Source organism: Marinobacterium stanieri (assembly GCF_900155945.1).
Classification (GTDB): domain Bacteria; phylum Pseudomonadota; class Gammaproteobacteria; order Pseudomonadales; family Balneatricaceae; genus Marinobacterium; species Marinobacterium stanieri.
The window spans coordinates 1-57,671 of sequence record NZ_FTMN01000007.1 but is presented as its reverse complement, the minus strand read 5'-3'; the positions used below and the strand labels follow the sequence as shown (position 1 = coordinate 57,671).

47 protein-coding genes (1 of these 47 running past the window's edge) are annotated in these 57,671 nt (G+C 55.4%); 28 read left to right on the top strand and 19 right to left on the bottom strand.

Features of this window, described 5'->3' with window-relative positions:
• The 4 genes from BW956_RS15105 to BW956_RS15090 form a co-directional block, all read right to left on the bottom strand.
• Positions 1 to 1,080: the 5' portion of an OFA family MFS transporter gene (locus tag BW956_RS15105; RefSeq protein WP_010322824.1), read on the bottom strand. Its footprint begins 654 nt before the window's first position; only the first 1,080 of its 1,734 coding nucleotides appear in the window; its start codon is at positions 1,078 to 1,080; its stop codon lies beyond the left edge, outside the window.
• Positions 1,081 to 1,303: 223 nt separating this feature from the next.
• The gene (locus BW956_RS15100) at positions 1,304 to 3,334 is read right to left on the bottom strand and encodes a sensor histidine kinase (RefSeq protein ID WP_175612026.1); all 2,031 of its coding nucleotides are present in this window, start codon (positions 3,332 to 3,334) and stop codon (positions 1,304 to 1,306) included.
• Positions 3,327 to 4,709, bottom strand: coding sequence for a sigma-54-dependent transcriptional regulator (locus BW956_RS15095; RefSeq protein WP_076463774.1), 1,383 nt, complete (start codon positions 4,707 to 4,709; stop codon positions 3,327 to 3,329). The genes BW956_RS15100 and BW956_RS15095 overlap by 8 nt, the downstream gene beginning before the upstream one ends.
• A 125-nt stretch (positions 4,710 to 4,834) precedes the next feature.
• Positions 4,835 to 5,296, bottom strand: a complete 462-nt coding sequence (locus tag BW956_RS15090) for a GNAT family N-acetyltransferase (protein WP_244894377.1) — start codon at positions 5,294 to 5,296, stop codon at positions 4,835 to 4,837.
• 100 nt (positions 5,297 to 5,396) lie between these two features.
• On the opposite strand from BW956_RS15090, the gene BW956_RS15085 reads away from it, so the two are divergent.
• On the top strand, positions 5,397 to 6,023 hold the full coding sequence (locus BW956_RS15085) for a trimeric intracellular cation channel family protein (RefSeq protein ID WP_076463768.1): 627 nt from the start codon (positions 5,397 to 5,399) through the stop codon (positions 6,021 to 6,023).
• 133 nt (positions 6,024 to 6,156) lie between these two features.
• Here the strand turns inward: BW956_RS15085 and BW956_RS15080 are convergent, their stop codons facing one another.
• Entirely contained in the window at positions 6,157 to 7,191 is a 1,035-nt protein-coding gene (locus BW956_RS15080; protein WP_076463765.1) for a carbon-nitrogen hydrolase family protein, read from the bottom strand.
• Between the two features lie 334 nt (positions 7,192 to 7,525).
• Here BW956_RS15080 and BW956_RS15075 point away from each other — a divergent pair, with 334 nt between their 5' ends.
• Entirely contained in the window at positions 7,526 to 8,521 is a 996-nt protein-coding gene (locus tag BW956_RS15075; RefSeq protein ID WP_076463762.1) for an AraC-like ligand-binding domain-containing protein, read from the top strand.
• A gap of 200 nt (positions 8,522 to 8,721) precedes the next feature.
• On the opposite strand, the gene BW956_RS15070 is transcribed toward BW956_RS15075, so the two are convergent.
• Positions 8,722 to 9,153 (bottom strand): MaoC family dehydratase, encoded by a 432-nt coding sequence (locus BW956_RS15070; RefSeq protein WP_076463759.1) that lies wholly within the window; start codon positions 9,151 to 9,153, stop codon positions 8,722 to 8,724.
• Between the two features lie 196 nt (positions 9,154 to 9,349).
• Here BW956_RS15070 and BW956_RS15065 point away from each other — a divergent pair, with 196 nt between their 5' ends.
• The 4 genes from BW956_RS15065 to pbpC all read left to right on the top strand — a co-directional run bounded on the left by BW956_RS15065 (position 9,350) and on the right by pbpC (position 19,793).
• A complete protein-coding gene (locus BW956_RS15065) occupies positions 9,350 to 11,128 on the top strand; it encodes an acyl-CoA dehydrogenase C-terminal domain-containing protein (protein WP_076463757.1) in 1,779 nt (592 codons plus the stop codon).
• A gap of 134 nt (positions 11,129 to 11,262) precedes the next feature.
• Positions 11,263 to 12,477: a YbfB/YjiJ family MFS transporter gene (locus BW956_RS15060; RefSeq protein WP_076463754.1), complete on the top strand. Its 1,215-nt coding sequence runs from the start codon at positions 11,263 to 11,265 to the stop codon at positions 12,475 to 12,477.
• Between the two features lie 82 nt (positions 12,478 to 12,559).
• Positions 12,560 to 17,455, top strand: a complete 4,896-nt coding sequence (locus BW956_RS15055) for an alpha-2-macroglobulin family protein (protein WP_076463751.1) — start codon at positions 12,560 to 12,562, stop codon at positions 17,453 to 17,455.
• Position 17,456: 1 nt separating this feature from the next.
• Positions 17,457 to 19,793, top strand: coding sequence for a penicillin-binding protein 1C (gene pbpC / locus BW956_RS15050; RefSeq protein WP_076463749.1), 2,337 nt, complete (start codon positions 17,457 to 17,459; stop codon positions 19,791 to 19,793).
• Here pbpC and BW956_RS15045 read toward each other — a convergent pair.
• Complete coding sequence (locus tag BW956_RS15045) at positions 19,762 to 20,979, bottom strand: multidrug effflux MFS transporter (RefSeq protein WP_010322000.1); 1,218 nt, start codon at positions 20,977 to 20,979, stop codon at positions 19,762 to 19,764. The genes pbpC and BW956_RS15045 overlap by 32 nt on opposite strands.
• 186 nt (positions 20,980 to 21,165) lie before the next feature.
• Here BW956_RS15045 and BW956_RS15040 point away from each other — a divergent pair, with 186 nt between their 5' ends.
• From BW956_RS15040 to BW956_RS15030, 3 genes are all read left to right on the top strand, one after another.
• A complete protein-coding gene (locus BW956_RS15040) occupies positions 21,166 to 21,819 on the top strand; it encodes a TetR/AcrR family transcriptional regulator (RefSeq protein WP_010322001.1) in 654 nt (217 codons plus the stop codon).
• A gap of 111 nt (positions 21,820 to 21,930) precedes the next feature.
• A complete protein-coding gene (gene fabV, locus BW956_RS15035) occupies positions 21,931 to 23,127 on the top strand; it encodes an enoyl-ACP reductase FabV (RefSeq protein ID WP_010322002.1) in 1,197 nt (398 codons plus the stop codon).
• Between the two features lie 131 nt (positions 23,128 to 23,258).
• A complete protein-coding gene (locus tag BW956_RS15030; protein WP_076463746.1) occupies positions 23,259 to 24,239 on the top strand; it encodes an OmpA family protein in 981 nt (326 codons plus the stop codon).
• Positions 24,240 to 24,321: 82 nt separating this feature from the next.
• Here the strand turns inward: BW956_RS15030 and BW956_RS15025 are convergent, their stop codons facing one another.
• A complete protein-coding gene (locus BW956_RS15025; RefSeq protein ID WP_076463743.1) occupies positions 24,322 to 24,876 on the bottom strand; it encodes a BON domain-containing protein in 555 nt (184 codons plus the stop codon).
• A gap of 111 nt (positions 24,877 to 24,987) precedes the next feature.
• Here BW956_RS15025 and BW956_RS22485 point away from each other — a divergent pair, with 111 nt between their 5' ends.
• Together BW956_RS22485 and BW956_RS15020 are read left to right on the top strand one after the other, a co-directional pair.
• Positions 24,988 to 25,212 carry a hypothetical protein gene (locus tag BW956_RS22485; protein WP_175612025.1) on the top strand — a complete coding sequence of 75 codons (225 nt, stop codon included), beginning with the start codon at positions 24,988 to 24,990 and terminating at the stop codon, positions 25,210 to 25,212.
• Between the two features lie 435 nt (positions 25,213 to 25,647).
• Complete coding sequence (locus tag BW956_RS15020) at positions 25,648 to 26,985, top strand: sigma-54 interaction domain-containing protein (RefSeq protein ID WP_076463740.1); 1,338 nt, start codon at positions 25,648 to 25,650, stop codon at positions 26,983 to 26,985.
• Between the two features lie 13 nt (positions 26,986 to 26,998).
• Here the strand turns inward: BW956_RS15020 and BW956_RS15015 are convergent, their stop codons facing one another.
• From BW956_RS15015 to BW956_RS14975, 9 genes are read right to left on the bottom strand one after another with little or no spacing between them, the layout of a single operon-like run.
• Complete coding sequence (locus BW956_RS15015; RefSeq protein ID WP_076463737.1) at positions 26,999 to 27,817, bottom strand: class I SAM-dependent methyltransferase; 819 nt, start codon at positions 27,815 to 27,817, stop codon at positions 26,999 to 27,001.
• Between the two features lie 57 nt (positions 27,818 to 27,874).
• On the bottom strand, positions 27,875 to 29,563 hold the full coding sequence (locus tag BW956_RS15010) for an AMP-binding protein (protein ID WP_010322007.1): 1,689 nt from the start codon (positions 29,561 to 29,563) through the stop codon (positions 27,875 to 27,877).
• Between the two features lie 53 nt (positions 29,564 to 29,616).
• On the bottom strand, positions 29,617 to 30,195 hold the full coding sequence (locus BW956_RS15005; RefSeq protein ID WP_076463734.1) for a peroxidase-related enzyme: 579 nt from the start codon (positions 30,193 to 30,195) through the stop codon (positions 29,617 to 29,619).
• Between the two features lie 47 nt (positions 30,196 to 30,242).
• A complete protein-coding gene (locus BW956_RS15000; RefSeq protein ID WP_076463731.1) occupies positions 30,243 to 31,151 on the bottom strand; it encodes a hydroxymethylglutaryl-CoA lyase in 909 nt (302 codons plus the stop codon).
• Positions 31,151 to 33,145: an acetyl/propionyl/methylcrotonyl-CoA carboxylase subunit alpha gene (locus BW956_RS14995; RefSeq protein ID WP_076463728.1), complete on the bottom strand. Its 1,995-nt coding sequence runs from the start codon at positions 33,143 to 33,145 to the stop codon at positions 31,151 to 31,153. The genes BW956_RS15000 and BW956_RS14995 overlap by 1 nt, the downstream gene beginning before the upstream one ends.
• A gap of 3 nt (positions 33,146 to 33,148) precedes the next feature.
• Positions 33,149 to 33,949, bottom strand: a complete 801-nt coding sequence (locus BW956_RS14990) for an enoyl-CoA hydratase/isomerase family protein (RefSeq protein ID WP_076463725.1) — start codon at positions 33,947 to 33,949, stop codon at positions 33,149 to 33,151.
• A 25-nt stretch (positions 33,950 to 33,974) separates the two neighbouring features.
• Positions 33,975 to 35,585 (bottom strand): carboxyl transferase domain-containing protein, encoded by a 1,611-nt coding sequence (locus BW956_RS14985; protein WP_076463722.1) that lies wholly within the window; start codon positions 35,583 to 35,585, stop codon positions 33,975 to 33,977.
• 56 nt (positions 35,586 to 35,641) lie between these two features.
• A complete protein-coding gene (locus BW956_RS14980; protein ID WP_010322013.1) occupies positions 35,642 to 36,808 on the bottom strand; it encodes an isovaleryl-CoA dehydrogenase in 1,167 nt (388 codons plus the stop codon).
• Positions 36,809 to 36,847: 39 nt separating this feature from the next.
• Positions 36,848 to 37,252 carry a MerR family transcriptional regulator gene (locus tag BW956_RS14975; RefSeq protein WP_029510959.1) on the bottom strand — a complete coding sequence of 135 codons (405 nt, stop codon included), beginning with the start codon at positions 37,250 to 37,252 and terminating at the stop codon, positions 36,848 to 36,850.
• A gap of 298 nt (positions 37,253 to 37,550) precedes the next feature.
• Here BW956_RS14975 and BW956_RS14970 point away from each other — a divergent pair, with 298 nt between their 5' ends.
• The 6 genes from BW956_RS14970 to hemH all read left to right on the top strand — a co-directional run bounded on the left by BW956_RS14970 (position 37,551) and on the right by hemH (position 43,490).
• The gene (locus tag BW956_RS14970; protein WP_076463720.1) at positions 37,551 to 38,372 is read left to right on the top strand and encodes an ABC transporter ATP-binding protein; all 822 of its coding nucleotides are present in this window, start codon (positions 37,551 to 37,553) and stop codon (positions 38,370 to 38,372) included.
• Positions 38,369 to 39,079: an ABC transporter ATP-binding protein gene (locus BW956_RS14965; RefSeq protein ID WP_076463718.1), complete on the top strand. Its 711-nt coding sequence runs from the start codon at positions 38,369 to 38,371 to the stop codon at positions 39,077 to 39,079. The genes BW956_RS14970 and BW956_RS14965 overlap by 4 nt, the downstream gene beginning before the upstream one ends.
• Positions 39,080 to 39,128: 49 nt before the next feature.
• On the top strand, positions 39,129 to 40,328 hold the full coding sequence (locus BW956_RS14960; protein WP_010322017.1) for an ABC transporter substrate-binding protein: 1,200 nt from the start codon (positions 39,129 to 39,131) through the stop codon (positions 40,326 to 40,328).
• 108 nt (positions 40,329 to 40,436) lie between these two features.
• On the top strand, positions 40,437 to 41,324 hold the full coding sequence (locus tag BW956_RS14955) for a branched-chain amino acid ABC transporter permease (RefSeq protein WP_010322018.1): 888 nt from the start codon (positions 40,437 to 40,439) through the stop codon (positions 41,322 to 41,324).
• A gap of 13 nt (positions 41,325 to 41,337) precedes the next feature.
• Positions 41,338 to 42,264, top strand: a complete 927-nt coding sequence (locus BW956_RS14950; RefSeq protein WP_076463715.1) for a branched-chain amino acid ABC transporter permease — start codon at positions 41,338 to 41,340, stop codon at positions 42,262 to 42,264.
• Positions 42,265 to 42,404: 140 nt separating this feature from the next.
• Positions 42,405 to 43,490 carry a ferrochelatase gene (hemH, locus tag BW956_RS14945; protein ID WP_076463712.1) on the top strand — a complete coding sequence of 362 codons (1,086 nt, stop codon included), beginning with the start codon at positions 42,405 to 42,407 and terminating at the stop codon, positions 43,488 to 43,490.
• A gap of 40 nt (positions 43,491 to 43,530) precedes the next feature.
• Here hemH and BW956_RS14940 read toward each other — a convergent pair whose 3' ends face one another.
• Positions 43,531 to 44,439: an AraC family transcriptional regulator gene (locus BW956_RS14940; protein ID WP_076463710.1), complete on the bottom strand. Its 909-nt coding sequence runs from the start codon at positions 44,437 to 44,439 to the stop codon at positions 43,531 to 43,533.
• 205 nt (positions 44,440 to 44,644) lie between these two features.
• On the opposite strand from BW956_RS14940, the gene BW956_RS14935 reads away from it, so the two are divergent.
• The 6 genes from BW956_RS14935 (at position 44,645) to BW956_RS14910 (ending at position 52,261) form a co-directional block, all read left to right on the top strand.
• Positions 44,645 to 46,138, top strand: coding sequence for a CoA-acylating methylmalonate-semialdehyde dehydrogenase (locus BW956_RS14935; protein WP_076463707.1), 1,494 nt, complete (start codon positions 44,645 to 44,647; stop codon positions 46,136 to 46,138).
• 88 nt (positions 46,139 to 46,226) lie between these two features.
• Positions 46,227 to 47,381 (top strand): acyl-CoA dehydrogenase family protein, encoded by a 1,155-nt coding sequence (locus BW956_RS14930; protein ID WP_010322023.1) that lies wholly within the window; start codon positions 46,227 to 46,229, stop codon positions 47,379 to 47,381.
• A 26-nt stretch (positions 47,382 to 47,407) separates the two neighbouring features.
• Entirely contained in the window at positions 47,408 to 48,184 is a 777-nt protein-coding gene (locus BW956_RS14925) for an enoyl-CoA hydratase (protein WP_010322024.1), read from the top strand.
• A 13-nt stretch (positions 48,185 to 48,197) separates the two neighbouring features.
• Positions 48,198 to 49,295, top strand: coding sequence for an enoyl-CoA hydratase/isomerase family protein (locus BW956_RS14920; RefSeq protein WP_076463704.1), 1,098 nt, complete (start codon positions 48,198 to 48,200; stop codon positions 49,293 to 49,295).
• A 90-nt stretch (positions 49,296 to 49,385) separates the two neighbouring features.
• The gene (gene mmsB, locus BW956_RS14915) at positions 49,386 to 50,279 is read left to right on the top strand and encodes a 3-hydroxyisobutyrate dehydrogenase (RefSeq protein WP_076463702.1); all 894 of its coding nucleotides are present in this window, start codon (positions 49,386 to 49,388) and stop codon (positions 50,277 to 50,279) included.
• A 92-nt stretch (positions 50,280 to 50,371) separates the two neighbouring features.
• Positions 50,372 to 52,261 carry an AMP-binding protein gene (locus BW956_RS14910; protein ID WP_076463699.1) on the top strand — a complete coding sequence of 630 codons (1,890 nt, stop codon included), beginning with the start codon at positions 50,372 to 50,374 and terminating at the stop codon, positions 52,259 to 52,261.
• A gap of 107 nt (positions 52,262 to 52,368) precedes the next feature.
• Here BW956_RS14910 and BW956_RS14905 read toward each other — a convergent pair whose 3' ends face one another.
• Positions 52,369 to 52,809, bottom strand: a complete 441-nt coding sequence (locus BW956_RS14905; protein ID WP_076463696.1) for a hypothetical protein — start codon at positions 52,807 to 52,809, stop codon at positions 52,369 to 52,371.
• A gap of 231 nt (positions 52,810 to 53,040) precedes the next feature.
• On the opposite strand from BW956_RS14905, the gene BW956_RS14900 reads away from it, so the two are divergent.
• From BW956_RS14900 to BW956_RS14880, 5 genes are all read left to right on the top strand, one after another.
• On the top strand, positions 53,041 to 53,229 hold the full coding sequence (locus tag BW956_RS14900; protein WP_076463693.1) for a hypothetical protein: 189 nt from the start codon (positions 53,041 to 53,043) through the stop codon (positions 53,227 to 53,229).
• A gap of 46 nt (positions 53,230 to 53,275) precedes the next feature.
• Complete coding sequence (locus BW956_RS14895; RefSeq protein WP_076463690.1) at positions 53,276 to 55,210, top strand: alkaline phosphatase D family protein; 1,935 nt, start codon at positions 53,276 to 53,278, stop codon at positions 55,208 to 55,210.
• A gap of 66 nt (positions 55,211 to 55,276) precedes the next feature.
• Complete coding sequence (locus BW956_RS14890) at positions 55,277 to 56,113, top strand: ion transporter (RefSeq protein ID WP_076463687.1); 837 nt, start codon at positions 55,277 to 55,279, stop codon at positions 56,111 to 56,113.
• Positions 56,110 to 57,219 (top strand): cell division protein ZapE, encoded by a 1,110-nt coding sequence (zapE, locus tag BW956_RS14885; protein WP_076463685.1) that lies wholly within the window; start codon positions 56,110 to 56,112, stop codon positions 57,217 to 57,219. Before BW956_RS14890 ends, zapE begins: the two co-directional genes overlap by 4 nt.
• An 87-nt stretch (positions 57,220 to 57,306) precedes the next feature.
• Positions 57,307 to 57,671 (top strand): deoxyribodipyrimidine photo-lyase (locus tag BW956_RS14880; protein ID WP_244894376.1); only part of this gene is annotated, 365 nt, incomplete at its 3' end.

Here is a 57,671-nt window from a genome sequence, read left to right as displayed (position 1 = left end):
CATCAATACGTAGGTTGCCGCAAAACTGGTATCGACAATGTTCGGCAGGGTGGTACCGAAAATCTCCGTCATCATCGTCTTGGCGACACCGATTACACCGATACCGGCGGTCACGTTGAGGCACAGAACGACCCAAAGCAGATAGAACTGCGGGGTTTTGATAGCCTGGTCGATATGCACATGGTTGTTGCTGATCAGGCGGTTTTTGCTGGTGCTTTCCTTGGGCGGCTCCCAGCCTTCCGGAGCCCAGCCCGCAGGCGGAACACGGTAGGAGAAGGCGGCGATGGTCATGATCACGAAGTAGACAATACCCAGCGTAATAAATACGCCGGCGACACCGGTGTTACCGGTATTGACCACGTACACGCCTTCAGGCCCCGGAATAGGCATATTGGCCATATCGGCTGCGCTGGCGACGACAACTTCCAGTTTCTGGCCAGCCACTTCAGCAAAGCGACGGCCGGATTCGGTGATCAGGCTGACATCTGCAACCTTGCCCAAATACTGAGGGGCTTCATAAAACACTGACAGCAGCCAGGTTTTCAGCGGAGCGCCGATCATGGCGCCGCCACCAAAGCCCATGATCGCCATGCCGGTGGCCATGCCGCGGCGGTCGGGGAACCAGCGTATCAGGGTACTGACCGGCGACACATAGCCAAGACCCAGGCCACACCCCCCTAAGGCACCGTACCCTAAATAGAGTAGCCATAGCTGGTCGAACATAATACCGAGGCTGCCGATAAGAAAGCCACCACCCCAGAGGATTGCGGCCAGAAAGCCTACGGCACGGGGACCGACTTTTTCCAGCCACTTGCCGCCAAAGGCAGCGGCCAGGCCGAGAAATACAATTGCGGTAGAGAAGATCCAGACCACTGAGCTCAATGACCAGTCATCTGCCGCACTGGTGACAACACCATGCTGCCTTACCAGTGGGGCGTTGAATATGCTCCAGGCATAAACCGAACCGATACACAGGTGAATGGCAATTGAGGCAGGTGGCACCAGCCAGCGATTGAAGCCGGGCTTGGCGACAATCCTCTCCTTGAGTAGAAATGACAGGGGACCAGAGTTATTCGACATAGGGTATAGCTCCGTTTTTATCGTTATTTTTTGTACCCGAGGTACGTCGGCGGACCGGGACCGCCGGTGCTGTGACAGCACATCTATAAAGGCAAATACCGGGCCAGTTGCCTAAAAGGCCGTACTGATGGGATGGATAAGCGGCGAAGCGGTTTGGTGTCGCTGTCTGGTCGGGTCGTTACGACCCGCTTTTCAACTTGGCCGGGTCATAATGACTCGGTTGCTAGGCTGCTTCAGGGGCGAACGCTTTCAGTTTAATAACAAAAACGGTTCCCACACCTTCGCGCGAACGAACCTGGATGCTGGCCTTTGATTGGGTAAGTAGTCGGTGACTAATGGCAAGCCCCAGGCCTGTGCCTGTCTGGCCTTTGGAAAAGAAAGGATCAAAAATGCGGGAGATTTCATCGGCTGGAATGCCGCAGCCGTTATCTCGAATGCTGAGCCGGATGTTTCCATTGGCACAGCTATGGCTGCGAATCCTGATTTCACCCTGATCACCGATCGCGTTGGCACTGTTCATAATCAGGTTGATGAGCACCTGTTGCAGCTGTGACGCATCGGCCAGTGCTGGTGCAGATGCATGGAGGTCGAGTTTGAGGCCGATATTGCGCCGCTTCAATTCGTGCTGCACCAGGGTTTGGGTATTGTGCACGAGATCATCGATATCAACTGGTTGCAGATGCGGTTCTGGCGAATCTGATTGGGCCAGCTTGAGCAGATCATCAATGATTTTGCGGATACGACCGACCTGCGCAATGATCAGTTCCGCGTCACGTTGAATGTCCGGGGTTGCCTCGTCGCCCAACTCTTCGAGCAGCAGGTCCATATGGCCCAGAATAACGGCGGTGGGGTTGTTAACCTCGTGGGCAATACTGGCCGTGAGTTCACCCAGAGCAGCAAGTTTACCGGCCTCCAGCAGTTGTTGCCGTGTGTGATTGAGCAACCTGATGTGCTGCTTCAGTTCGCGGGTGCGTTCCTGCACCTTCTCCTCCAGTTGATCGGCAGCGTGCTGAATGGCGTCGTGCTGCTGGTCCAGCTGGGTCAGCATGAGGTTAAAGTGCTCTGCCAATACCCGAATTTCATCGGCAGTATGCAGCGGAGGGATGTGTTGTCGCTCCCCATCTCTGATCCGGTCGATCACGTCTGTGATGATTTCAAACGGCCTGGATATGGCGCGTGCGCCGGCGAACGCAATGAAAATGCATAACAACAAAACAAGTGCGAACAACCATAAAAGGCGTTCCAGCCATTGGTAAAAACTGTCCAGAAACGGAGCTTCCAGAAAGCCCGCGTACAGCATGCCAACGCGTTCACTATGCACATCAAGGACAGGTTCGTACGCGGAGATGTACCAGTCGCTGACTACAAAAGCGCGATCCAGCCAGCGCTCGCCCTCATCCAGCACACGCTGGCGAACCTGGGCCGATACACGGGTACCCAGTGCCCTTTGTAACGGAGTGTCCGGGTGTTCTACGTTAGTGCTGATACGCACATCATCCAGAAACAATGTGACTGTTCCTATGCCATTCTCCGGCAGGCTGCCGGGGCCATAAACGGTATTACTGATATGGTCGACAAACTCGAGGTTGCCATTCATCAGAAGCCCGGCGGTCAGGTAAGCAACGAGGTGCCCGTTCGCATTGTGTAGTGGATAGACAAAGTGCAGCACCATGCCACGGTCTTCAACGGTTTTGAGGGACGCGGTGCTGTGGTCTGTGGGGATTAGAGAGATGCGAGCCCGCTCAGCCAACGCCGGGTCCAGCAAGCTGAGCTCGCTTGCAGAGAAAATTTCAACGCCACTGACGGGGCCGTTCACTGCGGCGCGTGTGAGCAGGGGGCTGGTGGGGTATTGGCACTGGGTAGCCTGCGCAGGCTGGCATTCATTGGCATCCAGCAGCCGAACAAAGTCAAAGCCTGTGGTTGAGCGCAGATTATCCAGCAGGGCTTTTCGGTTGTGCCGGTCCTGTGGCTGTTCGGCTGCCGTCAACGCCATCAGCTGTTGGCGAAGTCGGTCACCCCCAGCGGCCAAGGATAAACGAACCAGATACTGATCTCGGGTTGCCTCAAAAGCCTCATGGGCGACGGCAAGGTCGGTATTCGCTTTCATCAACAGTTGACGATAGCCAACTTCGTTACTCCAGAGGTAGGCCAACAGGACAACGCCCGGTAACACCAACAGCAGGGGAAAGAGGGTCAAGGCCAGCAAGCGGTAACGCAGATTGGATGTTATCCGATGCCAAAGCGATTTAATCACCGTGCAAGTCATCCGACTGCAGTTTGCGATCAAGTGTCTTACGGGTAATACCCAGAACGTCGGCAGCCCGTGTCTTGTTGCCGCCATTCTGGGCCAGAACCTGTTCGATATGAGCCCGCTCCACCTGTTTCAATGGCCAGCTGGATGGATAACCGGTTGTGGGTTCCCGATGGTTGGCATTGGAGTTGATAAGCTCAGCGGGGCTCATGCTTAACAGCAGACTGCGTTCGACCAGGTTCTTAAGCTCACGCACATTACCGGGCCAGCTATAGGCCTGCAGGGCTTGCAAGTCCACTTGGCTAAAAGGCGCAGGCTCTATCCCGAGCTCGTCGCTCAACCGGCTGACAAGATGATCCAGTAACGCCGGTATGTCCTCCAACCTTTCGCGCAAAGGGGGGACCTGTATCTGAAGCACGTTGAGCCGGTAATAGAGATCCTCTCGGAACCGCCCTTCACTCACAGCCTCATCCAGAGGCTTGTTGGATGCTGCTACCACACGAACATTCACCGGTGTGTCCTGCTCGGTCCCAAGTGGACGAATGGCACCGTCTTCCAATACCCGAAGCAGCTTGGTTTGCATGGGCAGGGGCAGTTCTGAGATTTCATCCAGGAACAGAGTGCCCCCGTCGGCATAGGCGAAGAGTCCCAGCCGTGCCTGGTGCGCGCTGGTAAAGGCGCCCTTTATATGGCCGAACAGCTCTGATTCGATCAGTTCAGCCGCAATAGCGCCACAGTTAACCGGTACGAAGCTGCCACTGCGGCCACTTTGCTGATGGATGGCACGAGCAGCCAGCTCTTTGCCGGTTCCTGTTTCACCCTGGATCAGTACCGCTGAAGGCGCTGCCGCAATTCGGCTGAGTAATTGACGCAGCGTCTGCATAGATACACTCTCACCGACAAGGCCGCTGCCTTCAGCATGGGCAACCTGACGTGTGAGGACATAGTTTTCCCGCGACAAGCGCCGGTTGTCGATGCACTTCTGAACAGCATTGCGCATCTGCTCAATACGGAAGGGCTTGAGCATCAGGTCGCTGGCACCCAGCCTCAGGGCCTCAATGGCGCTGTTCATATCGGCAAAGGCGGTCATGAAAATAACATCGGATGGGCAGCCGGATTCACGCAGCTGCTGGACCCACTCGACCCCGGAGCGACCCGGCATGCAGATATCGACGATGAGCAGGTCAAAGTGGCTGGACTGGCGTTTGCGGTCTGCCTCACGCGTACATGCGGCAAACTCGACGGTCCGGTAATGCTTTTTTAGCGCGCGGTGCAGGAAATCGCGGATACCGGCTTCATCATCCACGATGAGAATGGCGATATCCTGCGGGATATGATCGTCAGAGCGCTCTGTCCGTTTAGCGTCAGCAATAGGCATGGTTCAAATTATGGTTCTTGTTTTAGTTGTCTATTGAATGGCGCAGTGTAGCACGCAAGGCCGGTTACTCAGGATGATGCTTTTGGCGTGTTATCAGGCGAAAATATGTCCAAATGTCAGGGTTTTTAAACGGTTTTCAGCATTTCGATATGCATGATGCCGTCTTCATCATAGGGCTCGCTGGAGCGCGCGAAGCCAAGTGATTCGTAAAAGGCCTGCAGTCGAGCCTGTGCGCCAATCTTGATGCCTGCCCCGGGAAATTGCTCCTCGGTAAAGCGGATAGCTTCCTGCATCAGCGGATGGCCCAGGCGCTTGCCGCGATGTTCAAGCAAGGTCATTACGCGTCCGATTGAGGCTTCCTCGTATTTGATGCCAGGCCCGAATATGCGTGCATAAGCCACGAGTGTGCCTGCCTGCTTAACACACAGGTGCCAGGCATGTATGTCGGCGCCATCCACTTCCGGGTAGGCACATTCCTGTTCAACAACAAAAACAGACTCGCGGGCCTGGATAATGTCATGAAACTCCAGGGTGGTCAGGTCTTCAAAGCGTGACCAGTTAAACTCCAGCTCCATGTCTATACTCATTCAGTCAATCAAAGGCGAGGATAATGCCGCCAGTGGTGCATATAATGCAATGTCTACGAACACCCGTGATGGAAGCTGAATCTGGCATAAGGAATCATTGATGGCATTTGACTTCACCGCAGCAGTTAACTTGATGGGGCTGGCCGCCGTAGCGGTATTCTCGGTTTCAGGTGCACTCGATGCTGCGCGCCACAAGATGGATATTCTCGGTTTCATGCTGATCGGCACTGCGACCGGTATCGGTGGTGGTACGCTCAGGGATGTGTTGTTGGGCAAAATGCCGGTGTTCTGGATTCGTGAGCCTGTCTGGATCGTCGTCTGTCTGGTGGCTGCGGCATTAACCTATTTTATTGCGCCACGCTTGGCTTCGTTGACGCGCGCCCTAGTCTGGATGGACGCCGTGGGGTTGGCGCTGTTTGCGGTGGTAGGAACAGAGGTGGCCTTGAATTTCGAGGCGCCAGCGCTGATAGCGGTGTGTATGGGAGTGATGACGGCTACCTTTGGCGGCATTGCGCGGGATGTGCTCTGTGGCAGTAATCTGACCCTGATGAATGAAGAACTCTATATCACCACCGCACTGGCCGGTGCCTGTACCTATCTTTTGCTGAATACGGTGAATGCCCCCGCCAACTATGATCTTATTGGCGGCTTTCTGGTGGCTTTTGTATTGAGGGCGCTGGCGATTAAGTACAACATCAAGTTGCCGAATGCCTATCGGAAGGAATAAGGGGTCATGGCTGGTGTATAGAATATGTTGCGTTTCCTCAAGGAGGTACCCTGTTTGCTTTAGCACACGTCAGGGTACCCTGGCCGTTGAGTTATTGTCGTTAAGTTAATTGGGGTTACAGAGCCGGGTTGGACTATTCGAGCTGGGTGTACTCGAAATCACTTTCATTTGGTGTATGTTTCTGGGTATCCAATGGCGGTGCCGTGTGTTCGATTCGGCTCATGGGTGTTTTGTTGAGCAACAAGCGCATGACATCGGGGCGAGAATAGTGGCCGCAGGGATCCATGGCATTCTTGGCGAGTGGGATTTGTGCAAGATCAATCTCGGCAAAGAGAATACCTTCTTCTGTTTCCGGCAGCTTGTCGCACAACTGCGAGCCATCAGGCCCGTAGATAACAGCATGCCCTCCACCGACATGAGTTAACTCGTGCTTTTCGGGCGTGTCGCACAGGGTGTCGATCATGTCTTGCGAGATAACTGCGCTTGGTCCGATGACAAAGCATGCACCTTCAACCGCATAGACTTTACTGATTGCATTGTTCACATCAGGGCCCAATGCATTGGCAAAGGGTTCATAGGTCGAAAAGCTCGGCCAGGCAGCGATGTGCACCTGCTCATTCTGTGAGAAAAGGGCATAACGGTTGAGCGACAGCAGGTTTTCCCAGCAATTAAGCGCCCCAATGCGGCCTAATTCGGTAGCATGTACGCCAAGATCACTGCCATCACCTTCACCAAAGACGGTGCGCTCGGAGTGTGTGGGGCGAATTTTGCGGCGCTTAGCAATCGTATCGCCGTCCGGTCCTATTAGCCATTGACTGATATACAAAGTACCTGTAGCTGATTCGCGTTCTGAAAAGCCCAGCGCAATTGTGATGTTGTTCTGTTTGGCTGCTTCACGAATTCGCTCGGCATGCGGATCCTCGTAGCTTAATGAGTTATCGTAGTAGCGCTGCACAAACCCCCGCTGTACCGCCCATGCGTGTGACCCAAGCCAGATCCACCAGGGATAACCCGGAATCCAGGTTTCGGGAAACGCAATTAGCTTTGCTCCTTCTTTTGCTGCTTCCTCAACCAGATGGATTGTTTTGTCTACGGTTGCATCAATATCCAAATAAACCGGGGCAGCCTGAACGGCGGCTACCTTGTACTTAGGGTGTGTAATGCCCATGTCAGCCTCTTTTTTATGTTGTTATGAGTCGTGATCTTTATGCCGGTACCTTGGGGTGGTAGCTTTTAAGCCCCGAATGCCTGCATTAGAAAGCTGATCGCTCTAAAAACTCGTCTGTGAGGCGTTTGGTACCAGAACTAATGTTGAACATTACACAAAGGCCTGGTTGTCATCTTGGCTAGAACGGATATGAATCTTGGTCGTGACGGAGCTTTGAGGTTGCTCTCTTCCAGAGCGAACGTTTTTATTCTTGAAAGTCACTTAAATGCCTGCCTGGATTGGCTATACTCGGATCGAGTTGGTTCTACGTGAAGGTTCTCAGGCTGGAGGATAGATGACGGGAAACGGTGGCGGCCAAATGGGTACTGATGCATCGAACTCAAGAATATCGACTGAGCATCTTCCTCAAAAGGAAAAGTTGGAGTTTTGGCGCTCCCTGGTTGAGCAAAATATTGTTGCTCTGGATTTCAGCACTGAACGAAATCAGTCCTTTGAAGGTTCTCTATACTCTAGTGAGTTAGGATCTGCGACCCTATCGCTCATTAAATCAACCCCGCATATTGCGCAGCGTACTCCTGCCAGTCATTTCGCGTCGGATTCAGACTTATTGGTCTTTAATATCGTCTTAGCGGGTAATTTGATTGCATGTCAGGATGGAAAAGAGCACTCACTTGCATGCGGTTCCGGCACTGTGGTTAATGCAGGCAGGGCCTACCAACTAAATATCACTGAGAATACCGAGCTTGCTGTACTGCAAGTGCCTCGTAAGATAATGAGTACAAAGGTTGCCGGAATTGACTTGGTAATGGCTAAAAACCTTGCAGTGAAAAATCCGGTTTACCCTTTGGTTTTGGCGTATGTTAAAGAGTTAGCCAATATTATGTCTAAACTGCCGCATCAATCTATTGGTAAAATTGCTGATAATCTGCTGGATTTACTTGCAGCAATGGTGTCGGAGGCTGTGCAGGATTCGGCAGGTATTATTACAGACCATAGGCTTGCGAATCTGCTTAGAATCAAGGCATATGTAGCTAAAAATCTACACAGCTCGGATTTGACACCCACCAGTGTTGCCAACTCATTGGGCATATCAGCGCGTTATATAAATCAGCTGTTGTCAGTAGAGGATACATCTCTGAGCCGTTACATCTGGAAGCAACGCTTGGAGCAAGCGGAGCGTTGCCTGCGGAATACGAGCCTTTCATCACAGACTATATCCACTCTTGCTTTTGGGTGCGGCTTTAATGATATGGCGCACTTCAGTAAATCTTTTCGTAAGCATTACAATTATTCACCAAGCGAGTACCGTCGCATGTACTTGGATACATGACATTTAGCTTGTTGCCGGTGCTCTATGAATTTTTACCTGCGCTATTTCCCCTCAAATAAAGAGGAGTGTGCGGCAATAATTGTTTTGGCAGGTATTAAATGCTAGTTGGGTGGTCGGTTAGATAAGCAAAGCTGGCAAAAATGCCAGCTTTGCGGAATTCAGGTGTAGCCATCTCACAGGTTGATCAGGTACAAGCCAAATCAGGCTTCGCGACGGTCGACCATGAAGGTGCCTTCACCTGTGGCGACCAATTTGTCACCGACATGAACATCAGTACGGCATTTGACGCGACGACGGCGCTCGTCGATCTCTGTAACGGTCAGGGTGGCAGTCGCTGTGTCACCAATGTGAACCGGTGCCTTGAATTTCAGCTGCTGGTCAACATAGATGGCGCCCGGGCCAGGCAGGCGAGTACCGGCAACAGTTGAGATCAGGGCGGCGCTGAACATGCCGTGCACGATACGCTGTTTGAACGGGGTGGTCTTGGCGTATTCGTCGTTGATGTGGATCGGGTTGTTGTCACCGGAAATACCGGCAAACAGTACGACATCGGCATCCGTGATGGTTTTGGCGTAGGAGTCGCTCATGCCGACTTCCAGATCTTCCAGGTAATAACCGTGCAGTTCCTGCATGTGAAGGCTCTCTCGCTGTCAGTGTTTATGGTCAATGTAACTAAAGTAGGGCCAGTATAAATCCCTTGAATGAACGTTTCCCTACTTATCAATTCAATTCTCCATGCTAGAATAAGTGTATTCCCTTATTTTGGTGAGTGCCAGACCTGCCTGTGTTGGTACTTCAACCACATTATGATCATCAAGGAGCTCTCCGATGGCTGAGTACAATGCACCGCTCAAGGATATGAAGCTGACGCTGAATCATGTTGCCCGCATGACCGAGCTGGCCCAGAAACCGGGATTTGAAGACGCCTCTGCCGATATGGTCGATGCCATTTTGGAAGAGGCTGCTCGTGTTGCCCGTGATGTGGTCGCACCGACCAACCGCGAAGGCGATGAGCAGGGCGTGCAACTCAAGGATGGTCAGGTTGTGTGTCCCGAGTCTTTCAAGCATGTCTACCAGCAGTATGCCGAAGGTGGCTGGGGCTCACTCCAGTTCGACCCTGAATATGGTGGTCAGGGCTTGCCGTTCCTGTTGTCGATTCCCGTTATGGAAATGTGGCACTCGGCCAACATGTCCTGGGGCCTGTGCCCCATGCTGAGCCAGGGCGCAGTGGAGTGTCTGGACCTCAACGGCAGCGATGAGCTGAAAGCCAAGTTTCTGCCGCAGCTGGTGAGTGGCGAGTGGTGCGGCACCATGAACCTGACTGAATCCAATGCCGGTTCTGACCTGTCAGTGGTCCGCGCCAAAGCCGAGCCTGAGGGTGATCATTACCGTATCAGTGGTGAGAAGATTTTCATCACCTGGGGTGATCATGAAATGGCCGAAAACATCATCCACCTGGTGCTGGCGCGTCTGCCGGATGCACCTCCGGGTGTTCGCGGTATCTCGCTGTTCCTGGTACCCAAATATCTGGTGAATGATGATGGTTCGTTGGGCGAGCGTAACAGTGCCAATGCGCTGTCGCTGGAGCACAAGCTTGGTATCCATGCATCCCCGACCTGTGTAATGGGCTTCGATAACGCCGTGGGTTATCTGGTAGGTGAGCCTAATCGTGGCCTGGCTTGCATGTTTACCATGATGAACAACGCCCGTTTGAGTGTGGGCCTTCAGGGGGTATCGATTTCTGAGCGCGCCTATCAGCAGGCGCTGGAATATGCCTTTGACCGCATTCAGGGCCCGGCTGTAGGCACGAAAGAAGCAGGTCCGATCATTCGTCATGCTGATGTACGTCGCATGCTGATGACCATGAAAACACTCACCGAAGCGGGCCGCGGTATTGCCTATGACGCCTGCGGCAGCCTCGACTTTGCACTCAAGGCTGACAACGATGAAGCGAAATCAGCCGAGCAGGCGCGTGCCGCTCTGCTGACGCCGATCGTTAAAGGCTGGTGTACAGAAGTGGCTCAGGAAGTTACGTCATTGGGAGTTCAGATCCACGGCGGCATGGGCTTCGTTGAGGAGACCGGTGCGGCCCAGCATTACCGTGATGCTCGCATTCTGCCGATCTATGAAGGCACCAACGGTATTCAGGCGCTGGACCTGGTTGGACGCAAGACTCTGATGGACAAGGGTGCAGCCCTGTCGGCACTGGTAGAAGAAATGAAAGCCGACATTGCATCTGTTGATCCCTCGCTGACGGCTCAGGCCAAGGCGCTTGAAGAAGCGGTCATCGGTCTGGACAAGGCGCGTGAGCAGTTGCTGCAGGGTGCCGAAGCCGACCAGGTCATGCCGGGAGCCGTTGCATACAGCTTCATGATGCTGTCCGGTTATGTATGTGGTGGCTGGGAGCTGTTGCGTCAGGCCAGTGCCGCGGTACGCTTGGCGGCAGAAGGGGATGATGACCCCTATTTGCAGGCCAAGCAGGAAAGTGCCCGTTTCTATATGGCCCAGGTACTGCCGCGCTGGAAAGCGTTTGCTGAAACCCTGAATGATGGCAGCCAGTCCATCATGGCACTGCCGGAAGAACAGTTCAGCAGCGCCTGGCAGTAAGCCGGCTGCGCCAATTCCGAACCTTTGAGCCCGGCCCTGTGCCGGGCTTTTTGTGCTCGGGGGCTGGCCTGATTCAGACGACTGGCGCACAATCCGAACGCTGTAGAACGGAATAATAATCATAAGGACCTCTCATGTCGGATCAAACCCAACGCCTGAGGGTGCTCTTTGCGGGTATCTTCAGTCAGATCCTTTGTGTCGGTATTGCCCGATTCTCATACACACCGCTGTTGCCGGTCATGCAGGACCAAACCTGGATTGGTGATGCGGAGGGCGGCTGGCTGGCCGCCATTAATTACACCGGGTATATGTGTGGTGCCCTCATTGCCGCGTCTGTTGGCGACCTTCAGTTAAAGGATCGTCTCTATCGAATCGGCCTCGTGCTGGCTGTTGTGACAACGGCGGCCATGGCAATGACCGAAAACATGTTCCTCTGGTCGTTAATGCGCTTTCTTTCGGGCCTCAGCAGTGCCGGTTCCATGCTGATCGCATCCGGGCTGATCCTGAACTGGCTGATCCGTCACCAGCACCGCAGTGAGCTGGGTATCCACTTTGCCGGCGCAGGCCTGGGTATCGTGTTTGCCGCCGTCGTGGTGGAAATATTCCTGCGACTGTCCATGGGGTGGGCGGATCAATGGCTCTGGTTCTCTATTCTGGGTCTGATGCTTGCGGTACCTGCCTGGCGCTGGTTACCACAGCCGTCTGCATCACCGGCTGCACCTGCCGGTACGTCAATGGAAGACAACCCTCCCGGGAAACGCTTTTTGTGGCTGATGATGCTGGCGTACTTCTGTGCCGGGTACGGCTACGTGGTTAGCGCGACTTTTATCGTCACCATCGTCGAGCGTGAGCCGGAGTTGGCTGGTATGGGGCAGCTGGCCTTCCTGGTCGTAGGACTGGCAGCAGTGCCTGCAGTCATGGCCTGGGATCTGATCGCGCGTCGGGTTGGTTACCTGATGGCACTGCTGTTGGCATACGTGGTGCAGATAGCCGGTATTGTACTGCCGGCGATTGACCAGAGCCTCACGTCGGTTTTGATCAGTGCGGTGCTGTTTGGTGGCACCTTTATAGGGTGTGTTAGCCTGGTGCTGACCATGGCGGGGCGCTTGTATCCGTCCAAACCTGCCAAGCTGATGGGGCGGATGACGTTGTCCTATGGCCTGGCTCAGATTGTTGCGCCAGCCTTGACCGGTGTGTTGGCAGAGCAAAGCGGTAATTACGCGCTGGGCCTTTGGCTCGCCGGCGGTTTTGTTGCCCTGGGAGCAGTATTGATTCTGGTGCTTAAGCTGAGTGACCAAACGGCTGCAGAGCTGGATAACAGTAATCGCTCAGCGGCCCTTGCCTCCTGATAACCCGAGGGGCATCATGCGTTAGATACATGACCGGCAGAGCTGTTTTGGCAGCTCTGCATGCATATCAACGGAGATGATTATGCCCCCCTTCAAGCGCAGGCTTGCAGTCTCCTCATTGGTAGCCCTGTTAATCAGTGGCTGCAGCAGTGAGGACGACACTGCCCCCACGCAAACGCCGTCTGAAACAAAGCCCGAAGACACTGTCACCGAGCAAGTCAGTCGTAATGACTCTGCTGACATCGAAATGCTGGTAAGGGATATCAGTGTACGCTTGTGGCAGGGGCGCCAGGCTGTTGCGGTGACGCTGTCAACGCCGGTCGTGACCGATCAGCCCCTGGATGAATGGTTACAGGTTGAAACCGAGGCCGGTGATCGTTTGCAAGGTGGCTGGGTTGCAGATCAGCGGGGCAAGGTCATTTACTTTGCCGGACTGAATCCGGAAAGCCGCTACCGGGTTGAGGTGAAAGCAGGTTTGCCGGGCCGCAATGGTCAGCAGTTGCAACAAGGTTCTGAGCTGGACCTGGAAACGCCGAGTTTGACGGCGGCACTTGGCTTTGCCGGTCGGGGCAACATTCTGGCTCACCGTCTGCGAGAGGGGCTGCCGGTTATGGCCGTGAATGTCTCTCAGGTAGATCTGGATGTGTATCACATCAATGCCGACGCTCTGGACCAGTTTCTGGCCGGCTATGGACAAATGACCCAGCTGAGTGCTTGGGATGCTCGTGAACTCAAGGATGATGCCGAGCTGGTCTGGTCGGGCCGTTTTGACCTGGAGCTGGAGAAGAACACCCGTGCGACCCGCTACCTTCCGGTTCAGGATATGGAACCGCTGCAGGAGGCGGGTGTATATCTGGCAGTCATGCGTGAAGCCGGTGGCATAGAGTACCGGTATCCGGCTACCTGGTTCACCGTCACCGATCTGGGGGCGCAGGTGCGTCTGTATGCTGACGAGCTGGACGTGCAGGTCAATAGCCTGGCCACTGCAGACGCAGTTGATGACGTACAGCTACAGCTGCTGGATGAGAAAGGGAACACACTGATTGAAGCCAGTACTGATGCCAAGGGGCAGGCTGTGCTGTCTCCGGAGCTGGTGCGACAGGGTGATTTCAGCGACGCTCGCCTGCTGCTGTTGAAAAAAGGACGTCAGCTTTCGCTGGTCCGTTTGAAAGGGCAGGGGCTTGATCTGGCGGAATTTCCGGTCGACGGCCCTGTCCGTAATGCTCAGGAGGTGTTCATTTACAGCCCCCGCGATATTTACCGGCCGGGTGAGACGCTTGTCTTCAGTGCCTTACTGCGATCAAGCGAAGCGGGGGCGGTGCCGGGCATTCCTTTACAGGCGCGTCTGATTCAGCCGGATGGGCGCGTTGTGTCCAGCCAGAACATTCAGCCGGATGCCCTGAATTATTATGAAACCAGCCTGCCATTGCCCAATGATGCGGCGACGGGCGAATGGCGTTTTCGTATCCTGCTGCCTGATGGCTCTGAACGTGACTATCCGGTACAGGTCGAAACCTTCCTGCCTGAACGCCTGGCGCTTACATTGCAGGCCGACCAGCGTATCCAGCCTGAAGACAACTTCAATATTGAGGTACAGGGCGATTATTTATATGGCGCACCTGCGTCGGGTAATCGCTTGCAGTCCCAGCTGATTGCCAGGCTTGAACCCCATCCCTTTGAGGCGTTCAAGGATTTTTACTTTGGTCATCCCAACGATACCGAGCTGGAGCGCCGGGAAGGTCTGGAGGAAATAGAGCTGGATGCCAAAGGACGTGCTGACCTTGAAGTTGAAGCCTACTGGCAGGATCTTACCAGCCCTCTGAGTCTGACTGCCTACACCAGGCTGCTGGATAGTGGCGGTCGTCCTGTGTCTCGGCGGGCAACTTCCGTGGTACTCCCCAACAGCACCTTGCCGGGGATTAGACCTCTGTTTGAAAAGGATGTGGTGGACTACCAAAGTGAGGCTGCATTCGAGCTGGTGCTGACCGATGGTATGACACGTCTGGCATCAGATGAGCTGGATGTCAGCCTGATCCGTGAGCGACGCGACTACCATTGGAGCTGGAGTGATGCTGAAGGCTGGCGCAGCCAGTACACCGAGCGGCATTACACGGTCGACCAACGCTCAGTCAGCCTGAAAGCAGGCGACAGTGCAGAGATCAGCTTTCCGACGGAATGGGGTTATTACCGTGTGGAAGTCAAAGACCCTGTCAGCGGCCAGGTGGCAGCTTATCGATTCCGAGCCGGCTGGGATCCCGATGCCAAGGTTATGGCTGGGCGCCCGGACCGTGTCGGGCTAACACTGAATCAGCAGCAATACAGCGCGGGTGATGAGCTTCGTATTCAGGTACGGCCACCGGCTGCGGGTGAGGGTTACCTGATGCTGGAGACGGATCAGCTGCTCTATCGCGAGCCGATCAGCATTCCGGCTGAAGGCGCTGAAGTCAGTGTAACGCTGAAGCCTGGATGGTTGCGCCAGGACCTGTACGCCAGCGTTGTGCTGCTGCAGCCGGGCGATGCGCGTGAGCGTACCTTGCCCAAGCGTATGCTGGGACTGGAGCCGGTTCCTGTCGCGCCCGGTGAGCGAGAGCTGAAGGTCGATTTTGGCGACCTGCCTATGGAATTACGCCCCGAGCAACGTGTTGACGTTCCGGTTCAGGTGTCTGCAACAGAAGATGGCGAGCTGCCAGATGCGGTTAGAGTCACCCTGGCGGCAGTCGATGTGGGCGTGCTGTCCATTACCGACTTTGCGACACCCGACCCGCTGGACTGGTTCTTTACCCCCGGTGCCTACCGTGTAGACCTGCGTGATAACTATGGCGACCTCATTGATGCCGAAGCCGGTGCGCTGGCACGTTTGCGCTATGGCGGCGATGCGGATCTCAGCCGTGGTGGTGCGCAGCCACCCAGCGATGTGCAAATTCTCTCACTGTTTTCCGGGGCGGTTGATGTCGATGAGCAGGGTCGTGCGAGCATTCCGGTTGACTTGCCTGCCTTCAATGGCCGCATTCGTCTCATGGCGGTTGCATTTTCGGACGAGGCTATGGGGTCTGCTGATCATGAAATCCCTGTGGTCGCTCCTGTGGTTGCAGAATTGAACCGCCCACGCTTCATGGCACAGGGTGATCGAAGCCAGCTGACGCTGGATCTGCATAACCGCACGGAGCAAAAACAGACGCTCAGCATTGAATTGGATGCCGGTAAGGGGCTGGTGTTCGAATCAGGCTCTGGTGGTTGGAAAACCGAAGTCGAGTTGGATGCTGGCGAGAAAATTACCCAGGTACTTCCGGTAACGGCCAATATCGCCATGGGCAGGGTACCGCTGCGCCTGCATGTGACGGGTATTGAAGGTGAAGCCGATCTTGCCCGGGAGTGGACTCTGGGTATTCGACCGGCCTGGCCTGCGCAAGCGTTGAACTGGCAGCAACCCGTCCCTGCCGGTGATACCTTCGATCTGAGCGGAGCTGCACTGGAAGGGTTGCAACCCGAATCGCTTAATGCCCAATTGACAATGTCTCGCCATGCGCCGCTGAATCTTGCGCGCCATTTTGATGCGCTGAAGGCTTACCCCTATGGCTGTGCAGAGCAGACCACCAGCGGTGTCTTCCCGCAGATTTATGTGCGGGGCAACCAGTTGCAGGATTGGGGGCTTGAAGCCGATGAGCTTGATGAGCGCACTGCGGCAGTAGAATTGGCGATCCGACGTCTGTTCGGTATGCAGCGCAGCAATGGCAGTTTTGGCCTTTGGAGTGACCAGAGCCCTGAGGAACCCTGGTTGAGCGTGTATATCACGGACTTCCTGCTGCGCGCGCGGGATGCGGGTTACACGGTATCCGAGCCAGGCTTGAAGCTGGCGCTTGAGCAGGTGGCGCGTTATCTGCGACACCCCAACCGTATCAATGGCGAGCTGCTGCATGACCGTCGCTCTCGTGTTTCTGTAAGAGCCTATGCTGCACAGGTGCTGGCGCGCTCGGGGCAGGCACCGCTTGCAGAACTGCGCAACCTGCTGGATCACCATGGCGCGAATACACCTCCGCTGGCCATGTTACAGCTGGGGCTGGCGCTGAGGGCTGCAGGTGATGAGCGCAGGGCGGAGCAGGCACTGGATCGTGCACTGGTTGCTTTGTCTAAAGACAGTTTTGACTACACCGATTATGGCAGCCTGGTCCGTGATCGTGCTCTGGCTCTGTTCTGGCTGCTGGAAGCGGATAGCCCTGAAGCGCAGTGGCTACCCGTGCTCGATCGGTTGCAGGCGAGCCTGACGGATCGTCAATGGTTCAGCACTCAGGAGCGCAATGCGCTGTTCCTGGCGGGTAATCGTCTTGCCAACCTGCCGGGTGATAGCGTCCATGCCAGGCTTTCAGGCGCATGGGACAAGGTGCTAAGAGGTCAGGGCAGTTACAGCTTGAGTGCTAGCGGTATGGATGTGCTGCAGGGGCTGGAGCTGGAAAACCCGGCTGATCACGCACTCTGGTTCAACCTCAAAATTCAGGGGTATACCACTCAGCCGCCCGCAGCAATCAGTCAGGGCATGAACGTCGAGCGCCGTTTCCTTGATGCCAAGGGGCAGCCGCTGGATATCAGTCAGCTGAAAACCGGTGATCAAGTGCTGGTTGAGTTGCAGGTCCAGAGTGAAGATCCCGTAAACGATGCACTGATTGTTGACCTCTTGCCCGCCGGGCTGGAATTGGAGAATCAAAACCTGGCCAACAGCATGGATGCCGGTGATCTTCAGGTAGAAGGGAACCGTGTTGCCGATCTGATGGCGATGCTGGACCTGCGTCATCAGGAGTACCGTGATGATCGCTATGTAGCTGCGCTCAAGCTCGGCTATGGTGGCGCGCGTCTCTACTACCTGGCACGTGCGGTTACGCCCGGTGAATATCGAGTGCCGCCAAGTTTCGCCCAGTCCATGTACAGCCCGGAAATCCGTCATCAGGGTGGTGACAGCCAAATGATGGTTATTCGCGCGCGTTGATATGAAAAAGCGGTATCGCTGGCTGCTGTCAGCCCTGGTGTTGGCGGGCGTGGCATCGGCAGTGGGTCTGATCCTTGATTGGGCCTACCCTTTGCCGCAGCCAGCGCCCCCTTCGGTGCGAGTCCTTGCAAAGGATGGTCAGCTACTGCGTGCTTTCCTGGCCCCGGATGAAACCTGGCGCTATCCTGCGCAGGTTGAATCCGTCGCACCGGTCTTTCTTGAGCAACTACTGGCTTATGAGGATCGTGCTTTCTATTACCACCCCGGTGTAAACCCACTGGCAATTGCCCGAGCTGCCTGGCAAAACCTGATGGCCGGTGAGGTGGTGTCGGGTGGTTCTACCCTCAGTATGCAAGTGGCAGGGCTGCTTGATCCTTATCCGCGTACATTAAAAGGGAAGGTGAAGCAGGTTCTGCGAACCTTGCAGCTTGAATGGCATTACAGCAAGCAGGAAATCCTCGAACTCTATCTGAATCTTGCACCCTATGGCGGTATGCTGTCGGGAATAGAAGCGGCCAGCCAGCACTATTTTGGTAAGCCGTCGCTGGAGCTCAGCGATGCTGAAGCCGCGCTGCTGACGGTCCTCCCACAGCGTCCCAGTGAATGGCGGCCAGACCGTTACCCTCAGCGTGCACGTGCGGCACGGGACAAGGTTCTCAAGCGCATGCATGCGCTTGGACTCTGGGATATCAATCGCGTCGATGAAGCGCTACAGGAAAACGTTGCTGCCTTGCCTCCTCGGTCGCCGGTATTGGCGCCCTTGTTGGCCCGGCGACTGCGTCAGGAATGTTCTGAATGCCTCACCATAGAAACACTCATCGATGCGGATCTGCAGCGGGATCTGGAGGCACTGGTTGAAACCTATCGCCAGCGTTTGAATGCGCATCAGTCATTGGCTGTGATGGTTATGCGTAACGATGATTTGAGTGTGCAGGCCTATGTCGGTGCGGCCGAGTTTGGTGCTGCCCAGCGTTATGGACATGTCGATATGACCCGTGCGCTGCGCTCTCCGGGCTCCACCCTCAAGCCATTTGCCTATGCGCAAGCATTGGATCAGGGGCTTATTCACTCACATTCCATGCTGTTGGATACTCCGCGATACGGGCTTGATTATCGACCCCATAATTTCACCGGTGGCTTTGCCGGCCCTGTCTCGGTTCAGGACGCCTTGCAGCGCTCACTCAATCTGCCTGTCGTTCAACTCGTAGAGCATCTGGGTGCAGAATCCTTCCTTGCGGGTATGCGCAATGGCGGCCTGCATCTTCAGTTACCCGGAAGTGGTGAGCCCAGTAGCGCCCTGGTGTTAGGTGGCGCGGGTACAAGTCTGGAGTCACTTTTGGGTGCTTATTCCTCTTTGGGACGGGCAGGTATGGCTGGTACGCCCCGGTTGTTGGCATCGAGCCCAGAAACCTCACGCTGGATGTCGAGTCCCGGTGCGGCCTGGATAACCTGGCGTATTTTGGCTCAAGACCCCTGGCGTGCATTGGGGGCTTTGGGGCAACGAGAATGGTCTCTGGCCTGGAAAACCGGTACCAGCTACGGATTCAGGGATACCTGGGCCATGGGTGTCGATTCCAACTGGACGCTGGGGGTTTGGGTAGGGCGGCCTGATGGTAACCCGAGCCCCGGTGAGAGTGGGCGCAGCCTGGCAGCGCCTTTGCTGTTTCGCGTATATGAGCGTCTGGGTCAGGTTGATGCTGCTGCTCCCAGGCCGAATAGCGTTGAACAGGGTGAAATATGTTGGCCACTGGGCTCACGAGCAACACACAATGCCAATGAGGGTGATAACTGCCTGCAAAGCCATCAGGCCTGGTTGCTCAATGGTACTGCGCCGTTAACGCTGCCCCAGAAACCGGGTATTACCATGTCGGGGTTGCTGCGTCGGGTACAGATCGATCCCGAAACGGGGTATCGGTTTTTACCGGGGTGCGGTCAGGAAGTGGTTCAGCCTCTCACTCGGCAACTGGCCCTCTGGCCTCAGCAAGCTGAACCCTGGGTGCGTCCTGAATGGCGAAGACGAGCGCGCTTGCCTGCGGTGGTACCGGCGTGTGAGGCAGCCTTGGGACTTGCGGAACCTGTCAAAATCATAGGCGTAGAAGACGGCAGCCTGCTGTGGTTACCCGCAGGGCGTGATGCACTTGAGCTCGATCTGAAGTTGGTTGGGGCCGCCGGAAGCGTGAATTGGTATTTGGATGGCAGGCCATTGCCCGCAGGGGGCATGAACCGGCAGACACTTGAACTGTCCCGGGCGGGGCAGTTCAGGGTTAGTGCCGTGGATAGTGCCGGAAATGTAGATTCAATCGAGTTCAGCTTTCGTCTGCAGCAGCCCTCGCCTTGAATATTGAATGGGTGCGCGGCAATAGCCACCAGCCCATCAGGTTGCCAAGCAAGGTTGTACCCAACATGACACCCAGCATTGGCAAGGGTGTGCCATCACCCAGCAGTCCCACCAGAGTGCCCGCCAGGGCACCGAAGCCAAAGCCGCTGGCGCCCAATAATGCCGTAGCAGTGGCGGCCGAATGAGGGAAGAACTCGCTGGTACCCGCCATGCCATTTGAGATCACAAAGCCCTGAACGCCGATATACAGCATGACCAAAGCCACAATGACCGGAAGGGGCGCATCAAAAAACAGAAAAGCCCCAACCAGCAGCAGGCCGCAGGTGAGCTGAATGCGCTGGCCCATCTGCAGCAGCTGTTGGGTAGAAAAGCGATGCAGCAAGCGAATGTTGATCTGGTTGCAGGCCAGCAGGGTGACAATGTTGAGCCCGAACAGCACGGTATACATGGCCGGGCTGGCACCGTAGTAGTCGATATAGCTGCCGGATGAGCCGGTAATGAAAGCGAACATGCCGGCATAGGCGCACGCCAGCGAACAGAGATAGCCCCTGGCGGTTCGGTGTTTCAGTACATTCCAATAGCCCCTGATCGGGTTGGGCAAAGGCTCTGCGCTGGGGCGACGTGTCTCCGGAAGGCGGAACATCAGCGTAATCAGTAGCAGCAATGAGTAAGCGGACAGGAAGGTAAAAATCAGGCGCCAGTTGCCCAGCTCAAGTAACACCGTGCCAAGCACTGGTGCGAGCAGGGGGGCCAGCATCAGGATGTTGGCCATTTTGCCCATGGTTTGTGCACTTTCGCGCCCGGAGTGGCGGTCACGGATGATCGCCATTGAATTGACTACGCTGAGGCCGCCACCAAATCCCTGCAGGATGCGCGCAGTCCAGAGTTCGCCAATACTGCCGGCAATAGATGCCCAGCCGGCACCAATAAAGAAAACACTCAAGCCAAGTGCAATAGCACGCCTGCGTCCGTAGTGGTCGGACAAAGGGCCGCCGGTGAGCTGCCCGCAGGCAAAGCCTGCCAGAAACAGACTGACAGAAAGTTCTACTTCATGAATGGTGACACCCAATCCCTCTGCGATCGCCGGAATTGCCGGCAAATAGGCGTCGGTGGAAAGTGGGCCTAATGCTGTCAATGCAGCCAACATAAGAATCAGGCCCGGAATCGGGATCTGTTTGGTGCTCATGGGAAACCTGTATCAATAAAAAAGACTGGCTCTGCATGAGAGGGCGCAGAGCCAGGTACAAATGAGGAAACAACTGAAGTGTAGTGTAATATACATTACAATAAAGTGCCCTGTCCATTGATATGGGCACGAATATTCTTGTAGTGGCCTGTTATAATGTCGCTGCATTTCCACAAAGAATGAGCCATGAGTAACGATCAAGCAGAACCCGAAACCCGACCCTGTGGTTTGACCCCCAAGGGCCTGGAGCGCCAGAAACGCATTCTGGACGCAGCGCGAGACGTGTTTATCGAGCAGGGCTACGATAACGCCAGTATCAACGACATCATGTGTCGTGCGGGTGGATCATTGAGTACGCTGTACCGCCTGTTTGGCAACAAGCTGGGCCTGTTTGAGGCGATGATGACACAGACCTCGAACCGGGTATTCAGCGCCTTTGAAGCGGTGGAGTGTGCCATCAAACGTCAGGAAACCCCTGAACAGGCACTCAAGCGCTATGGTCACCTGATGCTGGAGCGTGTTTTATCGCCAGAAGCCGTAGGCCTGTACCGCCTGGTTGCCATGGACTGCAGCAGTGAGCGGGAGCGGATCCAGTCTCTTTTCTATGAACAGGGGCCAAAACGCATCAACGACAAACTGGGCGCCTATCTGCAGTCGCAGGTTGAACAGGGAAATATGCGCATTCGTGATACTGAAATGGCCGCGTATCAGTTTATGGAGATGGTGAAGGGCAACTTTCAGCTAAGGTCTTTGATGGGTATTGAAATCAGCGAGGCCGAGCGCGAGCTGGCGGTGGAACAGGCAGTGGAGTTGTTCCTGTACGGCGCCACTTGCCGCTGAATCGGTCCCGTCGGCGGCAAAGCTGTTGTCAGCGCAGTAAATACGGTATCTTAAGCGGAATTTTGTACCCGAAAACACTTGTATCTGACAATAACGGCACCGAATCCGCTTATGATTATCAAACCGAAAATTCGTGGCTTCATCTGTACCACTACCCACCCGGTTGGCTGTGAAGCCAACGTGCGCGAACAGATCCAGTACACCAAGGCCCAGGGCAAGATCGAGAATGGTCCCAAGCGTGTACTGGTGATTGGCTCTTCCAGTGGCTATGGTCTGTCTTCTCGTATCGCTGCTGCCTTCGGCAGTGATGCCGCCACCATCGGTGTCTTCTTCGAAAAACCGGGTACCGAGCGCAAGCCGGGTACTGCGGGCTGGTACAACGCTGCGGCGTTCGACAAGCTGGCGAAAGAAGCCGGTCTTTACTCAAAAAGCCTGAACGGTGATGCTTTCTCCCATGAAGCGAAACAGAAAACCATCGATCTGATCAAGGAAGACCTGGGTCAGGTCGATCTGGTGGTCTACTCACTGGCGTCTCCTGTGCGTAAAATGCCGGATTCCGGTGAAGTCGTGCGCTCCGTGCTCAAGCCGATTGGCGAGCCGTACCGCTCCACGGCTATCGACACCAACAAGAACGTGATCACCGAAGCTGAAATTGAACCGGCAACGGAAGAGGAAGTGGCCAACACCGTTACCGTGATGGGCGGTGAAGACTGGGAACTCTGGATCAACGCTCTGGAAGATGCCGGTGTTCTGGCTGACAACTGTAAAACGGTTGCTTACAGCTATATCGGTACCGATATTACCTGGCCGATTTACTGGCACGGTGCTCTGGGCAAGGCCAAACAGGATCTGGACCGTGCCGCAGACGAGCTGAACAACAAGCTTTCAGCGGCTCACAATGGTCAGGCTAATGTGGCTGTCCTCAAATCCGTAGTGACCCAGGCAAGCTCCGCCATTCCCGTCATGCCGCTCTACCTGTCCATGGTATTCAAGGTTATGCGCGAGCAGGGCCTGCATGAAGGCTGCATGGAGCAGGTCCACCGTCTGTTCCAGACCGGTCTGTATGGTTCGACTGCCGAGATGGATGATGGCAACCGCTTCCGCCTGGATGACTGGGAGTTGCGTGAAGATGTTCAGCAGGCCTGCCGTGATCTGTGGCCGCAGGTCACCACTGAAAACCTGTTCGATCTGACCGACTACCAGCTGTACAAAGACGAGTTCCTCAAGCTGTTCGGCTTTGGTATCGAAGGGATTGATTACGAAGAAGATGTGAATCCGGCAGTTGAGTTCGACGTTCAGGATATCTGATACGTCAATTGACTGCGCTTTATTAAAGCCCCAGCGGTGCTGCCGCATGGGGCTTTTTTTACAGCCATTCGGCTGAATCCAGACCGGCAAGGGTCTGGCCCCCACCTGATGAACATGAGTAAGGATCCGCTATGATGTTCAAAATGCTCTTGCCCTGTGCCTTATCCGCACTGATTGCTGCACCTGTTATTGCTGCCAATGATGTACGTGGTTCTGAAGACCATCCATTGCTGTCACGCTTTCCCGATACTTACATCAAAAGCTATTACACCAGTGAATACGATGAGTTTCTGGTCGCGACTGGGCCGCGAACGGGTGGTGAGTTGCCGCCGGTTTTACGCCTTGAAGGTAAGGTAACCACGCTGGGTTATGAAGCCAACGAGCGTAAATATTCTGCATTGCAGGTTTTCCGTAACTACGAGAAGGCATTTGCCAAGGCCGGCTTTACCCCTATCTTCACTTGTCGTAATGATGACGAGTGTGGTGGCAAGTTCGTAAACAAGCTCTACTGGTATGGCAATTCGGCACGCCGTGGGCGTGACAAGGGCCTGGATGCACCCAACTTGCATGGTAGCCGCCATCAATATTTCTACTGGTCGGGCAAAGCTGAGGTACAGGGTAAAGAAACCTATGCCAGCCTGTTGGTTGCTCAGACCAGTGGCGGGCGTTTCCCGACCAAAGCCGTCCTGGATATTGGCGAGATCGAGTCATTAGACGATGACCGCATCAGCATCGATCTGGACGGGATGAGCAAGTCATTGGCAGAAACCGGTAAAGTCGAACTGGAAGGTGTGTTGTTCGATACAGCGAAAGCCAGCTTGAAGGCTGAGTCTGCAGAAGTGGTCGCTACAATTGCTGAATATTTGGGCAACCACGCTGATCAGTCTTTCTATGTGGTTGGCCATACGGACAGCCAGGGTGCCTTCGATTTCAATATGAAATTGAGCCAGGACCGCGCTGACACCGTGGTGCGCACGCTGGTACAGGAGCATGGCATTGCAGCAGCACGTTTAAAGTCTGTTGGCGTTGGTCCTGTCAGCCCGGTGATGAGTAACTCATCCGATAATGGCCGTTCTGAAAATCGCCGTGTTGAATTGGTTTTGGCGGACTAGAACAGAAAGCAGGGCCGCTGATGGGCGGCCCTGCAGTGTATGCTGAAGGGGTGGAGTGGGTACTAAGTAAAAGTACCTCTAATTAACTTTGAACAACTTCCAGGTTGTTCACCACGCGTTTCACGTCATCGGTTTTGCGAGCGATGGCTTCGGCCAAATCACTTTCAGCCGCGCTGGCTACCTGGCCATTCAGTGTGACAACACCTTCTTTCGTGTCGATGTTAATATCAACGGCACTCACTTCTGATTCAAACATGTAGCGTGATTTGAGCACTGTGGTCACCTTGGCATCCGTCATGGAACTAACCAGCGAGCTGTCAGTGCTGTTCTTGTCATTAATGACACTCAGCTCATTCTCGACCATCTGGACACCGTCGATACCTTCGACCAGTTCTTCCGCCAGTTCCTTGTCGACTTCATTGGCGACTTTACCGCTCAGAATGACTGTACCCTGATTAACATCGGTGTTGATATCGAATGAATTCAGGTTGGTGTTCATCAGCAATACGGTTTCAGCCTTACCGTCTAGCCAGGCATCGTGACTTTGGTCTTTCCAGTCATTAGCAAGAGCATGGTTGGCACCCAGCAGTGCGCCTGAAAGTGAAATGGCAGTCATTGTTTTGGCTAGCGTATTCATGAAAATCTCCTTTTCAATGAGGTCACTTGGATACATAGCGAATACCGTGCCAATTTATAAGTATTTGTAATTAAAGGGTTTTAATAATTCTGTCCGCTGATTTATTGTGAGGTGAATGAACTTTTTACCGATTGGAATGAAATAAATGCCCACAAGCCACTAATGGCTATCCAGGCCTGTTTGGATCTGCTCGTCCGTTACCTTCAAGGCTGCAAGGACGTTTGCCAGCGCCAGACGCAATTCCGGGGTTTGAATATGGGCAAGGTGCTGTTTGCCTTCAACCAGCAGCTTCTGATGGGTGCTTCTTATTACCTGCGTGTGTTTGTGAAGGTGTGAGTTGCCTGCCTCGTTCTGTGAAACTCCGAACTCTCTATGATCAGGCAGATCAGGTGAGGTGATACGCGTCTGTAAGCTCGAAAACAGGAACAGCGATAATGAGTGGTGATAAAGGGCCAGCGACCTGAGTCGCAGGCGCTTATCCAGATGTGAGGTGTGGCTGCTCAAAAGCTTGAGGTGCAGTGATTGGTCTAACAGTGTGTCAGCAAAGGGGAGCAAGCGGGATTCTTCAATGTGTCGGCAAGCCATAGGTCATTCATCTATACCGGGTTAAGAGGGTGTCTTCAGTTCATATTCAATTCACGTACCAGCTCTTAATCTGCGGTAAACGGCATAAACAGGTGTCATTCAAACGGTATTGACGGTATTTTTTATAAGGCGTCAGTAATTTTTACAGGGTGCAATAAAGCCCTCTGTAATAGACAGGGAGTATTGATGACAAAGCCAAAGGCGTTCATACATGTGGAAACGGAGCCTCAGTGCCATCTTTTTAATGACTGTGAGGCTCTGGCCGGTTTTGACATCACTCAGAGCCATGCAGAGTGGGTGGAAGAGCTGGTCGGCCTATCCCCGGTACTTGCCATTATAGAAAGCGCAAATATCAGCGCGCGAGAATCAGATGTCTTGATCCAGTCAGGTATTTTGAATACCACTGAATTTGTATTTGTATCCCCTGGGGCGCCAAATCCGCACCTTGATGTGCTGGTGAAGAAATCCGCAGCAGTACATTTAAGAACCCCCATAGACCCGGAGTTTTTGCAGGATTTTTGCCGTGATCTGCTGCAGGATCTGGAATCAGAAAGCGCCGACAGCCCGGCCGTGAACAACAGCTCACTGGATCAGTTCGGCCTACTCGTGGGCTCGTCAAATGTGATGAAGCACCTCTATCGAACACTTCGACGTGTAGCCCGATCAACCGCCAGTGTGCTGGTTGAGGGTGAAAGTGGAGTCGGCAAGGAACTGGTTGCAAATACCATTCATTTGGCCAGTGCGAGGGCTGAAGCCCCCTTTGTTGCGATTAACTGTGGTGCCTTGAGCCCCGATCTTATCGACAGTGAGCTTTTCGGTCATATCAAGGGTGCGTTTACCGGTGCCGTGCGTGATCATCAGGGTGTGTTTGAGCAAGCACAGGGCGGTACCCTGTTTCTCGATGAAGTGACAGAAATGCCGCTGGATCATCAGGTTAAACTTCTAAGAGTGCTGGAAACCGGAGAATACAGGCCCGTGGGCAGTCAGCGATTGTTACGTGCTGATGTACGTATTCTGGCGGCAACCAACAGAGATCCGCAGCAAGCGATCACGGAAGGCCACCTGCGAGAAGACCTGTATTTTCGTCTCGCGCACTTTCCCATCAATGTACCGCCCTTGCGTGAGCGGGAAGGGGACATACTGGGACTGGCCGAACACTTTCTCGCTTATCGAAATGCCGCAGAAGGAGGGCAACTGGGTTTCTCCGATTCTGCGAAGGCGTCCATACAGGCCCATAGTTGGCCTGGTAATGTGCGTGAACTGAAACATGTTATTGAGCGTGCGGCGATCCTGGCAGACGAGATGATTACCGAAGAGCACCTGGTGCTGGAGAATCCTCCGCCAAACTTTGAAGAGCGCCTGGAGGTGCCGACCGGCACGTCACTGGAAGAGATAGAGCGTGAAGCTATCACCCAGACCCTCACTGAGAATGAAGGCAATAAAACCCAGACGGCTCAGCAGCTGGGCATCAGTGTGAAGACGCTCTATAACAAACTCGACAAATACGAGGCACTGGATTCTTAACCTTTCCAGGTAATCAGCCGGGTGTACGTGCGGTGACTTCGATCACACGAATAGCCCCGCTTTCAAGGTTGTGCACCAGGTTCTTGCCCATGGCCGCAAAGCGCTTGCCCAGTATCATGGCTGGAGACAAGGGAGCTTTCACCCGCGTGTGTGATGTTTCCTTGGCCAGCTGGCGCCTGCGCCAGTCTATGGCTTCCTGACTCCAGTCTTCCAGGGTGATATCGTTGACGCCGGCCTGTTGCAAGCGTGCCCTGAGCGCCGTATCAGTGAGCAGGTGAGACTGGCTTGAGTGTGCGGCCCAGGGTACGGGAAACTGCATGGCTTCCGGGCTCTCACCCTCAACCACTTCATGCATCACCAACTGCCCGCCGGGCTTGAGTACCCGTCGGCACTCTTGCAGCACCTGCAAGTCATCCGGCATGTTGAGAAAGCTGTGCTGGAACAGAATCAGGTCGATACTGGCATCAGCCAGGGGCAAGTGGTGGGCATCGCCTGTCAGGACAGGGTTGTTTACTTCACCGGTATAACAACGGTTAAGGCCCTGGTTCAGGCGGTTCAGATCATGGGTGATATCCAGCCCAATCAGTTGTACTCCAAGAGAAGCGGCTTGACGCATAAGGCCGCCAGCGCCCGATCCGATATCCAGCACATGTGTGTGCCGTTTGGGGTCCAGATGGCATAGCAGGCGTTCAGACGCCTTAATACCGCCAATATGGAGCTGGTCCAGTGGCGCGAGCTGATAGAGGTCCGCGCCGTTCGGATAGGCCGCCTGCACTTTCTCAATGACAGCCTGAGGATCCAGTTCCTGCTGGTAGTGTTGGTCAATACTCATTATCCAAAACGCCGGCACAGGGCCGGCGTTGTCCTCCTGGGTATGCATCAGGCCTGATCAGTCATCCAGGCCCAGTTCAGCGATGGAGATTTCACGCATTTTGAACTTCTGGATCTTGCCGGTCACCGTCATCGGGAATTCCTGCACAAATTTGAAGTAGCGCGGAATCTTGAAGTGGGTGATTTTGCCTTTGCAGAACTCGCGCAGATCTTCAGCGCTGACTTCTTCGGCATCGCCATGCAGCTTGATCCAGGCGATCAGCTCTTCACCGTATTTCTTGTCCGGTACGCCGGTTACCTGTACTTCCGATACGGCGGGGTGGGTATACAGGAACTCTTCGATCTCTTTCGGGTAGACGTTTTCGCCACCACGAATGACCATATCCTTGATACGGCCCACGATCTGGATGTAACCCTCGTCGTCCATGGTGGCCAGGTCGCCGGTGTGCATCCAGCCCGCCTCGTCGATGGCATCGGCGGTGGCGTGCTCGTTGTTCCAGTACTTCAGCATGACACTGTAGCCACGGGTGCAGAGTTCACCGATTTCACCACGCGGTACGATCTGGCCAGTACCCGGGTCAACCACCTTGCTCTCAAGATGCGGTTGGGTACGGCCAACAGTGGATACACGCTTTTCGATGCTGTCATTGGCGCCGGTCTGGGTGGATACCGGGCTGGTTTCCGTCATGCCGTAAGCGATCTGGACCTCGGACATGTTCATCTTGTTGATGACCTGCTTCATCACCTCGGTGGGGCAGATGGAGCCGGCCATGATGCCGGTGCGCAGGGTAGACAGGTCAAAGCTTTCGAACTCCGGGTGATCCAGTTCGGCAATGAACATGGTCGGTACGCCGTACAGGGCGGTGGCCTTCTGTGAGTGAACCGCTTTCAACACGGAAGTGGGTTCAAAGCCTTCATCCGGGTAGATCATGGTAGCGCCGTGGGTAACACAGCCCAGGTTACCCATCACCATGCCGAAGCAATGATACAGCGGCACCGGAATCACCAGGCGATCTTCACTGGTGAAGCCCATGCTTTCAGCAACAAAGAAACCGTTGTTGAGGATATTGTGGTGCGACAGGGTAGCGCCCTTGGGGAAACCGGTAGTGCCGGAGGTGTACTGGATGTTGATCGCTTCATCGAACTGCAGGGTGGCTTGCAGGTCGGCCAGGTCCTTTTCGGGTGTCTGCTCGGCCTGCTCCATCATGTCCGCCCAGCGCCACATGCCGGCATGCTTCTCGCTGGAAAGGTTAATTACGCATTCCAGTTCCGGCAGTTTCTGTGACTTGAGTTTACCCTCGGCGGAGGCTTTTAGCTCCGGTGCCAGCTCATACAGCATGCCGCGGTAATCGGACGACTTGAAGCTGTCGGCAGTGATGAGGAAGCGCGCGCCGGACTGGTTCAGGGCGTACTCCAGCTCATGGGTGCGGTAGGCCGGGTTGATGTTGACCAGAATGGCACCGATTTTGGCGGTAGCGAACTGGGATACCGTCCACTCGGAGCAGTTGGGCGACCAGACACCGACGCGGTCACCTTTGCGTACGCCCAGCGCCATCAGGGCGCGGGCGCACTGATTGACCTGTTGCTGCAGCTCGCGGTAGCTCCAGTGAATATCCTGATGCAGCACGATAAGGGCATCGTTATCCGGGTATTGATTGGCGATCTCATCAAATTTGTCGCCAATGGTCATGCCGATCAGCGGCTTGTCGGCAGTGCTGCTGGTATAGCTTGGAAGTGTGTTGCTCATCGTTATGACTCCAATTTTTTGTTGTTATCCAGTCTGATGACAAAGTGAACCCGTTAACGGAAGCGGGCGTGATATTCGGGGTTCGGCTGCATATCTACTGCGCTGGCGACGCGGTTGGTCATGTTGTAGAAGCCGGCCACGTTGGCAATATCCCAGATGCCGCGCTCACTGAAACCTGCATCACGCAGCACCTGACGATCATCTTCGGAGATCTCGGCCGGGCTGACGGTCAGTTTGTGGGCAAAGTCGAGCATGGCACGCTGGCGCGGTTCCAGCTCAGCGACACGATAGTTCATCACCATCAGCTCACCCAGAGCGGGGTCACCGGAGTATTCGCGAACGGCTGCGCCATGTGCTGTGAGGCAGTAGTAACAGTTGTTGTTGGAGGAGACCACCACCGCGATCATCTCGCGCTCCAGTGGAGTCAATTCGCTCTCGCCAAACATCAGCTCGTTGTAGAAGCGCGTAAAGACCTCGAACTGCGCCATGTTCTGGCTATAGGCGGTCAATACATTGGGCACCATGCCCAGTTTTTCATCGCATTTGCCGAAGTATTTCTGCACGTCTTCGGGCAGTTGATGCCGCTCGGGGATGGGCAGATCCAGGGCGGTAATATGATCGGGCTGTGACATCCTGTGTTCCCCTTTTTATCGTTATGCGGGCGTTGTATCAAAGCACTTTATTGGTTGCATTCGCCCAATGCCTGGGCGACTTTTGAGCCGTTATGACGGCCCAGCTCTCGGGTAATCCAGTGACCGGTATCGACTACGGCCTGAAGGTTGATCCCGGTTTTGATGCCCAGGCCTTCGAGCAGATAGAGCACATCTTCTGTGGCAACGTTGCCGGACGCGCCCTTGGCGTAGGGGCATCCCCCCAGGCCAGCGGTTGAGCTGTCGATCACGGAGACGCCTTCCTCAAGTACGGCGTAGAGGTTGGCCAGCGCCTGTCCATAGGTATCATGAAAATGTGCCGCGATGCGATCCATGGGCACCTCTTTTGCCACCGCTTCAAGCATCTGCTTGGCTTTCAGCGGTGTACCCTTGCCGATGGTGTCACCCAGGGAGACTTCATAGCAGCCCATATCCATCAGGGCGCGACTGACAGCCGCAACCTGGGCGGGCGCTATATCACCGGCATAGGGACAACCGAGAACGGTAGAGACATAACCACGGACACGTATACCGGCGGCCTGTGCCTGCTCCATCACGGGGACAAAACGTTCAAGGCTTTCGGCGATGGAACAGTTGATGTTTTTTTGCGAGAACGCCTCGGAGGCGGCGGCAAAGACCGCGACCTCCGGGGTGTTGGCGGCAATGGCGCCTTCAAGCCCCTTCAGATTGGGCGTCAGGGCGGAGTAGGTCACGCCCGAACGACGGTCAATCCCGGCCATTACTGCCGCGGCATCGCCCATCTGCGGCACCCACTTGGGTGAGACAAAACTGGCCGCTTCGATGTGTGACACGCCAGCGTTCGCCAGTCGGTTGATCAGTTCCACCTTGGTTTCGGTAGGAATGATCGGCCCCGGCTCATTCTGCAGGCCATCGCGCGGGCCAACCTCAACAATACGAACCTGTTGCGGAAAGCTCATCAGGCGGCCTCCTCATCGTCCAGGTCGACCGAGATAAGCTCGGCGCCTTCGGACACCAGGTCGCCTTCGGCAAAGAAAATCTCGCTGACCGTGCCGGCGGCCGGTGCCTTGATGGAGTGTTCCATCTTCATTGCTTCCATGATGACCAGTGTCTGGCCGGCTTCAACCTGATCGCCAGCGCTGACCAGTACGGCTACCACAGAGCCGTTCATTGGTGCCTGCAGGCCGCCTTCGCTGGCCTGGTCTTCCAGACCATACTGCTCACGGTGCTGGGCACAGTGGAAAGATTCGCCTTCATGGAACAGCACCAGCTGGTCTTGATGCAGGTCGCCGCAGATGCTGAAGCGGTGTCCGTTAACCGTAGCCTGCAGACGATCATCCTCAAGGCTGGCGCGCACGTTGTAGCTGCTGTCACCGATGCAGATCTCGTAGTGATCATCCTGCTCCAGAATACTGAGCTGATGCTGAACGTCATCACTGAGCAGCGTCATGGGGCGCGCATATTGTGAGTTCAGGCGCCAGCTGTTCTGGCGGGCAAAGGGCGAGAAGGGGTCTGCCGGCAAGGTTTGCTCAGCTTTGCTGCGCAGCAGAAAGAAGCAGGCGCTCAATACCAGCCCCAGGTTCTCGTCCAGTTGCGCGGGCGGAAACAGCAGGTCTTCATGCTTGCCAATGAAGCCTGTATCCAGATCCTCTTCGCGGAAAGGTGCTGAATCGGCCAACGCATGCAGGAAGCGGATGTTGGTCTTCACGCCGCTTATGCGATATTCCTCCAGCGCTTGTACCATGCGATTGATAGCGCGCTCGCGGTTGTCGTCCCAAACCACCAGTTTGGCGATCATCGGGTCATAATGGATGCTGACTTCGTCACCCTCAACCACGCCGGTATCGACGCGCACATGGGTATTCTCGTCGGGCGTACGCAGGTAACGCAGGGTGCCGGTGGCCGGCAGGAAGTCGTTATCCGGGTCTTCCGCATAGATACGGGCTTCCAGTGCATGGCCGCGCAAGCGGATCTGATCCTGCTGCAGCGGCAGGGCTTCACCGTTGGCGACACGCAGCTGCCATTCAACCAGGTCCTGACCGGTGATCATTTCGGTTACCGGATGCTCCACCTGCAGACGGGTGTTCATTTCCATGAAATAGAAAGAACCATCCACGTCATAAAGGAACTCCACGGTGCCGGCGCCAACGTAATCAATCGCCTGGGCGGCACGCACAGCCGCTTCACCCATCGCCTTGCGGGTTTCTTCGCTCAGACCGGGGGCGGGGGCTTCCTCCAGTACTTTCTGGTGACGACGCTGCACCGAACAGTCGCGCTCGGCCAGATAGACGCCGTTGCCCTGGCTGTCGCAGAACACCTGAATTTCCACGTGACGTGGCTGGGTCAGGTATTTCTCGATCAGCATGCCCGGGTTGCCGAAGGCATTCTTGGCTTCACGCTGGGCAGCAGCCAGGGCTTCGTCGAATTCGGACATGGCTTCAACCACGCGCATACCCTTACCGCCGCCGCCAGCAACGGCTTTCAGTAGCAGCGGGAAGCCGCATTTTTCGGCTTCAGCACGCAGCAGGTCAGGAGACTGGTCATCGCCATGGTAGCCCGGCACCAGCGGTACGCCGGCATCCTGCATGATCGCCTTGGCGGCGGACTTGGAGCCCATGGATGCGATGGCGGAAGCGGGCGGGCCGATGAATACGATGTCGTTGGCTTCACAGGCCTTGGCGAAGTCGGTGTTCTCGGACAGGAAGCCGTAACCCGGATGGATTGCCTGAGCACCGCTGGCCTTGGCCACTTCGATGATCTTGTCGGCACGCAGGTAGCTTTCGCTGCTCGGCGCAGGGCCCAGCAGGAAGGCTTCGTCGGCCATGGCAACATGACGGGCGTGGCGGTCGGCCTCGGAATAGACGGCAACGCAACGGATACCCAGACGGTGGGCAGTCTGGATCACTCGGCAGGCGATCTCGCCACGGTTGGCAATCAGAATCTTGTTAAACATGACTTATTCCTCGATCCAGTTCGGTGTGCGCTTGCCCAGGAAAGCACTCAGACCTTCCTGACCTTCTTCACTGACACGGATATCGGCAATGCGGTGGGCCGTGTCATCGATGACCGACTGGTCAATGGGTTTCTGGCTGACGGCGAAAATCAGGTCCTTGGCGGCATTCATGGCCTGAGGGCTGTTACGGCGCAGCTTGGCAATGAAGCGGTTGCAGGCTTCGTCGAGCAGATCAGCATCCGGAACCACCTCATGGACAAGGCCTGCATCGGCTGCGATTCTGGCGCTGAAGGGCTCGGCGGTCAGGAAGTAGCGTCGGGACAGACGCTCACCGATTGCCTGTACTACATAAGGACTGATGACGGCCGGAATGAGGCCGATCTTCACTTCGCTCAGGCAGAACGAGCTCTGTTCGGTGGCGATGACGATGTCGCAGCAGGCGGCAAGGCCTACGGCGCCACCGTAGGCGGCACCCTGTACCAGACCGATGGTCGGCTTGCTAAGGTTGTTCAGCACTTCCATCAGACGGGCCAGCTGACCGGCATCTTCAAGGTTTTCCTGATGGCTGTTCTGAGCCATCCGCTTCATCCAGCCAAGGTCAGCCCCGGCAGAGAAGTTGCGGCCGTTGGAGCGTAATACCAGCACCCGCACCTCAGGGTTACGGTCAGTGGCTTCCAGGGCCTCGATCAGTGCTGCAATGATGCTGTCGTCAAAGGCATTATGTACCTCGGGACGGTTCAGCGTCAGTGTCGCGACGCCCGCGGCGGATACCTCCAGCAGCACAGTGTTATTGTTATTTTCCATAGCGCTTTCCTTTATATGGCAGCGATTACATGCGGAAGACGCCGAAGCGGGTCTCTTCGACCGGCTTGTTCAGTGCGGCGGACAGGCCCATGCCGATAACATCACGTGTCTGGGCCGGATCAATGACGCCGTCATCCCAGAGGCGAGCGCTGGCATAATAAGGATGGCCCTGGTGCTCGTAGGTATCGATAATCGGCTTTTTGAAGGCGGCTTCATCTTCCACCGGCCATTCTTCACCCGCACGCTCCATACCGTCACGCTTGACTGTAGCCAGAACGCCAGCGGCCTGCTCGCCACCCATCACGGAGATACGGGCGTTAGGCCACATCCACAGGAAGTTGGGGCTGTAGGCACGGCCACACATGCCGTAGTTGCCGGCACCGAAGCTGCCGCCAATCAGAACGGTCAGCTTGGGTACATTGGCGCAGGCAACCGCCGTCACCATCTTGGCACCGTGTTTGGCAATACCGTCAGATTCGGCTTTCTGACCGACCATGAAGCCGGTGATGTTCTGCAGGAACAGCAGAGGGATCTTGCGCTGGCAGCACAGCTCGATGAAGTGAGCGCCTTTCTGGGCGGAATCTCCGAACAGGATGCCGTTGTTGGCCACAATACCGACCGGGTAGCCATGCACATGAGCGAAGCCGGTGACCAGTGTGGTGCCGTAGTACTTCTTGAATTCGTCGAATTCAGAACCATCGACGATACGGGCAATCACTTCACGCACGTCAAACGGCTTGCGCAGATCGGTCCCCACAATGCCGTACAGTTCATCGGCAGAGTAGAGCGGTGACTCGGGTTTGCGCAGGTTAAGGTCGTTCAGCTGCTTGCGGTGGTTCAGATTCTTCACGCAGTCGCGGGCGATTTGCAGGGCGTGCTGATCGTTCTCGGCATAGTGATCGGCCACACCGGACGTTTTACAGTGCACATCGGCACCGCCCAGGTCTTCAGCGCTGACCACTTCACCGGTGGCCGCTTTTACCAGTGGCGGGCCGGCCAGGAAGATGGTGCCCTGGTTACGTACGATGATGGACTCGTCAGCCATGGCGGGTACGTAAGCACCACCGGCGGTACAGAGGCCCATCACCACGGCGATCTGCGGAATGCCCTTGGATGACATGCGTGCCTGGTTGAAAAAGATGCGGCCGAAGTGATCGCGGTCCGGGAATACATCATCCTGACGCGGCAGGTTGGCGCCACCGGAGTCGACCAGGTAGATGCAGGGCAGGTGGTTCTGTTCAGCAATTTCCTGCGCACGCAGGTGCTTCTTAACCGTAACCGGATAGTAGGTGCCACCTTTAACGGTCGCGTCGTTGGCCACGATCATGCACTCGACACCACTGACACGGCCAATCCCGGTGATGATACCGGCAGCCGGCACGTCTTCTTCATAGACGTCGTAACCGGCCATCTGCGACAGTTCGAGGAAGGGGGAGCCTTCATCGATCAGCGCGTTGATACGTTCACGGGGCAGCAGTTTGCCGCGAGACAGGTGACGTTCCTGATACTTGGGGCCACCGCCCTGTTCAATCTGCGCGATCTTGTCACGCAGGTCACCAACAGCGGCGTCCATGGCGTCATGGTTGGCGCGGAACTCGTCCGAGCGCGGATTTACTTTGCTATGCAGTTGAGTCATCGAAAGGCTCCTCGCTGTACCGGGCAGGCGTGCTGCCCGGCAACGTTGGATTATTCTTATTTGTTGAGGAACAGCTCACGGCCGATCAGCATGCGACGGATTTCAGAAGTACCGGCGCCGATCTCGTAGAGCTTGGCATCACGCAGCAGGCGGCCAGTCGGGAATTCATTAATGTAGCCGTTGCCGCCCAGCAGCTGGATGGCATCCAGTGCGACCTTGGTGGCCATTTCGGCAGAGTAGAGGATGGCACCGGCCGCATCCTTGCGAGAGGTCTCGCCGCGGTCCGCAGCCATGGCCGCCATGTATACATAGGATTTGGCGGCATTCATCTGGGTATACATGTCGGCAACCTTGCCCTGTACCAGCTCGAACTCGCCGATGGCCTGGCCAAACTGCTTACGGTCACGGATATAAGGAACCACAATATCCATGGCTGCCTGCATGATGCCCAGCGGGCCGCCGGACAGTACCAGGCGCTCATAGTCGAGGCCGCTCATCAGGACTTTTACGCCGCCATTCAGTTCGCCCAGGATGTTCTCCTTGGGTACCTTGGCGTCCTGGAAGACCAGCTCACAGGTGTTGGAGCCACGCATGCCCAGCTTGTCCAGTTTCTGTGCCTGGGTGAAACCTTCGGTGTCACGTTCAACGATGAAAGCGGTAATGCCTTTGGGGCCGGCTGCCGGTTCGGTTTTGGCATAGATAACATAGACGTTGGCATCCGGGCCGTTGGTGATCCACATCTTGTTGCCGTTCAGCACATAGTGGTCACCGGCATCACGGGCGGTGAGCTTCATGGACACTACATCGGAACCGGCATTAGGTTCGGACATGGCCAGCGCACCGATATGTTCGCCGCTGATCAGCTTGGGCAGGTACTTGGCACGCTGCTCGTCATTACCGTTGCGGTGAATCTGGTTCACACACAGGTTGGAATGGGCACCGTATGAAAGGCCGACAGACGCTGAGGCACGGCTGATCTCTTCCATGGCGATGACGTGGGCCAGGTAGCCCATCTCGACACCACCCCATTCTTCCTTGACGGTAATACCCAGCAAGCCCATGTCGCCAAACTTTTGCCAGAGATCGTTGGGGAAGGCGTTTTCCTGGTCGATCGCTTCCGCACGGGGTGCGATTTCCTGGGCTGCGAAGCTGTTGATCTGCTCGCGCAGCATATCGATGGTATCGCCCAGTCCGAAGTTCAGTTCAGAGTATGCAGAGATCATCTAGTCCACCTTTATTGTTATTGGGCCGATGCCAGGGGCTTATTCGGCTGTCATCTGTTTCTTGCTTTCGAGTTCGCTCAGGGCTTCCAGGCAACGCGATTCGGCGTTATCAAGCTCCAGTTGCACCATGGCGATGTCCTTTAGCTGCTGTTCCAGCTCGGCACGTTTGCCGTTAATCGTCTTCAATAGCAGTTGCAGCTGCTTTTCACTGCCGCTCAGGGAGTCGTCCCAGAGATCAAACAGCTCGCGTGTCTCGGCCAGTGAGAAGCCCAGACGTTTGCCGCGCAGTATGAGTTTCAGACGAACCCGGTCCTTGCTGCTGTAAATGCGTGTCTGGCCCCGGCGAGAAGGGTGTAACAAACCCTGATCCTCATAGAAGCGGATGCTGCGGGTTGTTACATCGAACTCGGCGGCGAGTTCACTGATTGAGTAGGTCTTGCTTATCAAGGCTGCAATCCTGTTGTGATCGTTTTTACCGAGGCTAAATGAAGTTTACGTTAACGTAAAGTGTCACTTGTGCTTTTTTTAGCCCGTCCAATAAATTTTAAAATAGTCTAAGTGGTTGTATTTAAATACATATATGGTGATTTAAAGGCATTGAAACTGTACGTATTAGACCAAAGTAGTAATTGTATTCCCCTAGGGTAAATTGCTAGTTTGCATTCGTACCTTACGTGAAGGTAAAAAATTCGACGCCAAGTGCGAAAGCCAGCATAAAAACAACAAGAGGCTTGGTTTACACATGAGTGCAGACTACGTTCTCGAGACCCGTAACCTTATTAAAGCGTTTAAGGGTTTCACCGCGGTCGACGACGTTAACCTCCAGGTGACGCGCGGCCATATACATGCCTTGATCGGCCCTAACGGTGCCGGCAAGACAACCGTATTCAACCTGTTGACCAAGTTTTTGACGCCGACCTCCGGCCAGATTCTGTTCAACGGCAAGGATATTACTGACATGAAACCGGCGGCCATTGCGCGTGCCGGGGTCATTCGCTCCTTCCAGATTTCTGCTGTGTTTCCGCATCTGACTGTGCTGGAAAACGTACGCATCGCGTTGCAACGCAAGGAAGGCAACAGTTTCCATTTCTGGCGCCCACAATCGGTTCTTAACAAGTTGAACGATCGTGCCGTTGAGTTGCTGGAATCTGTCGGCCTTGCCGAGTTCGCTGATGCGCAAACGGTAGACCTTTCCTATGGTCGCAAACGTGCCCTGGAAATCGCCACCACACTGGCACTTGAACCTGAACTGATGCTGCTTGATGAGCCGACGCAGGGGATGGGCCACGAAGATGTGGGCCTGGTGGCCGACCTGATCAAGAAGGTGTCCAAGGACCGCACCATTCTGATGGTCGAGCACAACCTGCATGTGGTCTCCAAACTGGCAGATCGCATTACGGTTCTTCAGCGTGGCGCCATTCTCACCGAAGGTGATTATGCAACGGTTTCGGCTGATCCGCGTGTGCGTGAAGCCTACATGGGTACCGCAGCCAGTGAAGAACAGGACCGCTTGAACGCTGAAGCGGCGGCTGAAGAGGCACGCAAGGAGGAAGTACAGGCATGAGCACGCACAGGGAAAAACTGCGTATCGACGATCTGCACGCCTTCTACGGTGAGTCACACATTCTGCATGGCATCGATATGACGGTGATGCAGGGTGAGCTGGTGACACTGCTGGGCCGTAACGGTGCCGGCCGTTCCACCACGCTGCGTGCGATCATGAATATGGTCGGTCGTCGTACCGGTTCCATCAATATTAACGGTAACGAAACCATCAATATGCCGGCGCACAAGATTGCGCACCTGGGTCTGGGCTACTGTCCGGAAGAACGTGGCATCTTTTCCAGCCTTAATGTGGAAGAGAACCTGCTGCTGCCGCCTTCGGTTCGCTCTGACGGCATGAGTGTGGATGAGCTCTATGAGATGTTTCCCAACCTCTACGAGCGTCGTTACAGCCAGGGTACCCGCCTTTCCGGTGGTGAGCAGCAGATGCTGGCCCTGGCACGCATTCTCCGCTCTGGTGCCAACATTCTGTTGCTTGATGAGATTACCGAGGGTCTGGCTCCGGTTATCGTGCAGAAGTTGGGCGAGGTTCTGGTCAAGCTGAAGGAGCGTGGTTTGACCATTCTACTGGTGGAGCAGAACTTCCGTTTTGCTGCCCCAATTGCCGACCGTCACTACGTCATGGAACACGGTCATATTGTCGAGGAAGTCCATGCTCACGAGCTGGAAGCCAAGACTGAGCTCCTGAATACCTACCTGGGCGTCTGACGCCTGTGCAAGAGATATAAAAATAACAATGCTCGACAGGAGAGTATCGATGAAAATGATGAAGAAAACCCTGCTGGCTGCTTCCGTTGCTGCTGTTGCCTCTTCCGCTGCTCTGGCCAACGTCTCTGATGACAAGGTCAAGATCGGCGTACTGGCTGACATGGGCGGTACTTATGCGGATATCTGTGGTCAGGGCTGTGTTACTGCAACACAGATGGCTGTTGAGGACTTCGGGGGTACAGTCCTGGGCAAGCCGATTGAAGTCATCAGCGCGGACGATCAGCTGAAGCCGGACGTGGGCTCGGCAATCGTGCGCAAATGGATCGAAAACGAGCAGGTTGATGCAGTGGGCGGCATGGTGTCATCTGCGGTAACCGGTGCGGCTACCAAGGTAACGACTGATGCCAAGAAAATCGCGCTGATCTCTACCTCTGCATCCAATGCGTTCACCACCAAGGCATGTTCACCCTACAACGTCCATTGGACCTATAACGTAGTGGCCCTGGCGAACGGTACCGTGAAGCCGATGGTAGAAGCGGGCAAGAAAAAATGGTTCTTCATCACCGCCGACTATGCCTTCGGTCATGCTCTGGAAGGGGTGGCGACCAAGGTGATCAATGAAAACGGTGGTGAAGTTGTTGGTGCCGCCCGTGCGCCGCTGGGCACAACCGACTTCTCTTCCTACATTCTGCAGGCACAGTCCTCAGGTGCTGACGTAGTGGCACTGGCAAACGCCGGTAACGATACCGTTAACTCCCTGAAGGCGGCTTCTGAATTCGGCCTGACCCAGATGATGGACGTGGCCGGTCTGCTGGTGTTTACACCGAACGCCCAGGCGATGGATCCGAATGTGGCGGGCGGCATGCGTACCACCACCGGTTTCTACTGGGATCTGGATGATCAGACTCGCGAGTGGAGCAAGCGCTTCATGGAGCGTCACGGCTCTATCCCGGCGATGGGTCATGCCGGTGCTTACTCCATGACCATGCACTACCTGAAAGCGGTTGAAGCCGCTGGTACCGACGACTCTGATGCCGTCATCAAGAAGATGAAAGAGATGAAGCCGGATGACTTCTTCTCCCGCAATGCAACCCTCCGTGCCGACGGCCGCATGGTACACGACATGTACTACGTCGAAATCAAGAAACCGGATGAGCGTCGCGATGACAACGATATCTTCAAGGTTGTCAGCACAATTCCGGGTGACCAGGCGTATGCACCCATGCTGCCTGAGTGCAACTTCAAATAACAATAAGAGTTAAACCGCTTTAAACAGGGGCCGGCCACTGTCATTGGGGCAGTGGTACGGACCTCTGCGGCCCGAAAAAGGGCAAAGCGGCGTGAACGGGACAAGGCTATGGCGACTTTTCTTGGAATCAACCTCTTCGGTTTGTTCGGCCAGTTGTTGGTCGGCCTGATCAACGGCTCCTTCTATGCATTGCTCAGCCTCGGGCTGGCAATCATTTTCGGCCTGTTGAAAATCATCAACTTTGCTCAGGGTGCCATGTACATGCTGGGCGCGTTTGCTGCCTATCTTGCGCTGCAATATATGGGCATCAACTATTGGGCTTCTCTGGTGCTGGTTCCTCTGGCAGTAGGTCTTGTCGGTGTGCTGATGGAGCGGTTCCTGATCCGTCCCATCGCCAATGAAGATCATCTCTACAGCCTGCTGCTGACATTCGGCTTCGCGCTGATGCTGCAGGGTGTGTTTACTCATATGTATGGCTCTTCAGGCCTGTCTTACAGCATTCCTGAAGCGCTGCGCGGCGGTACCAAACTGCCGTTCATGTATCTGCCGGATTACCGTGCCTGGATCATCTGTGCGTCGGTTGTGGTCTGCGGCCTGACCTGGTGGATGATCGAGAAAACCAAACTGGGCGCCTATCTGCGTGCCGGTACTGAAAACCCGCAGCTGATGCAGGCTTTCGGTATCAACGTACCGCTCATCGTAACGCTGACCTTTGGCTTTGGTGTAGGCCTTGCAGGTCTGGCCGGTGTTCTGGCGGCTCCTATCTACTCTGTATCACCCGATATGGGCTCCAACCTGCTGATCGTAGTATTCGCCATTGTGGTTATCGGTGGCATGGGTTCCATCGGCGGCGCCATCCTGACCGGTCTGGGTATGGGTGTCATTGAAGGTTTGACCAAATATTTCTACCCGGAAGCATCCAATACCGTGATCTTCCTGGTGATGGTGATTGTCCTGCTGCTCAAGCCCGCAGGTCTGTTCGGCAAAGAAGCCTGAGGGGGATGTCATAATGAAAATCAATAAAGTCTACGTCGTACTCTTGCTTCTCGCGCTGGTAGCACCGTTCTTCCTGTACCCGGTGTTTCTGGCAAAACTGCTCTGCTTCGCACTGTTTGCCTGTGCATTCAACCTGATGCTGGGCTATGTGGGCCTGCTGTCCTTCGGGCATGCAGCCTTCCTGGGGACCGGTGGTTATATTACCGGCTGGCTGATGATGAACTCGGGCATGACACCTGAGCTGGCTATCCTGCTGGGTACCGTGTCCGCCGGCGCCTTGGGTGCCATCTACGGCAAGCTGTCGGTGAAGCGTGAAGGTATCTATTTCGCCATGGTGACCCTGGCGCTTTCGCAGCTGGTGTTCTTCATCTACCTGCAGGCGCCGTTCACCGGTGGTGAAGATGGTATGCAGGGTGTGCCCCGCGGCAACCTGTTTGGCATGATTGACCTGTCCGATAACATCAACATGTACTACTTCGTACTGGCGGTGTTCCTGTTCGGCTTCTGGTTGATCCACCGCACCATCCACTCGCCGTTTGGCCAGGTGCTGAAAGCGATCCGTGAAAACGAACCGCGTGCAGTATCCCTGGGCTACAACGTCAACGACTACAAGTGGGTAGCTTTCACTATCTCTGCTGCGCTGGCAGGTCTGGCGGGCTCTACCAAAACACTGGTATTCCAGCTGGCATCACTGACCGACGTGCACTGGCACATGTCCGGTGAGGTGGTACTGATGACGCTGGTTGGTGGTGTAGGTACCATTCTGGGTCCGGTTGTGGGCGCTGGTGTGATTGTAACCATGCAGAACTACCTGTCCGGCGGTGAGCTGGGCAACTATCTGCACATCATCATGGGCTTCATCTTCGTGGTCTGTGTACTGGCGTTCCGTAGCGGTATCGTCGGTGAGTTCCAGAAAGTCTGGAAACGTAACTTCGGCTAATCCTTTATCGTCGAGCCATTCGCCTGTCGGAGATGCCCCCGGCAGGCGTTTTTTCGTTTAAGGCCTGATCCGCTTGGCCCTTGGCGGCGTATACCCTAAGATGCGTCAATCAAACGTCTTTTCCGGCCTAAGGAGTCAAAATGGGGTATCGCGGGGTAGAAGGGTTTCAACACGATCAGCAGGATCTGACCGGTATTCTGATTACCAACCTGGGCACACCGGATGAGCCGACCACGCCCGCATTGCGCCGTTACCTGAAAGAATTCCTCTGGGACCCTCGTGTGGTCGAGGTGCCACGTCCGATCTGGTGGTGCATTCTCAATGGCGTCATTCTTAATATTCGCCCGCGCCGGTCGGCTGAAGCCTACAAAACCGTATGGACCGAAGAGGGATCGCCCCTCATGGTGCATACCCAGAATCAGTGCACCGCCTTGCGCGAGCGCTTACAGGGCCGTTTTGGCAAGAATGTGATGGTCGAATTTGCCATGCGCTATGGCAACCCCTCCATTGCCAGCACGATTGACCGTATGCAGCAGGCAGGTGTGCGTCGTCTGTTGGTGCTGCCGCTGTATCCGCAATATTCCGGTGCAACCACGGCATCGACCTTTGATGCGGTTGCGGAAGATTTTCGCAAGCGCCGCTGGCTGCCCGAGCTGCGCATGGTCAATCATTATCATGACTACCCGCCGTACATTGAAGCGCTGGCGGTATCGGTGGAACGCTTTTGGGAGCAGCATGGTCGCGCCGATAAGCTCTTGATGTCCTACCATGGTGTGCCCAAGCGTTACCTGTTGCAGGGTGACCCTTACTTTTGCGAATGCCATAAAACCAGTCGCCTGCTGGCCAACCGCCTGGGGCTTGGGGAAGGGGAGTGGATGACCACCTTCCAGTCCCGTTTTGGCCGTGAAGAGTGGTTGAAGCCTTACACCGATCACACCCTGAAATCGCTGCCAAAAGAGGGCGTAAAATCGGTACAGATCGTGTGCCCGGGGTTCTCTGCCGACTGCCTGGAGACAATTGAAGAGATTGGTGAAGAAAACCGCGAATACTTTATGGAAGCGGGCGGCGAGCAATATGACTATATTCCTGCCTTGAATGCGGAATCCATGCACATTGATGCATTGGAAAGCCTGGTGGCCGAGCATGTTCAAGGCTGGGATCTGGCCGCCGAAATGGATGGGGCAGAGCGTAAGGCGCATGCTCATGCCAAAGGCGCCAAACAGTGATGGATGCGCGGGGGTGGTTTAGCCCTCGCATCTCTTCAGATTAGTCTTCTGTGTAGGAAGATCGTCCCAGACGCATTTCACGATAGTGTGTGGGCGATATCCCCATCATTTTCCTGAAGATGCGCGAAAAATAGTAGGCATCTTCATATCCCACCGCCCAGGCAATCTCCTTGATACCCTTGTTGGTCACATCGAGCAGGTGGCAGGCACGCTCAATTTTCAGCTGGATAAAATGGTTGATCGGTGTGGTGCCGGTCAGGGTTTTGTATTTCTTGATGAAATGAAATTTCGACAGGCTGACGGCGGCGGCCAGTGTCTCCACGTCCAGTTGCTCGTGTAAGCGTGTTTGCATCAGGCTGTGTACTTTTTCCAGGTCTAGTGCCTCTTCCTGTTGCTGACGTGCCAGCGGGCGCAGGAGCGCAATATGTGTCAGCAACTGACGCAGCTGATTGGCGCTGTGAAGATAGGACGCAAGATGGTGGCGCGCCTGACGGGCGTCGAGCAGGGCTTCAAAATCGGTCACCAGACGGGAGTGAATCCCCAGTGACAGCACAGGTGAATCACCTTCGGTTTCCAGTTGGTCCAGAAAATCTTGTGCCAGGCTGCCATCAAAATGGATCCAGTAAATACTCCAGGGGTTTTTCTGTTCCGTCCAGTAATGGTGAGGCGTATTGCGTGGCAGCACGATCAAGTCGCCAGGCCTGATGATGCGGCGCTTGCCTTTTTCTCCGTACTCCAGTTTACCGGCCCCCTCAAGACAGTAGATCAGCAGATAGTCATCATGTTGTTCGCGTTGCATGGCATGACCGCGTGCCAGCTGATAATAGCCGACGCCGAGTGGATACAGCTGCTCACTGAGCGGGTGCTCGCGCAAGCGTGACACCATCTTGCGTGGCAGCACGAAGCGAATGCTCTCGGAAGGCAGTGGCCAGCTGGATGGAGTGCTCATATGCCGTACACCTTTGGTCTTAGGTACTAGTAAAAACCCCTATTGGGCAGCAATATAGTCCATCATGTTCGCAAGATTATCAATCCGTGGCGATGGAGGGCTGTGTTACAAAATGGTCAACGGATTAACGTTAACGTAAACAAGAGCTGCTGCTGCAGCTGTTAACCGATAACAACAATAAATTTTGACTACAAAGGTGAAGCAAATGACTCAGCATGTACCCCTCCTGATCGGTGGTGAATTCGTTCAGAGTGAAACCAGCCAGTGGCTGCCGGTGACCAACCCTGCGACTCAGGAAGTACTGGCCCAGGTTCCTTGTGCCACTGCCGACGAGGTAGAGCGTGCTGTCGAAACCGCCAAGGAGGCGTTCGAGAGCTGGAAGGAAACATCCATCGGTGACCGTGCTCGCCTGATGCTGCGTTATCAGCACCTGCTGAAAGAGCATCACGACGAACTGGCTGAGCTGCTGGCCCAGGAAACCGGTAAAACCTTTGAAGATGCCAAGGGTGATGTTTGGCGTGGTATCGAAGTGGTTGAGCATGCCTGCAACATCGCGTCCCTGAGCATGGGCGAAACCGTTGAGAACGTGGCACGCAAGATCGATTGCTACAGCATCACCCAGCCGCTGGGCGTGTGTGTCGGTATTACGCCGTTCAACTTCCCGGCCATGATTCCTCTGTGGATGTTCCCGATGGCCATCGCCTGCGGTAACACCTTTGTCCTTAAGCCGTCCGAGCAGGATCCGCTGACGCCGATGCGTCTGGCAGAACTGTTCAAGGAAGCGGGTGCGCCGGATGGCCTGCTGCAGGTCGTACACGGTACCAAAGATGTGGTGAACCAGCTGCTGACGCACAAGGATACACCGGCTATCTCCTTCGTCGGCTCCGTGAACGTCGGTGAGCATATCTACCGCACCGGTACCGATCACATGAAACGCGTGCAGGCATTCGCCGGTGCCAAGAACCACATGGTCGTGATGCCGGATGCGTCCAAGAACCAGGTGATCAACAACATCGCCGGTGCGTCTGTCGGTGCCGGTGGTCAGCGCTGCATGGCGATCTCTGTCGCCGTGTTTGTTGGTGAAGCTCGTGAGTGGATCCCTGAAGTGCGTGATGCCCTGGCCAAAGTGCGTCCGGGTGCATGGAATGACCCTGAAGCCGGTTATGGTCCGCTGATCAACCCGCAGGCGCGTGAACGTGTCCTGAGCCTGATTCAGGAAGGCAAGGATGCCGGTGCCGACTGCATTCTGGATGGCAGCGAGTGTGTGGTTGAAGGTTACCCGGATGGTAACTGGGTTGGCCCGACCATGTTCCGCAATGTGACCCGCGACATGTCGATCTACCAGGAAGAGATTTTTGGTCCGGTCCTGATTGCACTGGAAGTGGACAGCATTGAAGAAGCGATCGCGCTGATCAACGAGAACCCCTACGGTAACGGTACTTCCATCTTCACGTCTTCTGGTGCGGCTGCTCGCAAGTACCAGCATGAAATCAAGGTCGGTCAGGTCGGTATCAACGTACCGGTGCCGGTGCCGCTGCCGATGTTCTCCTTCACGGGTTGGAGAAAATCCTTCTACGGTGATCAGCATGCTTACGGCAAGCAGGCGGTCAAGTTCTACACCGAAACCAAGACGGTTACGGCTCGCTGGTTTGAAGACGACATCGCTTCTGGTCCCAACATGACCATCCAGTTGAAATAAATCGCTATTAAATAACCGAGTCATGGTGCTGCCGTAATCCGGCAGCCCATGGCCATAAAAACAATAATAAGCGTGTCCGAGGTATGGAATGGATTTTGAGCTGAACGAAGATCAAATTGCCTTTGCCGATATGGCGCGGGCGTTTGCACAGAATGAACTGGAGCCTCATGCCGGTGAATGGGATCAGCAAGCGATCTTCCCGGTTGAAGTGCTGCAGAAAGCGGGTGAGCTGGGCTTTTGCTCCCTCTATACACCTGATGAGGTGGGTGGTCTGGGTCTGAGTCGCCTGGATGCCAGCATCATATTCGAACAACTGGCCATGGGCTGCACCTCTACCACTGCCTACATCACCATTCACAACATGGTGAGCTGGATGGTGGCAAGCTTCGGTGGCCCAGCTGTAATTGAGCAGTGGGCGGAAGGTCTTGCCAGTGGCCAGCTGCTGGGTTCTTACTGTCTGACTGAGCCCAATGCAGGCTCTGATGCTGCGTCACTGAAAACCAGTGCACGGCTGGAAGGCGATCATTATGTGTTGAACGGCAGCAAAATTTTTATCTCCGGTGCCGGCGATACGGATGTGCTGGTGGTGATGGCACGCACCGGTGGCGAGGGTGCTGCCGGCATTTCGGCGTTTGCCGTAGATGCCAAGGCTGATGGAATCAGCTATGGCCGCAAGGAAGACAAAATGGGCTGGAATTGCCAGCCGACCCGCATGATTACCTTCGAAGACGTTCGTGTACCGGCTGAAAACCTGCTGGCACAGGAAGGTGAGGGCTTCAAAATTGCGATGAAAGGTCTGGATGGCGGGCGTATCAATATCGCTACCTGCTCGGTGGGGACGGCGCAGCAGGCGTTGAACAAGGCCACTGAATACATGCTGGAACGCAAACAGTTCGGCAAGCGTCTGGCTGATTTCCAGGCGTTGCAGTTCCGTCTGGCGGACATGCAGACTGAGCTGGTTGCCGCGCGTCAAATGGTGCGCCTGGCCGCCAGTAAATTGGACAATGGTCATGCTGATGCCACCACGTACTGTGCCATGGCCAAGCGTTTCGCCACGGATGTGTGCTACAACATCTGCGACGAAGCACTGCAGTTGTATGGCGGTAACGGCTATATCAAGGAATACCCGATGGAGCGTTATCTGCGCGATACCCGTGTGCATCGTATTCTGGAAGGCACCAATGAAGTCATGCGTCTGATTATCTCTCGCCGTGTACTGGCGGAAGGTGCTGCTGAGCTGTAAACCGAATTTGAATGGAGAGCAGGGAAATGTCTGAACCGATTCGAGTAGAAAAGCGTGGTCATGTTGCACTGCTGACCATGAACAACCCGCCGGCCAACACCTGGACCGCGGATAGCCTTAAGGCACTGGTCAGTATTGTTGAAGAGCTGAATGCAGATCGCGATATCTGGAGCCTGGTATTGACCGGTGAAGGCGAGAAGTTTTTCTCTGCCGGTGCTGATCTGAAACTCTTTGCCGATGGCGATCGTGCGGTTGCCGGTGATATGGCGCGCCTGTTTGGTGAAGCCTTTGAAACCCTGAGCCGCTTCCGCGGTGTGTCCATTGCGGCCGTGAACGGTTTTGCCATGGGTGGTGGTCTGGAAGTGGCCCTGGCCTGTGATCTGCGTGTGGCTGAAGCTCAGGCGCAGATGGCCCTGCCGGAAGCGAAAGTTGGCCTGCTGCCCTGCGCTGGCGGCACCCAGAATCTGACCTGGCTGGTCGGTGAAGGCTGGTCCAAACGCATGATCCTGTGTGGTGAGCGGGTGAAGGCCGACAAGGCGCTGGAAATTGGCCTGGTTGAAGAAGTGGTTGAGCAGGGCCAGGCACTTGAGCGTGCGCTGCAGCTGGCCGAACAGGTGGGTGAGCAGAGCCCGTCTGCAGTAGCTGCCTGTAAGAAACTGATTCAGTCCGGTCGCAGCCGTCCGCTGGACCAGGGTTACATCATTGAACGTGAGCTCTTCGTCGATCTGTTCCACACCGAAGATCAGCGTGAAGGGGTCAACGCTTTCCTTGAAAAGCGCAAGGCTGAATGGAAGAACCGTTAATCAGGAGCCTGACATGAGCTGTGTACTCTTTACCGAACACGCGACCCGAGATGGCCAGATTATCGGTGAAATCCGTCTCAATGCGGAAAAGTCACTGAACGCGCTGACGCTGGAAATGATCGATCTGATCCAGCCCAAGCTGGATGCCTGGCGCGACGATAGCAACGTGGTTGCGGTCCTGCTGGACAGCGCCGGCGACAAGGCGTTCTGTGCAGGGGGCGACATCGTCAACCTGTACAAATCCATGGTTGCCAACGACACGGATTTCCCGGAGCAGTTCTTCACCCGTGAATATCGCCTGGACTATGCGCTACACACCTATCCCAAGCCGATCATCTGCTGGGGTAGCGGTATCGTCATGGGCGGCGGCATGGGCTTGATGAATGGCTGCAGCCACCGCGTAGTGACTGAAACCTCGCATCTGGCCATGCCTGAAGTGACTATCGGCCTGTACCCGGATGTGGGTGGCAGCTGGTTCCTCAATCGTATGCCGGGCGGTACCGGTTTGTTCCTGGGGCTGACCGGTAATCCGATCAATGCGGCTGATGCGTTGTATCTTGGTCTGGCTGACCGGGCGCTGAAATCGGATATGCGTGAGGGCATGCTGCAGCGTCTGCAGAGCGAGCACTGGGGTGATGATGCCGGTGGCGTGGTCAGCCGTGTGCTGCGCGAGCTGGAAGACGAGTCTCGCGCCACTTTCGATGAAATGGCAGCACCGATCCGCGCGCACGAGGCTCTGATCCGTGAGGTGACCGACCATGATTCCGTGGAGGAGATGGTTGAGGCTCTGCAGGCGGTGGAGTCTGAAGACAAATGGGTCAAGCGTGCCCAGAAGGCGATTACCCATGGTAGCCCGCTGTCGCTGAAGATGATTCACGAGCAGCTGCGTCGTTGCCGTCACATGTCACTGCGCGAGGTGTTCCAGAACGAACTGGTGCTGTCCGTGCAGTGCTGTCGCCACCGTGAATTTCAGGAAGGGGTGCGTGCCTTGTTGATCGACAAGGATGGCAAGCCGCAGTGGACGTTCCCGGCTGTTGATGAGGTGGAAACCGAATTCCTCAACGGCTTGTTTGAGTCACCCTGGGAAGCACATCCGCTGGCTGATCTTTAACAGCCAGTTCGAAACGGGCAGAGGCGGGCCTGCGAGGCCTGCCGATACACATTTACGATTTACCGCATAATAAAAACAAGGATACTCATTATGGCGACTATCGCATTCATCGGCCTGGGTAACATGGGCGGCCCAATGGCAGCCAATCTGGCCAAGGCTGGTCATACCGTAAAAGCATTCGATCTCTCTCCCAAAGCACTGGAAACCGCAGCCGAACAGGGCTGTCAGGTTGCCGATAGTGCCCAGGATGCCGCCACCGGCGCTGACTTCGTAATCTCCATGTTGCCCGCCGGCAAGCATGTCCAGGGTCTGTATGTATCGGGTGAGCAGCCGCTGTTTGACCTGTTGAGCAGTGATGCGCTTGTTATCGACTGTTCGACTATTGATGCCGAAACCGCACGTAGCGTGGCAGCTGCCGGTGCCGAAAAGGGCGTAGGCTTCATTGATGCACCGGTATCTGGTGGTGTGGGTGGTGCTCAGGCGGGCACGCTGACCTTTATCGTCGGGGGTACCGATGCGCAGTTCCAGAAGGCGCAGCCGATTCTGGAATGCATGGGCAAGAATATCTTCCACGCCGGCGACCACGGTGCCGGGCAGATCGCCAAGGTCTGCAACAACATGCTGCTGGGCATTTTGATGGCCGGTACCTGTGAAGCGCTGAACATGGGTGTTAAGAATGGCCTGGACCCGAAAGTCCTGTCGGACATCATGAAGCAGAGCTCAGGCAACAACTGGGCGCTGCAGGTGTACAACCCGGTTCCGGGTGTGATGGATGGCGTTCCGGCTTCACGTGACTACCAGGGCGGTTTCCAGGTCGATCTGATGTTCAAGGATCTGGGTCTGGCCATGGAAGTCAGCCAGCAAAGCGCGTCAGCTACGCCCATGGGCTCTGCCGCACGTTCACTCTTCAACCTGCACAAGTCTGCCGGCAACGGTGGCCTCGACTTCTCCAGCCTGATCAAACTGTATCAGGACGCTGAATAATACCGGCGCTGTTGCAGTTAACAGCTGAAGCCGGACCTTGGGGCAGCCCCGCACGGGCTGCCCGCTATAACAAAAATAAACCGAGGTAGAGCATGGATTACACACAAGAATACCGGGCGTCCATCGAGAACCCCGAAGCCTACTGGGCAGAGCAGGCCAAAAATATCGCCTGGTTCAAGACACCCGAAACCACGTTGACCACCACCGACTGGGGTACCCACAGCTGGTATGCCGATGGTGAGCTGAACACCTGTTATCTGGCAGTGGATCATCAGGTTGAACAGGGCCGCGGTGAGCAGGTTGCTCTCTATTATGATTCCCCGGTCACTGATACCAAAGAAGCGATCACCTATAACGACCTGAAGGACCGTGTCAGCCGTTTTGCCGGCACCCTGCGCAAGCTGGGCGTGGAGAAGGGCGATACTGTCGTCATCTATATGCCCATGATCCCGGAAGCAGCCGTGGCCATGCTGGCCTGTGCGCGCCTTGGAGCAGTGCATTCGGTCGTATTTGGCGGTTTTGCGCCTAATGAGCTGGCCATCCGTATCGATGACGCCAAGCCCAAGGTTATTCTGACCGCATCCTGCGGCATCGAGTTTGACAAGAAAATCGCCTATAAACCGCTGGTCGATAAGGCGGTCGAGCTGGCGACTCATACGCCGCCGCACACGCTGGTGTGCCAGCGACCTATGCTGACGGCCGATATGGATCCGTCCCGCGATCTGGACTGGTATCAGGCTCAGGAGGGTGTGGAACCAGCCGAGTGTGTGCCGGTGAAAGGTTCCGATCCACTGTATATTCTCTACACCTCCGGTACGACCGGTCAGCCCAAGGGCATTGTGCGTGATAATGGTGGCTACGCCGTGGCGCTGCGCTATGCACTCAATAATGTCTATGGCATGAACGCGGGTGATGTCTGGTGGGGTGCCTCTGATATCGGCTGGGTCGTGGGCCATTCATTCATCGTGTATGCGCCGCTCATGGGTGGCTGCAGTGCGATCTTCTATGAAGGCAAGCCGATCAAAACACCGGATGCCGGTGCGTTCTGGCGCATTATTGAGGAGTACAAGGTCAACTCCATGTTCTGTGCGCCGACGGCTTTCCGTGCCGTGCGCAAGGAAGATGCCCAGGGCGAACTGGCGCAGAAGTATGATCTGAGCAGCCTGCGCTGGATCTTTGTGGCCGGTGAAAAGCTGGACTCATCAACCTACTACTGGCTGGATGATCTGCTTAAGGTACCCGTGGTTGACCACTGGTGGCAGACCGAAACCGGCTGGCCGGTTACAGCGCCAATGATGGGCTGGGAGCAGCCGTCACAACCTCGCCTGGGCTCTACCAACAAGCCGATTCCGGGCTATGACATTCAGGTGCTGGATGGCGATGGTCAGGAAGTCGAGCCCAACGAAGCCGGTAACATCTGTATCAAGCTTCCGTTGCCGCCGGGTGTTGCCTGGAGTATCTGGAACAACAATGACCGCTTCGTCAGCTCCTATCTGACGGCTTTCCCGGGTTACTATCACACCGGTGATGGCGGTTTTAAAGACGAAGATAACTACGTCTACATTACCGGTCGTACCGATGATGTGATCAACGTCTCCGGCCACCGTCTGTCGACCGGTGAAATGGAAGAGGTGGTGTCAGCGCATGAGGCGGTTGCTGAGTGTGCAGTCATTGGCATGAATGACTCCCTGAAGGGGCAGGTGCCGGTAGGGCTGATCGTTCTCAAGGCCGGTGTCGAGATGGAAGAAGCCGAGCTCGAAAAAGAGCTGGTAGCCATGGTGCGTGACCAGGTTGGTGCACTGGCCTGTTTCCGTCGGGCAGTGGTGGTACAGCGCTTGCCGAAAACCCGCTCTGGCAAAATCCTGCGCGCCATTCTGCGCAAGATTGCCGCCAGCGAAGACTACAAGATGCCATCCACCATCGATGATGAAAGCATCTTGCCGGAAATCGAAGAAAAAATTCGGGCAGTTGGACTCGCCTGATGCTCCACAGGGCCCCCTCGGGGCCCTGACTCTCATGGCATGTGTTGCTACATGTCCGCCAAGGATGGCCTCTCGGATCTTGAGGGAAGCAATTCCCTCTTTTTTGGTTAGCGGAAACGCGCTATTTCTTTACAGGTATCGGTCTCTGCATCGTGGTGGATCAATTCCACGCGATACTGGTTGCCCGTCAATCGCTCGAGCGACTTCTCGATAAGCCCGAAACCAAAGAAACAGATCGACCTTTGTCCCACCGGGGACGCTTCCAACTGCCCAAGGTGGTTGAATTCACAGCCTTTTATTCTGATCGCGACGGCATCACCTTCCGGCTTCATATCGACCTGGTCAAAAGTGCCGATATTGCTCAGCGCATCACCCAGCAGGTCACAGGCATCTTCCGCTGTCAGGTTATCAGGCCACTGCGGCCACAATTCTTCACTGCTGTGTGTACCCATATCACGCATGGTGGCGTGAGCGCCCATACGTCCGAGCATTTCCGTAAGTCCGGTTGAGATACGGGCGAGAATGACATTGCGGGGATCAATCGACATTTAAGCACTCCTTGCTTACTGCGTTGGTTAATAGTGCCCACGACAGGGAGTCCTGGGCAATATTCTTTCATCTTATAAGGTTATTGCTAATGTGATATTGATCTGGTGCGTACCAGTGGCGCTATAAACAAACATGCCGTGTTGGATTGGGGCTGGCCCTCGACTTCACGCACAGGCACAATACGCTTGAGCAGAGCGATCCTGTCTCTGACCCAATGAGGAGGGCACACCATGAGCCAGAACAAACCCCATCCCAAGTTTATTGAAGCCATGCGACAGTTGTCCGCGATGAGCGAGGAGGAGCGGTTGTCCGAAGAAAACAAGGACTTGTTCGAGCAGGCGATGAACTATGCCCCTCTCGATATTCAGCCGGCCTTAATGGCGATTCGCAAAAAATACGACGATCCAGCCGTTCACTGAATCAAGGTATTGCTCTGGCCCGAGTGGATCGGGCCAGATTATCTGCATGACGCATTCTGACGTAAATACTCATACCGCTTCCTCTCCAATTCTGGTCGGCCCGATTCTGAGACGTATCGCGCCTGACGAACTGACAATCTGGTGTCTCTCGACTGTCCCGCTGCAGTTTGCCATTGGCTTGACGGCCGAGGGCGAAACCCTGCTGGACCGGCCAGTCGAAACGGACGAGTGCTGGCACATGCCGCTCGGCAATCGGGCACATGCCTACCTGCTGCATGTAAAACCGGATACGGCACTGCCGACTGCTGTACGCATCGACTACGATCTGAAAATTGCCCAGTCGCAGGGGCGATGGCGTTCGATTGCCGATTGGGGCGTGGATCTGCTGTACCCGGGCGAGGCTCTGCCTGGCTTTGTTATCCAGCCTCAGTTGACCTCCATGCTCCATGGCTCCTGCCGCAAGCCCCATCATGACTCCCTCGATGGTCTGGCGCGTGCCGATGACTGGCTCGCCGAGCGGCTGCAGCAGCCTGAAGACTGGCCTGCAGTGCTGATGATGAGCGGTGACCAGTTGTACGCCGATGATGTGGCGGGACCATTGCTCCAGGCCGCTCACCAGCTGGGTGACAAATTGCAGCTGTGGGATGAGCAGCTGGAAGGTGGCGGTGCCGACAGTGGTGCCGAACTGCGTGCCAGTCCGCACTGCTACTATGAGCGTGAGTTGCTCCTGCCGAAGGATCAACTGAGTCAGAATGTACGTGACAAGTTTTTCTCCGGTGTGCGCAAACCGATCTTCACCAGTGATTCCGCGCATAACCACCTCATCACCTTTGCCGAGGTGATCGCCAGTTATTGTCTGGTCTGGTCGCCGCGTGCCTGGGAAGGACTGAACCTGCGGCCGCTGCAGTTATCGGATGCGCACCAGGCACGATATGACAAGGAAGCTGAGGCCATTGCCGGGTTCCGTCAGCAGCTCCCGGCCGTGCGGCGGGTAATGGCACACCTGCCGACCTACATGATCTTTGACGACCATGATGTCACCGATGACTGGAACCTCTCCGCCGCCTGGGAAATGTCGGCCTACGGGCATCCGTTTTCCCGCCAGATAATCGGTAACACGCTGATCGGTTACCTGATCTGCCAGGGCGCGGGAAACGCCCCGGACCGTATCCGCAAGCATCTGCGAGAGTATCTGGACAACTGGCTGCACAGTCAGGATCACGCCGACCATGAAAAACTGATCAGTGAACTGTTTGCGTTCCAGCGCTGGGACTATCTGATTCCGGTGGAGCCGGGTGTTTTGGTGCTGGATACCCGTACCCGTCGCTGGCGCGCAGAACGCAACCTGGCGAGCCCCTCCGGCCTGATGGATTGGGAGGCACTGACCGAGCTTCAGCAGCAATTGCTGGAGCGCAAGGCGGTGATCATTGTGTCACCGGCTCCTGTATTCGGTGTGAAACTGATCGAGGCGATCCAGAAACTGTTCACCACCTTTGGTCAGCCATTGATGGTGGATGCGGAAAACTGGATGGCACATCCCGGTGCCGCCAATGTGATGCTGAATATTTTCCGCCATACACGGACCCCGGAGCACTTCGTAATCCTGTCCGGCGATGTTCACTACTCCTTCGTTTACGATATTGAAATCCGTTTCCGCAAGGGCAGTCCCAAGATCTGGCAGATCACTAGCAGTGGTCTGAAAAACGAGTTCCCCAAAGGTCTGCTGAAACTCTTCGACCGTGTGAACCGCTGGATGTATGCACCCTCATCCCCGCTGAACTGGTTTACCAAGCGCCGCCTGATGAAAGTATCGCCGCGTAAGCCCGAAGGGGCGCCTGAAGGTTGCCGTCTGGTGAATAATGCCGGTATCGGACTGGTACGGTTTGCTGAAGATGGTGAGCCGGTTGAAGTCTGGCAGTTGGGCGCGGATGGCAAGGATGTGCGCTTCGATATGAGTGATGAAGAGGAACATTGGGGCTGAGCGGGCACTTGCGTATAATTCGCAGGTCCAAAATCAAACCGATTTTGCCTTGGAGACTCAGCCTTAATGACGCTTAACTGGAGCCGCCTGCAGGACCGCATGGAGCACCTGCGTGCCAACAAACTGTTCGAAACCTTTGTCATCGCCGTCATCATCGCGTCTGCGCTGCTGATTGGTGCCAAAACCTATGAGCAGTCTTCCCGCTTTGACCAATGGATCAACTGGCTAGATCTGGGTGTCACCCTGTTTTTCCTGTTTGAAATCATGGTGCGAATGGCGGCGGAAAAGCGCTTCATCAACTTCTTCAAGCAGGGCTGGAATATCTTTGACTTTGTCATTGTGGTTGCCAGCCTGGTACCGATCAACGAATCGGAAATGGTGCTGATCGCACGCCTGCTCAGGGTATTCCGTGTATTGCGACTCGTTTCACTGATCCCGGAACTGCGTGTGCTCCTCGCTGCCCTGGTGAAATCCATCCCTCGCATGGGCTATGTGGCGCTGCTGATGTTCATCATCTTCTATATCTATGCCGCCATTGGCAGCTTCATGTTCAATAGCGTTGATCCTGTACTCTGGGGCAATATCACCATTTCCATGTTGACCCTGTTTCGCGTGGCGACCTTTGAGGACTGGACCGATGTCATGTACGCCACCATGGTTGATTATCCCTATAGCTGGATTTTCTACCTGACGTTTATCTTCCTGACCGCTTTCGTCTTCCTCAATATGATGATCGGTATCGTACTGGATGTAATGCAGAAAGAGAGTGAAGCCCAACAGCTGGAAAGTGGCGAGGGTGAGGCGGCTGATGTGCACTGGATGCGTGAACATATGGCGCAGATGAGTGAGCAGCTGCACCGCATCGAGCGTCAGCTTGAACAGCAGCAGGGCGGGAAGGAATGAGTCAGGCCGGACCGGTACAGCGCTATCAGGCCGCTCTGGAAGGTGGCTTTGTCGCCGACCCGGCCCAGGCAGATGCCGTTGGTTTGCTGGAAGACTGCTTCCAGCAATTGCAGGCGGGCCGGTCTGATGTATCAGGTGTATACATGTGGGGGCGTGTGGGCCGTGGTAAAACCTGGTTGATGGACCTGTTTGAGTCAGACCTGGCCTGTGCGTCCAGGCGGCAGCACTACCACCATTTCATGCGGGATATTCACCAGCGTCTGTTTCGTTTGAATGGTGTACCAGACCCGCTGACGGTCGTAGCCACTGAGTTGGCGCAAGAAGTTCGTGTACTCTGTCTGGATGAATTTTTTGTCAATGATATCGGTGATGCGGTCGTGCTGGGCGGGCTGGTGCAGCGCCTGTTTGATCAGGGCGTTGTGCTGATTCTGACCTCCAATCAGCCACCGGATCAGTTGTACTCAGAAGGTCACAACCGGGAACGTTTGCTGCCGGCGATTGAGGCCATTAAAACCCGGATGCACGTTATGCCGCTGGATGGGGAACAGGATCACCGACTGCATCCGGGCGAGCAACAGCAACGTTATTGGTATCAAGCCGGCAGTCATTCCCCTTTGGCAGATGTGTTTCGCAGCCAGATGCGAGGGCAGGCAAAAAGTGGTCCCTTGGTGCTGAACAATCGCCAGGTCGATAGCTTGCAGTATGACGACCACCAGCTCTGGTGCACCTATGACCAGTTGTGTGAAGCACCGCTGGCTGCAGCTGAGTATATTGAGCTCTGCGACCGCTTTAATCACGTTTTGCTGACGGCGGTGCCCAGATTAAGTGGTGATCGCGAGTTGCCCGGTATTGCCCGCGGAACTGAAGACGCGGCCGCTCAGGTTGCTGCCGGTGACCGGACATTACCCAAGCTGACCGATAAGGATAACGGTGTGCGTCGTTTTATCGCGCTGGTGGATGAATGCTATGACCGGCGCGTTCCCCTATGGATTGAGGCTGAGGTCCCGATGGAAGAGCTGTACCCTGAGGGTTACCTGAGTTTTGCATTTCGGCGTACCCTGAGCCGGTTGCGTGAAATGCAGCTAAGGCGCTTCGGCAGCCGGTGAAAACGTAATAGCACCTTTTCTGCGGCCTGAGATGTCGAACCGGTTACTTCTACTCTGCGTAATTAAGGCAGATGATAAGGAGCTTCCATGACGACAGGACTTTTCTGGTTTACCCAAGATATTCGGCTCGACGATAATCCGGCTTTACAGCAGGCGGCGATACAGTGCGGCCAGTTATTGCTGGTCTATGTACATGATTCAAGGCTGGAGCGTGCCGGCAACTTTAATGCGGCTCGAATGGGGAGGGCCCGCAGAGATTTCCTGTTTGAGGGGCTTGCAGACCTGAGGCAGCAGCTGGATGCCTGTGGTCAGCAATTGCTGGTGTTCACGGGTGACCCTGTTGAAGTATTGAGCGAGCTTGTATGGATAATTCTCTGTGTTTTTCGGGTAAATTGGGACCCACCCTCAACGGCCATTGAGGGCCTTCATGCAGCAGCTCGATTGAGCGACGG

What these genes read in the sequence shown, in the direction of transcription:
- BW956_RS15095 (WP_076463774.1), bottom strand. Translation starts at nt 4,709, where the DNA reads ATGCCTATTGCTGACGCTAAACGGACAGAGCGCTCTGACGATCATATC.
- BW956_RS15090 (WP_244894377.1), bottom strand. Translation starts at nt 5,296, where the DNA reads ATGAGTATAGACATGGAGCTGGAGTTTAACTGGTCACGCTTTGAAGAC.
- BW956_RS15085 (WP_076463768.1), top strand. Translation starts at nt 5,397, where the DNA reads ATGGCATTTGACTTCACCGCAGCAGTTAACTTGATGGGGCTGGCCGCC.
- BW956_RS15080 (WP_076463765.1), bottom strand. Translation starts at nt 7,191, where the DNA reads ATGGGCATTACACACCCTAAGTACAAGGTAGCCGCCGTTCAGGCTGCC.
- BW956_RS15075 (WP_076463762.1), top strand. Translation starts at nt 7,526, where the DNA reads ATGACGGGAAACGGTGGCGGCCAAATGGGTACTGATGCATCGAACTCA.
- BW956_RS15070 (WP_076463759.1), bottom strand. Translation starts at nt 9,153, where the DNA reads ATGCAGGAACTGCACGGTTATTACCTGGAAGATCTGGAAGTCGGCATG.
- BW956_RS15065 (WP_076463757.1), top strand. Translation starts at nt 9,350, where the DNA reads ATGGCTGAGTACAATGCACCGCTCAAGGATATGAAGCTGACGCTGAAT.
- BW956_RS15060 (WP_076463754.1), top strand. Translation starts at nt 11,263, where the DNA reads ATGTCGGATCAAACCCAACGCCTGAGGGTGCTCTTTGCGGGTATCTTC.
- BW956_RS15055 (WP_076463751.1), top strand. Translation starts at nt 12,560, where the DNA reads ATGCCCCCCTTCAAGCGCAGGCTTGCAGTCTCCTCATTGGTAGCCCTG.
- pbpC (WP_076463749.1), top strand. Translation starts at nt 17,457, where the DNA reads ATGAAAAAGCGGTATCGCTGGCTGCTGTCAGCCCTGGTGTTGGCGGGC.
- BW956_RS15045 (WP_010322000.1), bottom strand. Translation starts at nt 20,979, where the DNA reads ATGAGCACCAAACAGATCCCGATTCCGGGCCTGATTCTTATGTTGGCT.
- BW956_RS15040 (WP_010322001.1), top strand. Translation starts at nt 21,166, where the DNA reads ATGAGTAACGATCAAGCAGAACCCGAAACCCGACCCTGTGGTTTGACC.
- fabV (WP_010322002.1), top strand. Translation starts at nt 21,931, where the DNA reads ATGATTATCAAACCGAAAATTCGTGGCTTCATCTGTACCACTACCCAC.
- BW956_RS15030 (WP_076463746.1), top strand. Translation starts at nt 23,259, where the DNA reads ATGATGTTCAAAATGCTCTTGCCCTGTGCCTTATCCGCACTGATTGCT.
- BW956_RS15025 (WP_076463743.1), bottom strand. Translation starts at nt 24,876, where the DNA reads ATGAATACGCTAGCCAAAACAATGACTGCCATTTCACTTTCAGGCGCA.
- BW956_RS15020 (WP_076463740.1), top strand. Translation starts at nt 25,648, where the DNA reads ATGACAAAGCCAAAGGCGTTCATACATGTGGAAACGGAGCCTCAGTGC.
- BW956_RS15015 (WP_076463737.1), bottom strand. Translation starts at nt 27,817, where the DNA reads ATGAGTATTGACCAACACTACCAGCAGGAACTGGATCCTCAGGCTGTC.
- BW956_RS15010 (WP_010322007.1), bottom strand. Translation starts at nt 29,563, where the DNA reads ATGAGCAACACACTTCCAAGCTATACCAGCAGCACTGCCGACAAGCCG.
- BW956_RS15005 (WP_076463734.1), bottom strand. Translation starts at nt 30,195, where the DNA reads ATGTCACAGCCCGATCATATTACCGCCCTGGATCTGCCCATCCCCGAG.
- BW956_RS15000 (WP_076463731.1), bottom strand. Translation starts at nt 31,151, where the DNA reads ATGAGCTTTCCGCAACAGGTTCGTATTGTTGAGGTTGGCCCGCGCGAT.
- BW956_RS14995 (WP_076463728.1), bottom strand. Translation starts at nt 33,145, where the DNA reads ATGTTTAACAAGATTCTGATTGCCAACCGTGGCGAGATCGCCTGCCGA.
- BW956_RS14990 (WP_076463725.1), bottom strand. Translation starts at nt 33,949, where the DNA reads ATGGAAAATAACAATAACACTGTGCTGCTGGAGGTATCCGCCGCGGGC.
- BW956_RS14985 (WP_076463722.1), bottom strand. Translation starts at nt 35,585, where the DNA reads ATGACTCAACTGCATAGCAAAGTAAATCCGCGCTCGGACGAGTTCCGC.
- BW956_RS14980 (WP_010322013.1), bottom strand. Translation starts at nt 36,808, where the DNA reads ATGATCTCTGCATACTCTGAACTGAACTTCGGACTGGGCGATACCATC.
- BW956_RS14970 (WP_076463720.1), top strand. Translation starts at nt 37,551, where the DNA reads ATGAGTGCAGACTACGTTCTCGAGACCCGTAACCTTATTAAAGCGTTT.
- BW956_RS14965 (WP_076463718.1), top strand. Translation starts at nt 38,369, where the DNA reads ATGAGCACGCACAGGGAAAAACTGCGTATCGACGATCTGCACGCCTTC.
- BW956_RS14960 (WP_010322017.1), top strand. Translation starts at nt 39,129, where the DNA reads ATGAAAATGATGAAGAAAACCCTGCTGGCTGCTTCCGTTGCTGCTGTT.
- BW956_RS14955 (WP_010322018.1), top strand. Translation starts at nt 40,437, where the DNA reads ATGGCGACTTTTCTTGGAATCAACCTCTTCGGTTTGTTCGGCCAGTTG.
- BW956_RS14950 (WP_076463715.1), top strand. Translation starts at nt 41,338, where the DNA reads ATGAAAATCAATAAAGTCTACGTCGTACTCTTGCTTCTCGCGCTGGTA.
- hemH (WP_076463712.1), top strand. Translation starts at nt 42,405, where the DNA reads ATGGGGTATCGCGGGGTAGAAGGGTTTCAACACGATCAGCAGGATCTG.
- BW956_RS14940 (WP_076463710.1), bottom strand. Translation starts at nt 44,439, where the DNA reads ATGAGCACTCCATCCAGCTGGCCACTGCCTTCCGAGAGCATTCGCTTC.
- BW956_RS14935 (WP_076463707.1), top strand. Translation starts at nt 44,645, where the DNA reads ATGACTCAGCATGTACCCCTCCTGATCGGTGGTGAATTCGTTCAGAGT.
- BW956_RS14930 (WP_010322023.1), top strand. Translation starts at nt 46,227, where the DNA reads ATGGATTTTGAGCTGAACGAAGATCAAATTGCCTTTGCCGATATGGCG.
- BW956_RS14925 (WP_010322024.1), top strand. Translation starts at nt 47,408, where the DNA reads ATGTCTGAACCGATTCGAGTAGAAAAGCGTGGTCATGTTGCACTGCTG.
- BW956_RS14920 (WP_076463704.1), top strand. Translation starts at nt 48,198, where the DNA reads ATGAGCTGTGTACTCTTTACCGAACACGCGACCCGAGATGGCCAGATT.
- mmsB (WP_076463702.1), top strand. Translation starts at nt 49,386, where the DNA reads ATGGCGACTATCGCATTCATCGGCCTGGGTAACATGGGCGGCCCAATG.
- BW956_RS14910 (WP_076463699.1), top strand. Translation starts at nt 50,372, where the DNA reads ATGGATTACACACAAGAATACCGGGCGTCCATCGAGAACCCCGAAGCC.
- BW956_RS14905 (WP_076463696.1), bottom strand. Translation starts at nt 52,809, where the DNA reads ATGTCGATTGATCCCCGCAATGTCATTCTCGCCCGTATCTCAACCGGA.
- BW956_RS14900 (WP_076463693.1), top strand. Translation starts at nt 53,041, where the DNA reads ATGAGCCAGAACAAACCCCATCCCAAGTTTATTGAAGCCATGCGACAG.
- BW956_RS14895 (WP_076463690.1), top strand. Translation starts at nt 53,276, where the DNA reads ATGACGCATTCTGACGTAAATACTCATACCGCTTCCTCTCCAATTCTG.
- BW956_RS14890 (WP_076463687.1), top strand. Translation starts at nt 55,277, where the DNA reads ATGACGCTTAACTGGAGCCGCCTGCAGGACCGCATGGAGCACCTGCGT.
- zapE (WP_076463685.1), top strand. Translation starts at nt 56,110, where the DNA reads ATGAGTCAGGCCGGACCGGTACAGCGCTATCAGGCCGCTCTGGAAGGT.